At 55.7% G+C, this 56,450-nt stretch carries 59 protein-coding genes and 2 pseudogenes (2 of these 61 only partly in view); 25 read left to right on the forward strand and 36 right to left on the reverse strand.

Going from position 1 to position 56,450, the window contains the following annotated elements:
- Both IPM39_15170 and IPM39_15175 read left to right on the forward strand, forming a co-directional pair.
- Nucleotides 1-410: the 3' portion of a hypothetical protein gene (locus IPM39_15170; GenBank protein ID MBK8987393.1), read on the forward strand. The gene continues 175 nt to the left of window position 1, outside the view; the window shows 410 of its 585 coding nt (coding positions 176-585); its start codon lies beyond the left edge, outside the window; it ends in the stop codon at nt 408-410.
- Between the two features lie 4 nt (nt 411-414).
- Entirely contained in the window at nt 415-1,359 is a 945-nt protein-coding gene (locus IPM39_15175) for a hypothetical protein (protein MBK8987394.1), read from the forward strand.
- A 35-nt stretch (nt 1,360-1,394) separates the two neighbouring features.
- Here IPM39_15175 and IPM39_15180 read toward each other — a convergent pair whose 3' ends face one another.
- The 17 genes from IPM39_15180 to IPM39_15260 all read right to left on the reverse strand — a co-directional run bounded on the left by IPM39_15180 (nt 1,395) and on the right by IPM39_15260 (nt 13,690).
- Nucleotides 1,395-1,766, reverse strand: coding sequence for a hypothetical protein (locus tag IPM39_15180; GenBank protein ID MBK8987395.1), 372 nt, complete (start codon nt 1,764-1,766; stop codon nt 1,395-1,397).
- Complete coding sequence (locus tag IPM39_15185; GenBank protein MBK8987396.1) at nt 1,763-2,068, reverse strand: cold shock domain-containing protein; 306 nt, start codon at nt 2,066-2,068, stop codon at nt 1,763-1,765. The genes IPM39_15180 and IPM39_15185 overlap by 4 nt, the downstream gene beginning before the upstream one ends.
- 20 nt (nt 2,069-2,088) lie before the next feature.
- Nucleotides 2,089-2,958: a hypothetical protein gene (locus tag IPM39_15190; protein MBK8987397.1), complete on the reverse strand. Its 870-nt coding sequence runs from the start codon at nt 2,956-2,958 to the stop codon at nt 2,089-2,091.
- Between the two features lie 9 nt (nt 2,959-2,967).
- Entirely contained in the window at nt 2,968-4,107 is a 1,140-nt protein-coding gene (locus IPM39_15195; protein ID MBK8987398.1) for a M23 family metallopeptidase, read from the reverse strand.
- A gap of 98 nt (nt 4,108-4,205) precedes the next feature.
- Nucleotides 4,206-5,618: a hypothetical protein gene (locus IPM39_15200; protein ID MBK8987399.1), complete on the reverse strand. Its 1,413-nt coding sequence runs from the start codon at nt 5,616-5,618 to the stop codon at nt 4,206-4,208.
- A 6-nt stretch (nt 5,619-5,624) separates the two neighbouring features.
- Nucleotides 5,625-6,155: a hypothetical protein gene (locus IPM39_15205; protein MBK8987400.1), complete on the reverse strand. Its 531-nt coding sequence runs from the start codon at nt 6,153-6,155 to the stop codon at nt 5,625-5,627.
- A gap of 18 nt (nt 6,156-6,173) precedes the next feature.
- Nucleotides 6,174-6,755, reverse strand: a complete 582-nt coding sequence (locus IPM39_15210) for a hypothetical protein (protein MBK8987401.1) — start codon at nt 6,753-6,755, stop codon at nt 6,174-6,176.
- A 130-nt stretch (nt 6,756-6,885) separates the two neighbouring features.
- Nucleotides 6,886-7,140: a hypothetical protein gene (locus IPM39_15215; GenBank protein MBK8987402.1), complete on the reverse strand. Its 255-nt coding sequence runs from the start codon at nt 7,138-7,140 to the stop codon at nt 6,886-6,888.
- Nucleotides 7,137-9,119, reverse strand: coding sequence for a ParB/RepB/Spo0J family partition protein (locus IPM39_15220; GenBank protein MBK8987403.1), 1,983 nt, complete (start codon nt 9,117-9,119; stop codon nt 7,137-7,139). The genes IPM39_15215 and IPM39_15220 overlap by 4 nt, the downstream gene beginning before the upstream one ends.
- A gap of 254 nt (nt 9,120-9,373) precedes the next feature.
- A complete protein-coding gene (locus IPM39_15225; protein ID MBK8987404.1) occupies nt 9,374-10,147 on the reverse strand; it encodes a hypothetical protein in 774 nt (257 codons plus the stop codon).
- A 17-nt stretch (nt 10,148-10,164) separates the two neighbouring features.
- Nucleotides 10,165-11,148 carry a hypothetical protein gene (locus IPM39_15230; protein MBK8987405.1) on the reverse strand — a complete coding sequence of 328 codons (984 nt, stop codon included), beginning with the start codon at nt 11,146-11,148 and terminating at the stop codon, nt 10,165-10,167.
- The gene (locus tag IPM39_15235) at nt 11,145-11,297 is read right to left on the reverse strand and encodes a hypothetical protein (protein ID MBK8987406.1); all 153 of its coding nucleotides are present in this window, start codon (nt 11,295-11,297) and stop codon (nt 11,145-11,147) included. The genes IPM39_15230 and IPM39_15235 overlap by 4 nt, the downstream gene beginning before the upstream one ends.
- A 64-nt stretch (nt 11,298-11,361) precedes the next feature.
- Nucleotides 11,362-11,769: a VRR-NUC domain-containing protein gene (locus tag IPM39_15240; GenBank protein ID MBK8987407.1), complete on the reverse strand. Its 408-nt coding sequence runs from the start codon at nt 11,767-11,769 to the stop codon at nt 11,362-11,364.
- Entirely contained in the window at nt 11,766-12,320 is a 555-nt protein-coding gene (locus tag IPM39_15245; GenBank protein MBK8987408.1) for a hypothetical protein, read from the reverse strand. The genes IPM39_15240 and IPM39_15245 overlap by 4 nt, the downstream gene beginning before the upstream one ends.
- A complete protein-coding gene (locus IPM39_15250; protein ID MBK8987409.1) occupies nt 12,320-12,559 on the reverse strand; it encodes a hypothetical protein in 240 nt (79 codons plus the stop codon). Before IPM39_15250 ends, IPM39_15245 begins: the two co-directional genes overlap by 1 nt.
- A gap of 569 nt (nt 12,560-13,128) precedes the next feature.
- Nucleotides 13,129-13,380 carry a hypothetical protein gene (locus IPM39_15255; GenBank protein MBK8987410.1) on the reverse strand — a complete coding sequence of 84 codons (252 nt, stop codon included), beginning with the start codon at nt 13,378-13,380 and terminating at the stop codon, nt 13,129-13,131.
- A complete protein-coding gene (locus tag IPM39_15260) occupies nt 13,364-13,690 on the reverse strand; it encodes a hypothetical protein (GenBank protein ID MBK8987411.1) in 327 nt (108 codons plus the stop codon). Before IPM39_15260 ends, IPM39_15255 begins: the two co-directional genes overlap by 17 nt.
- A gap of 181 nt (nt 13,691-13,871) precedes the next feature.
- Here IPM39_15260 and IPM39_15265 point away from each other — a divergent pair, with 181 nt between their 5' ends.
- The 8 genes from IPM39_15265 (at nt 13,872) to pyrB (ending at nt 22,896) form a co-directional block, all read left to right on the forward strand.
- Nucleotides 13,872-14,879: a site-specific integrase gene (locus IPM39_15265; protein ID MBK8987412.1), complete on the forward strand. Its 1,008-nt coding sequence runs from the start codon at nt 13,872-13,874 to the stop codon at nt 14,877-14,879.
- A gap of 252 nt (nt 14,880-15,131) precedes the next feature.
- Complete coding sequence (locus IPM39_15270; protein MBK8987413.1) at nt 15,132-16,676, forward strand: 2,3-bisphosphoglycerate-independent phosphoglycerate mutase; 1,545 nt, start codon at nt 15,132-15,134, stop codon at nt 16,674-16,676.
- 395 nt (nt 16,677-17,071) lie between these two features.
- A complete protein-coding gene (locus IPM39_15275; GenBank protein MBK8987414.1) occupies nt 17,072-18,055 on the forward strand; it encodes an ATP-binding cassette domain-containing protein in 984 nt (327 codons plus the stop codon).
- 22 nt (nt 18,056-18,077) lie between these two features.
- A complete protein-coding gene (locus tag IPM39_15280) occupies nt 18,078-18,887 on the forward strand; it encodes an ABC-2 family transporter protein (protein ID MBK8987415.1) in 810 nt (269 codons plus the stop codon).
- A gap of 86 nt (nt 18,888-18,973) precedes the next feature.
- Entirely contained in the window at nt 18,974-19,771 is a 798-nt protein-coding gene (locus IPM39_15285) for an ABC-2 family transporter protein (GenBank protein ID MBK8987416.1), read from the forward strand.
- Nucleotides 19,772-19,904: 133 nt separating this feature from the next.
- Entirely contained in the window at nt 19,905-20,552 is a 648-nt protein-coding gene (locus IPM39_15290) for a zinc ribbon domain-containing protein (protein ID MBK8987417.1), read from the forward strand.
- Between the two features lie 557 nt (nt 20,553-21,109).
- Nucleotides 21,110-21,838: a GntR family transcriptional regulator gene (locus tag IPM39_15295; protein MBK8987418.1), complete on the forward strand. Its 729-nt coding sequence runs from the start codon at nt 21,110-21,112 to the stop codon at nt 21,836-21,838.
- Between the two features lie 104 nt (nt 21,839-21,942).
- Entirely contained in the window at nt 21,943-22,896 is a 954-nt protein-coding gene (gene pyrB, locus IPM39_15300; GenBank protein MBK8987419.1) for an aspartate carbamoyltransferase, read from the forward strand.
- A 65-nt stretch (nt 22,897-22,961) separates the two neighbouring features.
- Here pyrB and IPM39_15305 read toward each other — a convergent pair whose 3' ends face one another.
- Nucleotides 22,962-23,576, reverse strand: coding sequence for a Uma2 family endonuclease (locus tag IPM39_15305; GenBank protein ID MBK8987420.1), 615 nt, complete (start codon nt 23,574-23,576; stop codon nt 22,962-22,964).
- Between the two features lie 188 nt (nt 23,577-23,764).
- On the opposite strand from IPM39_15305, the gene IPM39_15310 reads away from it, so the two are divergent.
- From IPM39_15310 to IPM39_15340, 7 genes are all read left to right on the forward strand, one after another.
- Nucleotides 23,765-24,745 carry an ornithine carbamoyltransferase gene (locus IPM39_15310; GenBank protein MBK8987421.1) on the forward strand — a complete coding sequence of 327 codons (981 nt, stop codon included), beginning with the start codon at nt 23,765-23,767 and terminating at the stop codon, nt 24,743-24,745.
- A 38-nt stretch (nt 24,746-24,783) separates the two neighbouring features.
- A complete protein-coding gene (locus IPM39_15315) occupies nt 24,784-25,146 on the forward strand; it encodes a four helix bundle protein (protein MBK8987422.1) in 363 nt (120 codons plus the stop codon).
- Nucleotides 25,147-25,194: 48 nt separating this feature from the next.
- The gene (gene arcC / locus IPM39_15320) at nt 25,195-26,148 is read left to right on the forward strand and encodes a carbamate kinase (GenBank protein ID MBK8987423.1); all 954 of its coding nucleotides are present in this window, start codon (nt 25,195-25,197) and stop codon (nt 26,146-26,148) included.
- An 81-nt stretch (nt 26,149-26,229) separates the two neighbouring features.
- Nucleotides 26,230-27,486, forward strand: a complete 1,257-nt coding sequence (locus tag IPM39_15325; protein MBK8987424.1) for a threonine synthase — start codon at nt 26,230-26,232, stop codon at nt 27,484-27,486.
- A 63-nt stretch (nt 27,487-27,549) separates the two neighbouring features.
- Nucleotides 27,550-27,834 carry a type II toxin-antitoxin system RelB/DinJ family antitoxin gene (locus tag IPM39_15330; GenBank protein ID MBK8987425.1) on the forward strand — a complete coding sequence of 95 codons (285 nt, stop codon included), beginning with the start codon at nt 27,550-27,552 and terminating at the stop codon, nt 27,832-27,834.
- Nucleotides 27,831-28,256 (forward strand): PIN domain-containing protein, encoded by a 426-nt coding sequence (locus IPM39_15335; protein MBK8987426.1) that lies wholly within the window; start codon nt 27,831-27,833, stop codon nt 28,254-28,256. Before IPM39_15330 ends, IPM39_15335 begins: the two co-directional genes overlap by 4 nt.
- 18 nt (nt 28,257-28,274) lie before the next feature.
- The gene (locus tag IPM39_15340; protein MBK8987427.1) at nt 28,275-29,765 is read left to right on the forward strand and encodes a pyridoxal-phosphate dependent enzyme; all 1,491 of its coding nucleotides are present in this window, start codon (nt 28,275-28,277) and stop codon (nt 29,763-29,765) included.
- Nucleotides 29,766-29,887: 122 nt separating this feature from the next.
- Here the strand turns inward: IPM39_15340 and IPM39_15345 are convergent, their stop codons facing one another.
- The 3 genes from IPM39_15345 to IPM39_15355 all read right to left on the reverse strand — a co-directional run bounded on the left by IPM39_15345 (nt 29,888) and on the right by IPM39_15355 (nt 32,501).
- Complete coding sequence (locus IPM39_15345; GenBank protein ID MBK8987428.1) at nt 29,888-30,328, reverse strand: carboxypeptidase regulatory-like domain-containing protein; 441 nt, start codon at nt 30,326-30,328, stop codon at nt 29,888-29,890.
- A 123-nt stretch (nt 30,329-30,451) separates the two neighbouring features.
- Nucleotides 30,452-31,180 (reverse strand): DUF1080 domain-containing protein, encoded by a 729-nt coding sequence (locus IPM39_15350; protein MBK8987429.1) that lies wholly within the window; start codon nt 31,178-31,180, stop codon nt 30,452-30,454.
- Between the two features lie 97 nt (nt 31,181-31,277).
- A complete protein-coding gene (locus IPM39_15355; protein MBK8987430.1) occupies nt 31,278-32,501 on the reverse strand; it encodes a response regulator in 1,224 nt (407 codons plus the stop codon).
- Nucleotides 32,502-34,363: 1,862 nt separating this feature from the next.
- Between IPM39_15355 and IPM39_15360 the strand changes: the two genes are divergently transcribed.
- Entirely contained in the window at nt 34,364-34,858 is a 495-nt protein-coding gene (locus IPM39_15360) for an Hpt domain-containing protein (protein MBK8987431.1), read from the forward strand.
- A 103-nt stretch (nt 34,859-34,961) separates the two neighbouring features.
- Here the strand turns inward: IPM39_15360 and moeB are convergent.
- From moeB to IPM39_15390, 6 genes and pseudogenes are all read right to left on the reverse strand, one after another.
- Nucleotides 34,962-36,172: pseudogene (moeB, locus tag IPM39_15365) on the reverse strand (molybdopterin-synthase adenylyltransferase MoeB).
- Nucleotides 36,173-36,203: 31 nt separating this feature from the next.
- Nucleotides 36,204-36,614: a thioredoxin family protein gene (locus tag IPM39_15370; GenBank protein MBK8987432.1), complete on the reverse strand. Its 411-nt coding sequence runs from the start codon at nt 36,612-36,614 to the stop codon at nt 36,204-36,206.
- Between the two features lie 33 nt (nt 36,615-36,647).
- Nucleotides 36,648-37,097: a DUF4395 domain-containing protein gene (locus tag IPM39_15375; protein ID MBK8987433.1), complete on the reverse strand. Its 450-nt coding sequence runs from the start codon at nt 37,095-37,097 to the stop codon at nt 36,648-36,650.
- 66 nt (nt 37,098-37,163) lie between these two features.
- Nucleotides 37,164-37,454, reverse strand: a complete 291-nt coding sequence (locus IPM39_15380; GenBank protein MBK8987434.1) for a MoaD/ThiS family protein — start codon at nt 37,452-37,454, stop codon at nt 37,164-37,166.
- A gap of 68 nt (nt 37,455-37,522) precedes the next feature.
- The gene (locus IPM39_15385) at nt 37,523-37,951 is read right to left on the reverse strand and encodes a M67 family metallopeptidase (GenBank protein MBK8987435.1); all 429 of its coding nucleotides are present in this window, start codon (nt 37,949-37,951) and stop codon (nt 37,523-37,525) included.
- Nucleotides 37,952-37,957: 6 nt separating this feature from the next.
- Nucleotides 37,958-38,926, reverse strand: a complete 969-nt coding sequence (locus tag IPM39_15390) for a cysteine synthase family protein (protein ID MBK8987436.1) — start codon at nt 38,924-38,926, stop codon at nt 37,958-37,960.
- 498 nt (nt 38,927-39,424) lie between these two features.
- On the opposite strand from IPM39_15390, the gene IPM39_15395 reads away from it, so the two are divergent.
- Both IPM39_15395 and IPM39_15400 read left to right on the forward strand, forming a co-directional pair.
- Nucleotides 39,425-41,683: an ATP-dependent RecD-like DNA helicase gene (locus IPM39_15395; protein ID MBK8987437.1), complete on the forward strand. Its 2,259-nt coding sequence runs from the start codon at nt 39,425-39,427 to the stop codon at nt 41,681-41,683.
- An 82-nt stretch (nt 41,684-41,765) separates the two neighbouring features.
- Nucleotides 41,766-42,204, forward strand: a pseudogene (locus IPM39_15400) (nuclear transport factor 2 family protein).
- 115 nt (nt 42,205-42,319) lie between these two features.
- Here the strand turns inward: IPM39_15400 and IPM39_15405 are convergent.
- From IPM39_15405 to IPM39_15445, 9 genes are all read right to left on the reverse strand, one after another.
- Nucleotides 42,320-43,258, reverse strand: coding sequence for a bifunctional riboflavin kinase/FAD synthetase (locus tag IPM39_15405; GenBank protein MBK8987438.1), 939 nt, complete (start codon nt 43,256-43,258; stop codon nt 42,320-42,322).
- 13 nt (nt 43,259-43,271) lie between these two features.
- Nucleotides 43,272-44,117, reverse strand: a complete 846-nt coding sequence (gene truB / locus IPM39_15410; GenBank protein ID MBK8987439.1) for a tRNA pseudouridine(55) synthase TruB — start codon at nt 44,115-44,117, stop codon at nt 43,272-43,274.
- Between the two features lie 113 nt (nt 44,118-44,230).
- Nucleotides 44,231-45,229, reverse strand: a complete 999-nt coding sequence (locus IPM39_15415) for a bifunctional oligoribonuclease/PAP phosphatase NrnA (protein ID MBK8987440.1) — start codon at nt 45,227-45,229, stop codon at nt 44,231-44,233.
- 129 nt (nt 45,230-45,358) lie between these two features.
- On the reverse strand, nt 45,359-45,724 hold the full coding sequence (gene rbfA, locus IPM39_15420) for a 30S ribosome-binding factor RbfA (protein MBK8987441.1): 366 nt from the start codon (nt 45,722-45,724) through the stop codon (nt 45,359-45,361).
- Between the two features lie 15 nt (nt 45,725-45,739).
- Complete coding sequence (gene infB / locus IPM39_15425) at nt 45,740-47,533, reverse strand: translation initiation factor IF-2 (protein MBK8987442.1); 1,794 nt, start codon at nt 47,531-47,533, stop codon at nt 45,740-45,742.
- A gap of 83 nt (nt 47,534-47,616) precedes the next feature.
- The gene (locus IPM39_15430) at nt 47,617-47,940 is read right to left on the reverse strand and encodes a YlxR family protein (GenBank protein ID MBK8987443.1); all 324 of its coding nucleotides are present in this window, start codon (nt 47,938-47,940) and stop codon (nt 47,617-47,619) included.
- 67 nt (nt 47,941-48,007) lie between these two features.
- Nucleotides 48,008-49,996 (reverse strand): transcription termination/antitermination protein NusA, encoded by a 1,989-nt coding sequence (nusA, locus tag IPM39_15435; GenBank protein MBK8987444.1) that lies wholly within the window; start codon nt 49,994-49,996, stop codon nt 48,008-48,010.
- Between the two features lie 169 nt (nt 49,997-50,165).
- Nucleotides 50,166-50,900, reverse strand: coding sequence for a phosphoadenylyl-sulfate reductase (locus IPM39_15440; protein ID MBK8987445.1), 735 nt, complete (start codon nt 50,898-50,900; stop codon nt 50,166-50,168).
- Between the two features lie 65 nt (nt 50,901-50,965).
- A complete protein-coding gene (locus IPM39_15445; protein MBK8987446.1) occupies nt 50,966-51,316 on the reverse strand; it encodes a YegP family protein in 351 nt (116 codons plus the stop codon).
- 330 nt (nt 51,317-51,646) lie between these two features.
- Here IPM39_15445 and IPM39_15450 point away from each other — a divergent pair, with 330 nt between their 5' ends.
- From IPM39_15450 to IPM39_15470, 5 genes are all read left to right on the forward strand, one after another.
- Complete coding sequence (locus IPM39_15450; protein ID MBK8987447.1) at nt 51,647-51,796, forward strand: Flp family type IVb pilin; 150 nt, start codon at nt 51,647-51,649, stop codon at nt 51,794-51,796.
- 427 nt (nt 51,797-52,223) lie between these two features.
- Nucleotides 52,224-53,489 carry a response regulator gene (locus IPM39_15455; protein MBK8987448.1) on the forward strand — a complete coding sequence of 422 codons (1,266 nt, stop codon included), beginning with the start codon at nt 52,224-52,226 and terminating at the stop codon, nt 53,487-53,489.
- A 194-nt stretch (nt 53,490-53,683) separates the two neighbouring features.
- Entirely contained in the window at nt 53,684-54,889 is a 1,206-nt protein-coding gene (locus tag IPM39_15460) for a CpaF family protein (GenBank protein MBK8987449.1), read from the forward strand.
- Nucleotides 54,890-54,909: 20 nt separating this feature from the next.
- Nucleotides 54,910-55,905, forward strand: coding sequence for a type II secretion system F family protein (locus tag IPM39_15465; protein ID MBK8987450.1), 996 nt, complete (start codon nt 54,910-54,912; stop codon nt 55,903-55,905).
- An 87-nt stretch (nt 55,906-55,992) separates the two neighbouring features.
- Nucleotides 55,993-56,450, forward strand: the beginning of a protein-coding gene (locus tag IPM39_15470) for a type II secretion system F family protein (GenBank protein MBK8987451.1). The gene runs 484 nt beyond the window's last position; the window shows 458 of its 942 coding nt (coding positions 1-458); the start codon lies at nt 55,993-55,995; its stop codon lies off the right edge, out of view.

Raw genomic sequence — 56,450 nt, forward strand, 5'->3', positions numbered from 1 at the left:
AGGCGTTGCTGAAAACGGCTGGGGGCGTTGAGTTTGGGGCGGCAGGCGGTCCTAGCCTCGGATATACCGAAGCAATAATAAGCATTGAGCAGACGGGGACAAACAATCCGATATTAGGGGTATTAAAAAATAATACCGGCCTATCATTTACAGCACTTCGAATACCGACAAATCCGGTGCAGTATATATTGGGCATTACAGGCGGGGCGTTCAACGTAACACGAACACAGGTGACCTCTAATGTCGTTGCGAATGATAGTGGTACATACGCAAAGACACTACTTGTTGGTGCAATCCAAGCCTCGTCAATTGCTCTCTTTCCCTACAACGTGAAAACTGCTACATACGAGGACCTGGTCATATCAACTAGCGGCCGATTGCCGTTCGTCACTATCAGAATATATGAATAATTGTATGAATAATTGCACGATCTGCGCCATAATTACCTTTTGTCTTCTAGCCCTCGCCGCCTGCTCCCCGCGCCCGGAGCCGCTGCCACCCGCACCGCTGCCAACGGTGGAAGCGGTGCAAGAAGACGTGCCGGAGTATGTGGCGTGGCTGCCGGTGGTGGTGCTGCCGGAGCCGGTGCGCGGTCTGGCCTATTGCTGCGGTGCGCTCCGGCCAGGCGAGGCGGCCCGGTTGGGCATAGAAATCTGGTACAACTATGGCCTCAACACCCCCGGCCGCACGCTGGATAATGGCGCAATTTATGTGCCTATGTTTTGGTGCGACAAATACCCGGCTCTCAAGTACCCGACGCAGGTAGACTATTTCCAATTGCTGCGTCACAACTTGCCGCCAGGCTACACCGGCCCCTTGCTTTTTCTTAATGAGCCGGACCTCGCCGGGCGTGACGTGGACATGGGGCAATGCGACCGCACGCCGCGCCAGGCGGCCTACATCTACAAAGGCATCTTGGAATTATGCCCCGGCTGCCGTCTTATCGGCCCGGCCGTATCGCATGAGGATTACTTAGCCGACTGGCCCTGGATGCGCGCCTGGTACGACGAAATTTACAAACTGAAACTTCGCCCTCCCGACACAGCCGCAATCCACACTTATCTTAATGAGCCGCCGCATCTTATTATCAATTCGCTCTTTGACCTGCTGGCAGCCTACCCCGGCGCGCCGACAACCGCCTGGATAACGGAATTTGCGTCATGCAATCCATCGCAGGCGGCGCGGATGATCGCTTACTACGAGCGCAGCGACCGAGTTGAGAAATACTTTTGGTTCACCGGCCGGGGCTGGCCGGATGCGTGCATCAACCTGCTTTCAGATGACGGCCGTCTGACGGCCGCCGGAGAGGTTTACTCTGGTCGAGGCGCGCCAAATGCCGCACCAGCCGCCTACCCCTAAAATATGTTGGCGCGCCAGTGTTGGCGCGCCAACACCTACAGCAGCGCCGGCTGCACCGGCCCCATCTGCCACGCCGGCCGCAGCGCTTCCTGCGGCCAGTAGACCCGCCAGATGTAGTGGACTTCGGCAACGGCCGTTTCCTCCCCATCCGGCAGGTAAGCCACTTCCTTCCGTTCTGGCCCGGTCGCCATCCACACGACGGCCGGGCCAAACGCCTCCACCACCGCCTCGACGATGGTGTCCATTTCCGTTTCCGATGGCTGCACGCCAACCCGGCTGCACCCCAGGACGTTCATGCCGTTGCCTTTGGTCAGGCGCAGCGCCAGGCCGCCGGTCAGGCGACGGCCGGCAGCGGGCAGGTTCTGGAGCGTGTAGACCAGTAGGCCGCGTTCTTTGTCGTTTTTCACGTTCTTAACCTCCGGACGTCGCGGGCCTGCGGACCCTTGCCGAAATCGTGAATGGTAAAGCTCACCCGGTCACCGTCGTAGAGGTTGCGGTGGCCTTCGCCGTCTATGTGTTTGTAGTGGACAAAAACGTCCAGGCCACCGTCGCAGATTTCCGGGTCGTCGGCGGTGATGAAGCCGTGCCCCTTGAGGCGGTTGAACCATTTCACGGTTCCAGTGTGGCGCGCCGGTGGTCCAGAATGCCCATCCGAACCGCGCTCAAGCCTGGAAAACAGCGTGCTGTTTTCGTTTGTAATTCGTTGCATTATGTCTGCCCAACTGTCTCTCATGATTTGTATCCTCCGTTTTGTTTAGCGATTTCATCCAGCCGATTGTGCCAATCGCGCTGGGCACGTTCCGATAATTCCGGCATGATCCGGGCGCGTTCCTCTCTGGTCATGTGCGCCAGGTCACGACGCTGTTGGCGTGTCACTTGCCGCCAATCGCCGGGCAATGCGCCGTTTTCCGGTGGCATCTTGCTGGCATCTTGTCGCCCATCCTGCCGCCCATCCTGCCGGAAAGATGCCGCCTTTTTTGCTTCAATTTGCGCCAGGGATAATGACGTTTTGTCGGCCTGGGCCTGCCGCTTCAGTTCGCGTTCCAGTTCCCGGTCGCGGGCTTCCTGCTCGCGCTGGAAGGTCAAACGCCGGGCATCCTCCTCGGCCTGCCGCTCGGCGGCGGCCTGGGCCAGCAGCGCCAACTCCTGCGCCTGGGCCTGGGCTGTGGCCTGCTGGTCCAACTCGAACGCCTGCCGCTGCGCTTCGTCACTGGCCTGTTTTGCCCGCACCACTTCCAGGCCATCTACCAGCGCCGCGACCAGGTAGACGACGGCGGCGATGATGGGGATGGGCAAGAGGGTGGCGTTGCGATGAAGAATCCAGATGCCGGCGCCGGTATAAATCAGCAGCAAGATAAAGGCGACGGCCGCTCGCGCCTTGTCGTTGATGCGCCAGGAGACCTCCAGCGCGTGCCCAGAAAGGATGCCAACGACCTCCACGCCAACGGCCGTTGCGGCCGCGCCGATGATGACGGCCGTCTGCCACCAGCCGCCAATGGGCTGCGAGCGGGTGATTTCGTAGGTCAAAAAGACAACCATCGCGGCCGGGGTGAAGACGCGGCCGACAAGGGGCAGAATGGAACCGATAGTTTTGTTCATGCGTTACTCCTATTTGATAAATTGCCAATCGTAAGCCAGCGTGCCGTAGCCCACTGGCGGCGTGTTGTACAAATCCACCCAGCAGTAGCTGGTTTCTGCGTCGCGCTTAAGCGCTTTGTCGTATGCTCCCGGCTCGTAGCACTGAATCCAGCCGCCCCGGTCGCGGCATTCGTAAGTCGCGCCGGCGTAGCTGAAGCGTGTGCCGAAGGGCCAGGCCGGTGGACAGGCAGCTGCGTAGACGCCGCCCTTACCGCCCGTCCAATCCCAGGTCACGTCGCCACTCGCCATGTGGCCGCAGTCGCTGTCACAGTTAATGCCGCCGGCAGCCGGTTCGTAGTGGCTGATCCGCAGGCCCACGTCGCTGCTTGGCGAGTAGCCGAGGCTGCGTAAAGCCTGCACCAATCCGGCCAGGTCGCGGTAAGGTGTTGGCGCGCCAACACCGCGCTCCGGCGCGCCAACATCGGCAACGGCCGTTTCCGCCTGGCTGCGGTATTGCTCCGGGTCCACTTCCACCCCATCCACCAGCAGGCTGACGTGGTCGTGGCAGATGGGGGCGCTGCCGATGAAATAGCCGGTGAGGTTGGTGCTGCCGACCTGCTGGCCGGCGCGGAAGCTGTCGCCGGCGGCCAGCGCATAATCGCCGTGCATGAGGAGCATCTGGTAACGGCCGTCGTCGCTCTTCAGGTAGATGTAGGGGTTCCCCCAGCTATCCTTGACCCCAGCGCCGCCCCAGCTGACTGTGCCAGCGAACGGCGCGTAGATGGGCGCGCCACAATCGCGGACGTAATCCCGGCCGGCCCACTCGCCGCCCCGGCTGTGCATCTCATTCAGTGCGGCCGGCGCGCCGCTGGGCGCGTAGGGCAGCAGCCCGGCCGTGTGGCTGATGAAGGCGCTCTCTTGACGGCCGTCCACCGTCATGAGCGTCAAGCCGTCCACCCCACCCGTGTAGTCTGCGCCCACCACCTCGCCAATGGCAACGGCCGTGATGACGAGGGCAGGCAGGCAAGAGACGAACGCGACGGTGAGCGCCGACCCGAACGCCGCCAACCACAGCGCCCGCGAGCGGATGGGGGCGTAGCTGGTGATGAGCCAGGCCGCCAGGAAAGGCAGCAGCAAGACGGTTAAGGGCTTTAGGCAGGCTAGAATCATGGCGAAAAGGTAAAAAGGTAGTTTTGGGAATACCCCGTAAACTACTCCCCCAGGAGTAGAAATGGTACACATTTGCTACTCCTGGGGGAGAAACAGGGCTACTTTTGCAGTTCCCTTTCTCTCAAAAGCCAGTACCTATTGAGGTTTGCGTAGATAGTTTTCTTGGACATAACAAAGTATTTTCGTACCTCGTCACCGGAAGGTTTTGTGTCATACTGGCGCAGGAACTCCATAAACGCGGTCTCTTTAGCTGCCCGCCCCACAAGGGTCGCCCAGACAATACGGCCGTCTGAACCATCACCCATATCTTCCTCGTCATCGTTGATGGCCTGGATAGCCGCCTCGGTGCGACCGACGTGCTGCGTGTAGGCTGCGCCGACGCCGCCCCAAGTGGGCAGCGGGCAACCCTGGCTAATCTCGGCCGCATAGCTCTCTAACTCCGCCGTTGGGATTTTGATGGCGTTCATCACCATCCAAGTCGGATAACCGGCCAACCGGGTGAAAAACTGCCCACGTCCCAGGCTTACCTCATCGGTGAATTCCTTCCCGATTTCGGCCACGTTGTGATATTCGCGGGGAGAGGACAAAGAGCCGCAGAAGCGCGTCCAAAGCTGGCTGCGCAGCCCGGCAGGAATGGCGTCCACGTTTGGGTACTGGGTTGCCACCAGGAGCTTAATACCGGCGTAGCGGCCTTTTTTCGCCAGGCTGACAAGCAGCGACAGGCCGTCCACCGCTTTGCCTGTCAAGTCCTGACATTCGTCTATGACGACGACCAGGTAAGGCAGCCGGGGCAATTCTGCGGCCATGCCTAGCTCAACGCGCAGCTTGTGGTAGCGGTGCAGGTCGTTGCACAGGAAGCGGTCGGGAATTTTACGGAACAGGTCGCCGCGCCGGGTCATTTCCCCATCCAGCCACTTGAGCAGTCGGATGGCCTCGTCGTCGCTGGTGGCAATGGGCACGCCATGTAGGTAGGGCATGTGGGCAAACACGCTGAAGTCGTTACCGTCCTTACCGTGATCGAAGATGACGATGTGCAGCTCCTCCGGCGTGTAAGCGGCCGTCATCTCGTAGATGGTGGTGTGCAGCAGGGTGGTTTTGCCTGCACCGTTGACGCCCCAGATGGCTGTTGAGGTCATCTCATCCAGGTTGGTGATGACCGGCTCGCCCTTTCCGTAATAGCCGATCCACATCGGGGTTGATTTGTTGGTAACGGCCGTTTCCCCCATCTTCATTGTCCGCCTGGTTGCGAACCAGACGGAGAGGTTGTCGGCAACCGGGCCAATCACGTCGGTGGTGAACAATTGCAGGTAGCCGGAAAGCAGCAGCAGAACCAGGCCGGCGACGATGACGGCCGTCGTCACGCTGCCCATCCACAACCACACGCCGGCAAAGACCAGCACGGTGAGGGCAATCATCCGGCTCATGGCCTCGCGGCCGATGGCAACGTAAACCGGATCGGCGCGAGTTTCTAACCGCGTTTTGCTTGTTTTGGGCTGCTTATCGTCAAACATGATCTGTTACTCCTGACCGGGTTGGTCAGCGCACATTTGTCCGGTGGTGATGTAGAGCAGCGCCTCGTAGCGCATCCGCTGCGCATCGTCGGTCACGCTGTCGGCCATTTGGCAGATGTCGTCGGCCGCGCCGGGCCAGTCGGCCAGCAGCGCCTGGACGCGCCCTTGGTCGAGCGTGTAGCTGAACAGGTCGGCGCTGTTATCAATGACCAACTCGCGTTTGGCGGCCGGCAGGTTGTTAAAGTTAGCCCCAGTCCAGGTGGAGGCGTCCCACTGCACCGGCCAGAGCCACCAGCCCAGGACGACCAGGCCGACGAAGAGGCCGAGGGCCAGGGACACGACAGCAAGCTGCTGCTTGGTCAATCGCGACCAGGCAGCCGTTGCCAGGGCCACCATGCGCCGCCATTGACCCGCCAGCCGCTCGGCGAGCGACGGTTGAAGGGGCTGCACCGGCTCAATGCCGCGTCGTCGAACGCGCCGCCATTCGGCGTGCCCGACGGTCACACTCGTTTGAATACGTCGGTATTTACGGTTCATCTGATACTCCTCTTTGCGTTACGGCTGAATGATGGGCGTTGGCGGCTTCAGGATGTCATAGGTGGCGGTAGGTCCGGGCGTTGCCTGGTATTGAGCAGCTGCGGCCGTAACGGTCGCCAGGCGGGCGTCGGCAGTTGCGCGATAGTCAGGCTCAGGCATAGTAGCTATTGGCGCGAGGGTTGGGGTGGCGAGGATGGGCGACACTGTCGGCTGGCTGCCACCGCCGCCTGCATCCGGGTCGCTGCCATCAGTGGGGCCGCCGAGGGGTGATAAAGTGGCTGTGGGCTTCGCTGGCGCGCTGTTACCGGCGCCGGCGGCGGTGTCGAAAATGCCGCGCACGTTGCCAGCGAAACGGTCCATCTCCGGCTGCGCCGATTCGATGCCTTCATTGCTAAATTGCAGCACCAGTGCGGGGAGATACTTAAGGCCAGCCAGCATCATACCCACGACGACGACCGAGTAGATGAGATACCACCACAGCGCCGATTTGGTTTTGATTGCTCCGATGCCAACGCCAATGACGAAGACGATGGTCGAGCCGACCATGTAGGCGGCCAATGCCCAACTGATCCAGCGAATGCCGGTGTCTAGCAATTCCATTGAGATACTCCTTTGCGGGAGTAACGGCCGTTTGAGTTGGCTTACCAACTTTGCTATACTGGAACGGCCGTTACCCCAAATGCCCTGCGGTCACGGTAGGCCGGTGCTGATAACACCGGCCGTTTTGTTTTTAGGTCATGAGCAGGTGGCTGCCGGGCAGATGCTCATGCCGGCAGTGTGGGCAAACTTCAACAAATCCCTGACGCACTTGAACGCAGCTATCGTTCATCAGGAAGGCACTGGCCCCTGGCCGCAGTGGGTATGGCTGCCCGCAGTTGCTGCAGGTGAGCCAGGCGGCGACCAGGGCGGCTGACGGTTCGGGGACGATGACGCCGCCGGTGGCGACGATGGTGAGCAATTGCTGGCTGCGGAGGATGATGGTCACGCTCGCGCTTCCTCCTCCAACTCTCTGCAAATCTCGGCGTCGTAGTCGTAGTCGTCCTCGTCGCTGTACAGATCCCCGTCTTCATCTCCGGCGAGGTTTGCAGCCGTCAATTTCCTGGATGTCTCGCGCTCCGCCTTGCGCAGCGCCGCCTCGGCCGCTTCCAGGGCATCCTTCTCTTTCCGGGTCTCCATGTCGCGCAGGGCGCGGCGCAATTCGTAGTCAAGGTTGAGCAACTCGGTGGCCTCGGCCTCCGGCAAGTCGTGGATGGGATGGATGGCGGCCAAAGCGGCATCCAGGGCGATCTTGCAGTCCGGCCAGTCGTAGCTGCCATAGTTGCGGCGTTCGTACCAAAAATCTAAGGCGAGGATGGCGGCGCGGCGCATGTCGGCCAGGGGCATGCCGGTCGATGTGACTTTGTCCGCATTCAGCCCGGCGCGGCTCAGGAGCCGGCGCACCAGTTGAACCTGCCGCCAGCCGTCGTAGTACGTCTTGATGCCGCGACCTTTGTCCCACATGAATGCTATGAACTGCTTCAGCAGCGGTTCGTATTCCAGGCCATCGAAGCCGTCGACGGCGTCGTCTTTTGGCTCCAGCATCAACGCGGCGATGATGCCGGCCGCGTCTCCGGCCGGAAGGTAAAGCGCGTCCACCATCGCGGCCTTCGCCCGCTTTTCCACTTCTTTGCCCAACTTCGCGGCCTCTTTACGCCAGGCGGCCCGGTCGGTGGCCGACGCGATGTCCTCGACCTTTTCCTTTGCCTCGCTTGGAAGAAGATGCAACGGCAGAAAGCCGCGATGGCCCAGGGCGATGCCGGCGCGCCCTTCATTGTCGAATCGGTGGTCATCCCACAGCAGTTCACGCTCGCCATACGGCCGTACCATTGCGCCGCTGGGCTGCCAGCGAATCACGAAGTTTGTGCCAGGCTGCTGACCGCCCTTCCAGAGGGCTGCCAACAATGCGCGAGTTTTGTACTCTTCATAATCGGCGAAGTCCTCAGCCCGGTCGCTGATGTGGACGCCCAACTCATCGGCCGCGTCGGTGAGGACGCATTCGGCGATGACCTGCTCCTTTTCGGCAAGGCACGCGGAAACCATGCAGTGGTTGTTGACGCGATAGCCGCAGCCACGACAGGTGCTTTGACAAATCTTGCCGCTGACGCCCGTCTCGAAGTCGGCGACAAACTTGGGGAGTGAGACGCCGGCGTGTTTGATGGCACGCTCAGCATATTTGCGGATGTCCTCGCTGGTTGTGCCGTTAGGGTTTTCCAGCAGCTTGCTGACGTACGCGGCCGGCGGCTCTGGCGAATAGTAGTCCTTTTTCCATTTGTCCCCTGGCACGGCCTCCTTCAGCTTCAGGACCGGAGCCAGGGCCAGGCAGGAGCGCTCGCTCAGACGGCCGTCACGGTTGGCCTGCTGAACTTCGGCCGGCAGTTCCAGGAGGCGCAGGCGATTGGCGACGGTGGAACGGTCCACGCCCCAGGCTTCGGCCACTTCGCGCTGGCTCTTGGATTGAGATAGTTTGCGCGCCAACAATTCAGCTTCCTCGACGGCCGAGATGTCTTTCCGCTCGCGGTTCTCGGACCAGACGGCATCCAGCATTTGCTCGTCGTTCAGTTCGCCGATATGAACCGGGAACCAGCCGCGTTCATAGCCGATTTCCTGCGCTCCCCACAGGTGGCGGAAGGCGCGCAAACGGCGGTGGCCGAAGGCCAGTTGGACGCGCACGGCCGGGTCAATGTACAGGACGCGGTTTTTGTCGGTCAGGGTGAGTGCTTTCGCTACGCTGTAAACCTTGCCGTTTGGCTCGGTGGCATTGCGGAAGATGACCCGGCCACGCGGGATTTGCATCAAGCCATAACTGTCCGGATAGTTGGCGCGGGCGGCGGCGATGCGGCCGGCCAGGTCGGCGATGTCGCCGTATTCCTGGCGCGCCTGGAAGGGATTGTCATCAATTTGTGAAAGGGGGACGTAAATTAACATGAGATACTCCTTGTTTGGTTTGAACTGACTTACTCTCGGTCTCCCAACGCTTCGCCGACGTTCTGATGGCCTGGTCTACACGGCTTAGGTGGAATCGCGCTCGTTGGATTCGTGGCTCGTCTGGGTAGCTTTCCTCAAGCTCGCCCAGATATAGTGAAACGGCGAAAAGTGGGTTGATCGCCGTGTCCATTAACTCGCCCCAGGGGGGCAAGGTGCTGGTGGTCATCAGATACTCCTCTTAAGTTTAAAAACTGCTAACGACCTCCGGCCTTGCGCCGATAGTCGGGCACGCCAGAGAGATTGACCATGAAACCGGCCGGGGCCATCTGTAGCAGCCTGCTCCAGGTACGGCCGCCTACGTGGGCGGCCAGGGCGTCCAGGCTGAGGTTGCCGGTGAAAATGAGGCTAACCCCAGATGAGTAGCAGTAATCCACCAACTTGAAGTAGCGGGCGTGGCGCTCCAGCGCCTGTTTGTATTCATCCTGGCTAACGAATGGGATGAACCCCTCAGCGCCCACGTCGTCCACGACTACAATGGAGGCATCGGCCACCTCGTTGCTGGCGTGGGTTTCGCCATCGAGACGGTTGATAATGTCACCGGCCACAAAAAACTTGCCGGCCGGGGCAATGGGCTGACCATCCATGACATAGGCGACCGACCAGAGGCATGCACGGGCAATGTGGGTCTTACCGCAACCGTAGCCAGTGCGGGTGATGTCGCCGGGAACGGCCGTTGACAACAGCACCAGGCTGGCGTTGGGCTTGCGCCCGGCGGCGATTTGCGCCCGGCGGCGGTTCTGCCAGGCGCGGGCGGCCTGCACGGCAACTTCAACCAGCGGATGCCAGTCCGGGTCCAGGTCAGCCAAACGCGCCGGGGCGGCGTCTGCTGCCACAGGGGCAATGTCAGGCGGGGTAGCGGGGGATGCCGCCTGGTTCAGGATAGCAGCTATGGGGGCCGGGAGACGGCCGTTTTGTTTTGGGCGGCGGGCCAGCAGGTCCGCCTGGGCGTTGGCAAGTTGCTGATTCATGATACTCCTCTAAATCCTCAGTAAAGGCCGGGGGCAATTGGCTTCATCCCGGCCGACGGCGCGGGCTGCGCTGCCTGTTTGCCTTTGGCTGCAAAACGTTTTTTCGGCGTCCACTCCGGGTCTAAGCGAAGCTCGTCGTACCAGTCCAGAATGCCGATGGCATTGCCCGGCTTGTTGTTGCTCAAATTCCAAAGCTGCCGGGCCGTTTTGAGCGCTTCGGCGTCAGGCGTTTCGCCCAGGCGCTCGGTGATATACGCCGCGCTTTCAAAGCCAGGCCAGGCCATACTTGCCTCAAGCCAGGCCCAAATCGCCGGGTGGGTGGCAACGGCCGTTTCCTGATCCGTTTGCGGGTAAGGGCAATCCGGGTGAACGGTGTTGGCCGTCCGCGGGCTGGGCGCGCTCCCCTCTCCCAGGAACTCTACGGAACTCTCTTGGAACTCTACGGAACGATCACAACCATTACTTGTGACGATACCTTGTGACGTTTCTGGTTTTTGTTGTGACGTTCTTTCAATCTGTTGTGACAATCTTTCTACCCGTTGTGACAATTCCTCAACTATCGTCACAAGGCGAATTGTCACAGCCATGAGTTGTGACAATTCGGCGGGCTGTTGTGACGATTCCGGGGCCAGTTCTGCGGTGAGCGCGGCTCCTTGTGACGTTCCTTGAATAAACGTCACATCGCCTTGTGCCAATTTCTCAACTATCGTCACCCGGTAAACGGTCCAGGCTCCCCGACCGTCGCCGCCTTGCTCGACAATTTCCAACTCCCCGGATTCCAGCAGCGCGGGCATGAGGTTGTAGACGGTGTTGCGGTGGACACGGGCCTCTTTGGCAATGCCAGAGTAGCTCAAACACCGCTTGGTGTTGCCCACTACACCACAGACACCGAATTCATCGGATCGGTCGGCGATGGCCTCCAGGACACGGTAAGCGCCAAAGTCGCGCTCTTTAATGAATGAGGAGTGCAGCCGCACGGCCGTCATTGCCTGCCAACTCATATCTGCCCTGTCTCCCGCTTCAGCTCTTGGTACTCCGCCTCGCTACTCCAGCCGGTCATCGCCAGCCGGTATGCTGTTGGCGCGCCAACAATCGGCCGCCAGTGGTCATACAATCGGGTGTGCATGATTGAGAGTCGGTAATCGTCCATAATTCGCTGCCTGTAGCAGTCAATGATTGGTTCTGCGTTGCTCACGGTTACCTCGTCGGCTGCTTCACGAAATACTGGCAGCTTCGGTGCTGGCAATTTGCGCATACAGTCGCTCCGACGGGTTTAGTCTCAGGTATTCCAGGATGATGCGCTGGGCTGCCTCGAAGCTCCAGCAGACGGCCGTCTTGTACCCCTGACCGGCCAGCGCTTCCAGCCACCAAAGCTGCTCGTCGCTCGGTCGGTTGCGGCCAAACTTCATCTCGATGTACAGCCCGTGGAAGCCGCCGCGGGCTACCGGCAAACAGAGGTCTGGTACTCCCCGTTTGACACCTTCGGCTTTCATCTTGGCGGCTACTACCGGGTGGCGGTGGCCGCCGTTGGGGATGGCGTGGAGCAGCCGCAGCGGCGGGTAAAGATTGGCCTGCAGCTCGACCCAGCCAAAAAGGGCTGCTTGCTCGTCGTGCTCGCTCATTCGTCGTAACCATCCATATCGGCCGAGGCCAGGCCGGGCAGCATTTCTTGCTTCTCTTTGGGGGGTTCGTGAGGGCAAACTGGCTCGATGTACACTTCGGATAGGGGAACGGACTGAATGTAATACCCTTGTTCAGCCCAGACTTGCAGCACCTTCGCTACGCCCGCCTCACCCCCAGGAATTGGCGGCTGAACGCCAACGCAGCAGCCGCAGTATTTCTCGGCCACGTAGACCAGCGGTTCGGCCTCTTTTGGGGGTTCGTGTGGGCAAACAACGACGTTGGTAAACATTTTGGAGACGGTGCGCACCATCCACCCCGCCTTGCCCCACTCGGCCAGTACACGTCCGGCGGCTTTAAGGTCGCCCCCCAGCGGGTGCATAGCCTTCACGCAGGTGCAGTATGGCCCTGTTGCGATGTAAACATATGGCCCACCGTTTTTGTATTTCTTTGGCTCCGTCATCGTAGCCACTGCCCGGTCCAGGTCGGACATCGTGATTGGGCCAGTTGAAAATCCTGGACCGCTAAACTCGACCGTTCGAACGCTACCCATTAGTTACCTCCTGCGCCATCCTGCGCCTCCTCGTCAGCATCCGGGCGCTCGACGCGGATGCCGTTAACGGCCGTGATGCAATCCATCGGCAGGCGACGCCGACGGCCGTTTCTGCCCTTAATGACGACGTGATCGTCGCGGACCTCTGCGACCGTGCCTGTTACCACCTGGAGTTCGACTGTTTTGCCTTTGCGGCTGCGCTTCACCCATTCAACAGTGTTGCCTATTGCTATGTCCATAATCGTTCCCCTTTCTGTGCGCCGGCGGGGGCAGGCCCGCCGGCAAATCCGTTTGCCATCGTCAATTCATCTGGTGGTCGGGCCTGCCCCGACCGGTTGCTGATAAAAATGTGGCGGCTCGTCGCCACAGGCTGACGGCCCTTCCGTGCCAGTGACCACGCCTGGGGATATGCGTGGACCGAAACGGCCGTCAGCCTGTGAATACGAACCCTGTTAAAGTGCACCCCGCCCGGCGCTGGTAGCGGGGGGTGCATTTGTATAGCGCCGCAAAAACGATTGTTGGGTCGGGCGTTGTACGTCGCAGATTCATGGCCCTGCGAGTGCCACACCGTTGCCTTGATTCCCCTGACGTTGGGGAGGCCACGCCCAATAGGTATCGATGTTAAAGACCGGAGTTTTTGGGAAGAACCCCCGGCGTAAACTCCACAAGTAGAAGAAAGCCGCATCCGCCGCCCCGGCGTACTAGAGGTATTCATAGGCGGGGGTAAGTTCCGCCCCGTCCACGTCCAGGGTAGCGAAAAACAGAACGGCCGTGCTATAATTGTGAAACCGCAGCGCGTCCCAGCGCCCTAGTCTTGCGCCGCCGAGGGATTCCCGTTCCCGGCGGCGCGCTTCTTTTCCTGATACCGGTCGTAGGCAACTTTGGCGTCTAACTTCTTGCTTAAAATCAGGTCGTGCATATCCAATAAATCAATCATCGCCAGGTCTAGATTGTGAAGGTCCAACTGCGTGATGGCCCTGGTCACATCGCGCAACAGGCCACCAAAAAACATGAGTTCGTTTTCCAGTTGGGCCAGTACCTCATCATCCTTTCCCGCCATTTCTTCGCTCCCGTTCCCATTCTCGCCGCGCTCTTGTCTGCTCAGTAATTTTTAGGCCGGTAGCCACGCCGCCGGCGACGGCAAATAGCAGGCTGAAGAACAGCCAGGATTTCAAGTCCATTAGGCCAAAGGGGATACCGGTGAAAGCCAAAATCAAAACGGCAGTAATACCGGCCGTTTTGCGTGCGTCTTCGTTGCGCCGCCAGATGCGGCCGAGGGTGTAAAACATAATGACGAAGACCACCGCATCTACGGCTAGAAGGACCAGGGCAGCGATGAGAGCAGATTGACTTATTTCGATTTTCATCATGCGACCTCAATTTAGAATTTTTGTGCTAGGATAATTTCTGACTAGGCGATGCGGATTCCCGCAAAAATAAAACGAATAAATTGAATATCCGAAAGATCACCGGTAATGAAGCGCCCGTGTAAAATGTGTGCTTTATCAAACACGCCTATAGGCTGGCGACAACACATTACTGGAGGTTTATGTGAAAACGACTTATCGGAAGATGTCAGACTTTTTGTCTGCAAATCAGCCTACAGACAGTTTATTGGATGCTGTTCAACGATTTTTGCGTGAGCGCGAACCCGACGTTAGTCAGGCGACAATGGTGCATCTATATCGCAGCCTGGTAGCTTACGGTGACGCTCTGGGCAACATGCCGGTCGCAGAAACGTCTGCGACCGATTTAATGGCCTATGCCGAGGATTTGCGCAACCGTTACAGTCCTGGAACTATCAGGCCCGTCTTTGGCGACCTGAAGCAGTTCATTTCGTGGTTGTACAAATCTGGCTTGATTAGTGATGATTACGGTCGCCGTCTGAAGAAGCCCCGGCCGGTGAAGGAAAAGCATCATGCTGAGGAATCCGACATGCGAGGGCTAATCAAACACCTGGCTGATTCGTTAGGAGGGTCGCTTTACCGCGACTTGTTTGGCACGCTGCAGGCTGAGAATGCCGGATGGGCTTATGAGGAATACAAGACACTTCACGACCTGACGGCCATTATGTTGCTGTACGAGTCGGGTTGCCGCGCCGGCGAGCTATGTAATCTGAGTACCCGCCGACTAAACATAGTGTTCAGTCAGCCGGCGCCCACCTACTCTTTTACCGCCTATGGCAAAACCAATGACCGCACGTACCATGTCACGGATGCGACGGCCGAGTTGTACAGATTGTGGATCAAGAAACGGCCGTTTAACGTGGTCTGGGCGTTTAATAGTTGGGCACGGGGTGGTGAGCCTGGCAAACTTTCCACGCCTACCCTGGCTCAAATGGTTGCATGCCGCTGCGAACAGGCCGGGATACAGCCGTTTCGCCCTCACTCAATGCGTCACGCGAAGGTGATTCGCGCCCGTAAAATCGTAGGCTTAGAAATCGCCAGCAAGTTGGTGGACCATGCCAATATACAGACCACCCGTGCTTACGACTATGTCGATGATAGTGAAATGGGCGTAGCGGCGAAGCTGACGGGCTACACTGGCAAGTTGCGGTAAAGCGGACCACCGTCCCAGTTACGGCTGTTAACCGCAGGGTTGTTGGTTCGAGTCCAACCTGAGGAGCACAGAAGGCGATGGGTTTTTAGCCCATCGTCTTTTTTTGTTTCAGACGGCCGTCTCATCTGCTACAATCAGGTGAAGTTTGAATTGTGAATTGTGAATGGTGAAGTATGAAGTCCAGAGACCCTCTTCCACTTCACCATTCACAATTCACCACTCATAATTCACAGTTCAGGAGCTAGACATCTCATGAAAAAACAATACAAACCCGTCGCCCTCATCATCATGGATGGTTGGGGTATTCGGGAAAATGCGCATGGTAATGCGGTGGTGTTGGGCAACACACCCAACTATGACCGCTGGAACCGGACGTTGGAGCGCTCGGTGTTAGACGCTTCCGGCGAGGCGGTAGGGCTGCCAGAAGGGCAGATGGGCAATTCCGAGGTCGGTCATCTGAACCTGGGAGCCGGGCGTATCGTTTACCAGGACCTGACGCGCATCAATCTGGCCATCCGCGATGGCTCGTTTAACAACCTGCCGGCGCTGGTGGCCGGGATTGACAAGGTAAAGACCGGCGGCAAGCTGCACGTCATCGGGCTGTTTGGGCCGGGCGGCGTCCACAGCTTTAGCGAACACATGTTTGCCATTCTGGACATGGCGAACGCGCACGGCGTGGAGCCGATTTTGCACATCATCACCGACGGCCGTGATACACCGCCGCACAGCAGTACAGATTTCCTCAAGCCGCTGGAGGCGTACCAGCAAACCAAACAGGTGCGCGTAGCTTCGGTGAGCGGCCGTTATTACACCATGGACCGCGACAAACGCTGGCCGCGCATTGAGATGGGCTATAAAGCGATTGCCAAACATGAGGGGCATGAAGGACGCACGGCCGTTTCCGCCCGCGCCGCCATCGAACAAGCCCACGCCGAGGGAACCACCGACGAATTTATCCTGCCCGTGGCCATCAACAGCGACCGCGACGTGACCATCCAGCCCGGCGATGTCGTTGTCTTCTACAATTTTCGCGCCGACCGGATGCGCCAGATCGTCACCACCTTCGCCTTTGCCGATTTCGACGGCTTCGCCCGCAACTACATCCCCGATCTGACGCTGATCACCATGACCAACTACGATTCCCATTACCCGGTGCAGGTCCTGTTCCCGGAAGTGGAACTGGTTAATGTGTTGGCCGAAGTGGTCAGCAAGGCGGGTCTGAAGCAGTTCCATGCCGCCGAAACCGAAAAGTATGCCCACGTCACCTACTTCTTCAACGGCGGCGCGGAAACCCCCTTCGCCAACGAAGAGCGTCATCTGGAGCCTTCGCCCAAAGTGCCCACCTACGATTTGCAGCCGGAGATGAGCGCCTACCTGCTCACCGAGGCCATCCTGAAGCGCATCGCCACCCACGACGACGATTTTATCCTGGTCAACTTTGCCAACCCGGACATGGTGGGGCACACGGGGGTGTTGGCAGCGGCCATCAAAGCTGTGGAAACAGTGGACGAATGCGTTCACAAACTGACTGAAGCGATTGTGTCCAAGGGGGGCGTGGCTCTGGTAACGGCCGATCACGGCAACTGCGACCGCATGATTGACGAGTTCACCGGCAACCCGCACACCTTCCACACCACCCAGCCGGTGGCCTTCTTCGTCATCGGCTACGATGGCTACATCAACCTGAAACCACGCGGCAAACTGGCCGATGTGGCCCCCACGGTGCTGGAACTGATGGGCCTGGATCAACCGGCCGAGATGACCGGAGTGAGTTTGCTGGAATACACGGGTAAGTAAAGAGGATTGGGCCAATCAATCTTGGAGTCGGTTTAGCCGTAGACAGTCCCAAAGTCCTGGAGACTTTGGGACTGTCAGGCGAAAATTCTGTCTTGACAACGGCCGTTCCCCCATGCTAGACTGCCCTCACTATGTTTGCCAAACACGCTTCCTTTGTTACCGCCTTAGTTGTTATGACCGGTTACACCCCTCAGATTTGGGGTTGTGATACGGCCGCTGCCGCGTGTTTGGAAAAACAGGGAACAGGATGTAGGTTCGGGCGATAACAGCCCTCCGAGGAGAAGGAGTTTTTTCAAAGGCGCGGTGCTACCCACCGCGCCTTTTTTGTTGTAATAGCGGAATGGAGATTGGAGATTCTCGCAATCTCTAATCTCCCTTAAGCAAGTAGGTGTACTATGAGTGACATTGTTGTAAGTGTATCCGGTCTGGCGAAGACGTTTAAAGTGAAGCAGAAAGCGCCGGGGCTGCGGGGCAGCGTACAGGCGTTGTGGCGGGCGGAGGAGAAGGAGATAACGGCCGTGTCCGACATCACCTTTTCGCTGCCCAAAGGGGAAATGCTGGCCTTCATCGGCCCCAACGGCGCGGGCAAATCTACCACCATCAAGATGCTCACCGGTATCTTGTTCCCGTCTGGTGGCGAGGCGTCGGTTTTGGGTTATACGCCCTGGAAAGAGCGCCGCCAGTTGGCCTACCACATCGGCTCCGTCTTTGGGCAGAAGCCGCAGCTTTGGTATCACCTGCCGGCCGAAGACACCTTCCGCCTGTTCGCCCGCATCTATGAATTGGACATGAAGCAGTTCCAGCAGCGGCGCGATTTTCTGGTGGAATCGTTCCAGATCGCCGATCTGCTGCAAACGCCGGTGCGCAAACTCAGCCTGGGGCAGCGCATGAAGTGTGAGATCGCCGCCTCGCTGCTGCACCGGCCGCGCATCATCTTCCTCGACGAGCCGACGATTGGGTTGGACGTGGTGGCGAAACAGCAAATCCGCGACGCCGTCCGCTACCTGAACGAGCAGGAAGGCACGACCATCTTCCTGACCAGCCACGACGCCGGCGACATCGAGAGCCTGTGCAAGCGGGTCGTCATCATCAATCATGGCGGCATCATCTACGACAACAGCACATCGGCGCTCAAGCGCCAATACCTGCGCCGCAAAATCCTCAGCGTGCGCTTCGCCGAACCGCTGACCGCCCCTTTCAGCCTACCCTGTGTGAGGACGCTGAAGCAGGGGACGCATGGGGTGAAATTGGAGTTCGACGGCCGTGAAATCCCCGTCGAAACCGTCGTCCAGCAAGTGATGGCAACCCAATCCGTCCAAGACATCACCATCACCGACCCACCGCTGGAGGAGATTATTCGGGAAATCTATAAACAGTGAACACGGAATACGGAATACGAAAATGAGCCAACTACGCTTAACCACCACCAAATACGCGGCCATCACGCTGACGAACTTGCAGAACCAACTGGCTTACGTCTGGGAGGCGTTGAACCGGGCAGTATTTATTGTGCTGATTATGTTTGTCTTTGTGCAGTTGTGGACGGCCGTTTACGAATCTCAGGGCGTCACCGAAATCGCCGGACTCAGCCTGTCGGCGACCATCTGGTACTTGCTCATTGCCGAGACGCTGGAACTGGGCAAAATGCGCCACGACGAACGCATCAGCGAGGAGGTGAAGGATGGTTCAGTGGCCTACACGCTGACACGGCCGTACAACTACCTGGCCTATCATTTTTTTAATGGGCTGGGGGAAACGGCCGTCAAAATGTTCTTCATCTTTCTCCTCGGCCTGCCACTGGTGGTCTACTACGCTGGCTGGCCCACTCTCAGCCCGGCCCACGCCCTACCGGTGCTGCTGGTGGGCGTTCTGGCCGTCTTGCTAGACTTTTTCGCCTTCAGCATGATCGGCCTGCTGGCCTTCGTCACCGAAGACACCGCCTCCTTCCGGCTGATTTACCAGAAGCTCGTCTTTATTCTGGGTGGGTTGATGCTGCCGCTGGACTTTTTGCCGGACTGGTTGCAGCCCATTGCCCGCGTGCTGCCCTTCAACCTGACCACCTACGCCCCGGCCAAACTCTTTGTGGCCTTCACCTGGGCGCAGTTCTGGCAAATCATCGCGCTGCAAATCATCTGGCTGAGCATCTTCGGCCTGGCCCTCTGGCGGCAGTACCGCTGGGCAATCCGGCAGTTGGTGGTCAATGGCGGTTAAAATAGTGGATAGTGGATAGTTGTTAGTTGTTAGTTGACAGCGACCTCCCAACTAACAACTATCCACTCCCAACCAACAACTAAAACATGAACCAAGTAAAAGCAGAACTTACCTTCTTGCGCGCCCTGGCGGGCGTGAATCTGGCCTCGGCGATGGAATACCGGGCCAGCTTTATCTCGCAAATCATCGGGATGCTCATCAACAACGGCATCTACTTTGTCTTCTGGATCATCTTCTTCAACCAGTTTGGCACGGTGCGCGGCTACAACGTAGACGAGATATTTTTGTTGTTCGCCATCGCCACGCTGGGGTATGGGTTGGGCTTTATGTTCGCCGGGAATACGCGGCAGTATCTAGCCTACCTCATCGCTCAGGGGCGGCTGGATTATTACCTGGTCTTTCCACGCAACCTGCTGCTGCACGTCATCTTTTCGCGGATGACGGTCTCAACGGTGGGCGATGTGGTGTTTGGGTTGATTGCCTACAGTTTTACCGGCCGTTTTACGCTGGTGGAGATAGGGTTGTTTTTAATCACGGCCGTTCTCTCAGCCATCATCTTCGTCGGTTATTCGGTGATCAGCGGGTCGCTGGCCTTTTACATGGGCGCGGCCCAATACGCCAGCCAACAAATGACCAACGCCATGCTCACCTTTGCGCTCTATCCCAACGGCCTATTCAGCGGCGCGGCGCGGGTAATGCTCTACACCATCATCCCGGCAGCCTTTGTGGCCGCCGTGCCGGTGGACATCGTGCGCTTTCAAGACGGCCGTCTCCTGCTGCTGCTCATTGGTACAGCCGTTATCATCTGGCTCATCGCCATCGCTATGTTCTACTACGGCCTGCGCCGCTACGAGTCCGGCAGCGCCATCAACGTCAACCTCTAAAAGCAGCGGATGACGGATCACGGATGATTCGTCAACCGTCACCCCCCTTTTAATGCGCCGCAGAACGCATATAATTGAAGCAGGTCTTATTGACAAACAGCAAGACACATTCATCTGGTGGGAGACAAAAACCATGAGCCAAAAAATTGAATTTACCCGCAACTATTCAGACCTCAGCACCAATCAAGGCTTCCAATTTGAGTTTTACTGCGACCGGTGCGGGACCGGCTACCGCACCCGTTTCCGCGCTTCGGCGTTGGGCACAGTCAGCAGCGCCCTGGACGCGGCCAATGGCTTATTTGGCGGCATTTTTGGCCGGGCGGCCGATTTGGGCGAGCGTGCGCGCACAGCCGCCTGGGAAAAGGCCCACGACGAGGCGTTCACGGAAGCAATGGAGCAGTTGAAGCCCGATTTTATCCAATGTCCGCGCTGCTCCGGCTGGGTGTGCCGTAAAAGCTGTTGGAACAACAGCAAAGGTTTGTGCAAACAATGCGCCCCCGACCTGGGCGTGGAAATGGCCGCCGCACAGGCCAGCCGCACAGTCGAAGAGGTATGGGCGCATTCACAAATGGCCGAGGAAGACCGGGCGATGCTGAAAGAGGAAAGCTGGCGCAAAGGAGTGCGCGCCACCTGCCCCAGCTGCAACGCCCCATTGGAAGGCAACCTAAAGTTTTGCCCGGAATGTGGCGCCAAGATTCAGGCCCAGGCGCATTGCACGGAATGCGGCGCAAAGCTGAACCCTGGCGCGAAGTTTTGCGGCGAGTGTGGGGCGAAGGCTTGAGAAAGCCAGTAAACCCCTCTCCCCAGCCCTCTCCTGGCGGGAGAGGGCTGGGGAGGGGCACGGCAATCTTTTCAGATTGGACCAGTCTTGGAGATTGGTCCAATCTGGGCCTTATGATTTCTAGCAGGTTGTCGGAAAAGTAGAAATGGATACACGGATGACACGGATTTAACGGGTTTACACCGATTTTCTGGTGATTTATCCGTAAAAATCCGTCGAATCCGTTCAATCCGTGTACCTATCCTGAGTTCTCCGACAGGCGGCTAGATGAGTACATAGTTATAAGGGAGTGTTTCAGACAGGCGTTTATCGGGCGAGATGGCGCGGAGAAGATGCCATCCGCTGCGGCGAACACCAACCCACATCATCCTGCCCTGCACAAGCCATCACTGAATGAAACACGCCCTGGCAGTCTGTCATGAGTTTGCTCGCCACGGGCATGACAAATGTCATGTCTTGGGTTTCTGGGAGTAAAATTGCCCGGAAAAAGGTTGACAACCATTTGGTATTAGCAGTAAAATTCGTCATACAACCATACGATATGATGATAGTACCAAATGCTAAAGCGCACCCCTTCCCTCACTGAATTGGCCCGGTCCCACATCAAACAGATGATACTGGATGATGTGTTTGTAGACGGCCGTATCCCCTCCGAAACCGACCTGGCCGCCGACCTCAAAGTCAGCCGCACCACCATCCGCGATGCGCTGAGCCGCCTGGAGAATGAAGGCGTCATTTACCGCAAGCAGGGCGCGGGAACCTTCATCAATGAAGCGGGCTTGCAGATCAAATCGCGGCTGGACGAGGTCTGGTCTTATGAGGCGATGTTGGCGGCGCATGGCTACCTCCCTTCTACGCGCATTTTGGAAGTTTCCACCCGGCCAGCCGACGCAGACATTGCCGCCGAGTTGAATCTGGCTGAAGGGGAGGAACTGCTGGTGGTACGCAAGCTGTTTCTGGCCGACAATCAGCCGGTGATTCTGGCTTACAATTACATCCCCACGCGCTACATCGAAAAGCCCTATACAGATGAAGGTTTTGTGACGCCGGTTTATGAATTTATGTGGGAAAACGGCCGTCAACACTTCAGCTACTATCTCTCCGAGATTGTGCCGCTGGTGGCCTCCGACGATTTGGCCCATGTGCTGCACATGCAGCCCCACACCCCCCTCATTTCGCTGCACGAAATCGGCTACAACGACGACAACGCCCCTATTCTGAAATCAACATCCTACTTTCGGGATGATTTACTCCGCTTTCGCCTCATCCGGCGACCGGCGGTGTAAGCTGATTTGCTCTGGCTGCCACAGCGCAGCCGGACTTTCCCAGGATTATTAACACTGAACATGGGGCGGAACGGCCGTCCCGAATTTCAAAAAGGAGAAAGATCATGAGAAGTTTTGCAGGTCGGGACATTTTGTCCCTCAAAGATTTTGAACGTAACGAGTTTTTCCGCGTCTTCGAGATAGCCGAACAGTTAGAACCCATCGCCCGTAACCGGCGCAACAGCGATTTGCTGAAGCACAAGACCCTGGTGACGGCCTTCTACCAGCCTTCCACCCGCACCCGCCTGGCCCATGAAGCAGCGATGCTCCGCCTGGGCGGCAGCGTCACCGGCTTCTCCGACGCCAAAATGACCCGCGCCGGCGATTTCTACCAGGAGACCATCAAAGACACCGTCAAGATGCTGGAGTTCTACGGCGACGTCATCGTCATGCGCCATTTCCAGCAAGGCGCGCCACACGAAGCGGCCAAATGGGCCAGTGTGCCGATCATCAATGGTGGCGATGGCTGGGGCGAACATCCCACCCAAATCCTCACTGACCTCTACACCATCTACCGCGAAAAAGGGCGCATTGATGGTTTGAAGTGGCTGGCTGTCGGCGACATGCGGATGCGCACCATGCACTCCCTGGCCTATGGGCTGTCCCAATTCGACTGCCCCATCACCTTCGTCTCCCCGCCCGACATGTCCCTGACCGACGAATTCAAGGCCGACCTGGCAAACTACAGCTTGGATTACAAAGAAGCGGACCACGTGGAACAGGCCATCGCCGATGCCGACGTCATCCTGGTGGAGCCGGTGGTGCAGCCCGACTACACCAAATCCCGCGACGAGCGCACAGGCGAAGTGGGTTGGACCCCCTCCAATTACAAGATCACCCGTGAACTGCTCAGCACCAAGGCCAAATCGGATGCCATCCTGCTGCACTCGCTGCCGCGCATGGACGAAATTCCGGCCGACGTGGACATCACCCGCTGGTCGCGTTACTGGCAAGAAGCGTTCAACGGCGTTGTCATGCGTATGGCGTTGTTGGCGCTAGTCTTGGGCGTGACGGAGTAAGAAAGGTAAGTTGGTTGGGTTGGTGAAAGAACAAACCAACCAACCAACCATCCAACTAACCAACTTTATGGTAATAGATTGCGCACAGACAACCGTGCAATTTCTGTGCCCTTGATGACGACAGGGATTTCATCGGCTTCATGATAAGTGACGAGTTGGTGATACGTGGGGTTTAACGTTGGCCCGGAGGGCTGAGCATAAACTTCAATCTGCCGCTCGGTCAGATTAACAATCCAATAGACAGGAATGCCAGCGCGGGCGTAAATGCGCTTTTTCCAGGTTTGGTCCTGGTAGAGCGTGGAATCGGCCACTTCAACGACGAGAGCGACGTTTTCCGGGGCAGGGTGTCTGGCGACAAAATCTCGTTTTGTGCCAGCAACAATCATGACATCGGGTTCGGGCTCGCTGTCGGTGGTTGTGATGGGTTGTTGTGATTTGGCAAAGTAGGCGGGAGGGAGAACGGCCGTTAACTCATCGCGAATCTGGTCAGTAGTAAAGCTGTGTGGTGGATTGACCGTCATCTTTTCAACCATGAACCCTTCTAAAAGCTCCAGGCGGTCATCTTCGGTCAGCATCCCGGCGGCAATCATCTCATGGTAACGCGCCACGCTGATACGCCAGAGTTGCGGCCCACCATTCACTATTTTTGTTTCAGGCGTTGGCATAAGTAATGTGGTCATAGGCTATTTCCGTAAGTAAGCAGGTGGGTTTGTTGGTTGGCTGATTTGTTAGTTGGCTAACAACCAACAAACTAACAAACCAATACCATCACATTTCTGGCAAATTATAACATAACTTTGTAGCGCGATTTAGAAAATCGCGCCGGGGACGATTTGGAAAATCGTCCTACAAATTAAGGAGAAGCATCATGCAAACAGGATTAAGAGGACGGGATTTAATTGGTGACCTCGATTTCTCGAAAGAAGAGGTCGAAACTGTATTGGACGTGGCCTGGGACCTGAAGATGAAACGGGCGCTGGGCCAACCGCACGCGCTGCTGCGCGACAAAGTGTTGGCGATGCTCTTCTTCTTCTCCAGCACGCGCACCCGCGGCAGCTTTGAAGCCGGTATGGCGCAGTTGGGCGGCCATGCCGCTTTCATCGAAAGCCGCACCACCCAGATTTCCCACGGTGACACCGAAACAGAAATGGGCGAGATTTTCGGCCGTTACTTCGATGGCATTGCCATCCGCCACGTGACCTATGGCACAGGCAACCGCTACCTGAATCTGGTCGCCCAGGCTTCCCGCGTGCCGGTGCTAAACATGCAGTGCGAAATCTACCACCCGCACCAATGCCTGGCCGACCTGATGACCATCATGGAAAAGAAAGGGCGTAACCTGCGCAAGAAGAAAATGGTTGTCTCTTGGGCGTATGCTTCTTCTTATCTCAAGCCGATGTCCGTGCCACAGTCGCTCATCTTGCAGATGCCGCGTTTTGGCATGGACGTGGTGCTGGCCCATCCGCCGGAATTTGAATTGATGCCCGACATTATGGATCAGGCGCGGGAAATGGCGCGCAAATACAACACTGGTTTTGAAGTGGTCCACGACATGCAAGAAGCCTGCGAAGATGCGGACGTCATCTATGCCAAATCCTGGGGGCCGCTGCTGACCACCCAAGACCCGGACGAAGGCAAGCGCATTCAGGACAAATATCAGGACTGGATTGCCAACGATGCGCTGATGGCTCGTGGTAAGGATGACGTCATCTACATGCACCCCCTGCCAGCCGACCGTGACATCGAAGTGACGAGCGCTGTGTTAGACGGCCGTCACTCCGTCGTCTTTGATGAAGCTGAAAACCGCCTGCACGCCCAAAAGGCCGTCATGGCGCTGACGATGAGCTAGAGCGAGAGCGAGAGCTAGAGTAAGAGGTTGCTAGAGAGATGAGTTTTAAGTTTGAGTCTTTGGAGGTTTGGAAGCGGAGTATTGATTTTGCGGATGCTATGTTTTCTTTGGCGGATGAGATACCTCAAAAGTATCAATTTTCGTTAGGCGAGCAGTTACGCCGTGCGGCCTTGAGCATTCCAACTAACATCGCTGAGGGTAGCGGACGAGATAGCATGAAGGAAAAGCAATACTTTTTTCGCATTGCCAAAGGTTCAGTTTATGAAGTTGTCAGTTTGATGGTGATGATTGGCAAAAGAGGCTTTCTTGACAGAGACTTATATCGTAAACACTACCAGGAAGCCAACGAAATCTCTGCCATCCTGACCACCTTATCCAAATCCCATAACTTCACTGACTAGATCATTCTAGCTCTAGCTCTTGCTCTCGCTTCTTAAGGAGATCCCACTATGAGCAATAAACTGGCTGTGGTTGCTGTCGGCGGCAACTCGTTAATCACCGACAAACATCATCCCGACGTGCCGCATCAATGGGATGCGGTGCGCGAAACGTGCCGTCACCTGGCGGACATGATTGAAGATGGCTGGACGCTGGTCGTCACGCATGGCAATGGGCCGCAGGTGGGCTACATCCTGCGGCGTAATGAACTGGCGGCCCACGAAGTCCACATGACGCCCCTGGACGTGATTGGCGCCGACACGCAGGGTTCGATTGGTTATATGTTGCAGCAGGCGCTGCGCAATGAGCTGAACAGCCGGGGCATTCACAAACCGGTGGTGTCGGTGGTGACGCAGGTATTGGTAGACCGTGACGATTCTGGTTTCAAGAATCCAACCAAGCCGATTGGGGGGTTTCTGAGCGAAGAGAATGCACGCAAATTTGAAGCGGACGGCTGGCAGGTGGTGGAAGACGCCGGCCGGGGCTGGCGGCGCGTGGTGGCTTCACCCATTCCCCTGGAAGTGGTAGAGCAAGACGCCATTCAGACGTTGACCAATGCTGGGAATATCGTCATTGCCGTGGGCGGCGGCGGCATTCCGGTGGTGCAGAACAAGAAGGGCGAACTACGCGAACTGAGCGGCGTGTTTGCGGTGATTGACAAAGACCGGGCGACGGCACTCCTGGCGCAAGAGATTGGCGCGGATTTGTTGTTGATTAGCACGGCCGTTGAAAAAGTAGCCATCAATTTCGGCAAACCCAACCAGCAATGGCTGGACCGCATGACCCTGGCCGAAGCCAAACAATACCTGGCCGAAGGTACGCATTTTGCCTCAGGCAGCATGGCTCCCAAGATTGAAGCGGTCGTCAGCTTCCTGGAAAATGGCGGCAAACAAGCCCTCATCACCGACCCGGCCAACATCGCCCGCGCCCTGCGCGGCGAGACGGGGACGTTTATAGAACCGTAAAACGTAATCCGTAATCCGTAATCCGTAAACGGATTACGGATTACGGAACACGGATTACGGAACACAAAACACGGACGAAAAATGGACCACATCAAACACCTCAAGTGCCTCATCTGTGGTAAAGAGTATGCCCCGGATGAGGTGGAGTATGTCTGCCCGGATCATGGCAACGAAGGCATCCTGGATGTGCGCTACGATTATGAATTAATCGGTTCGCGCATCAGCCGGGAATCGTTGGCCGCGAACCCGGACACGACTGTCTGGCGTTACAAGCCGCTGCTGCCGGTGGAGCCGGACGCGGCCGTGCCGCCGCTGACGATTGGCGGCACGCCCCTGTACAAAGCCGACCGGCTGGCGGCCGAGTTGGGTTTAAAGCACGTTTGGGTGAAGGATGACGGCCGTCTCCCCACTGCCTCCTTCAAAGACCGGGCCAGTGTGATGGCCGTCGTCAAAGCGCAAGAGAAAGGCGCAGCGATTATCACCACCGCCAGCACCGGCAACGCCGCCGCCGCCCTCAGCGGCATTTGCGCCAGCGTGAAGCAGCCCAACGTCATCTTCGTGCCGGAGAAAGCGCCCCAGGCCAAAATTGCCCAACTGCTGGTTTTTGGCTCCACGGTGATGCTGGTGAAAGGCACCTATGACGACGCCTTTGAGCTCTGCCTGCAAGCGGCGGCCGAGTATGGCTGGTACAACCGCAACACGGCCTTTAACCCGTACATGACTGAAGGGAAGAAAACGGCCGTGTACGAAATCTGCGAACAACTCCACTGGCACGCCCCCGACGCCATCTTCGTCAGCGTCGGCGATGGCTGCATCATCGGCGGGCTGCACAAAGGGCTGAAAGATTTGCTGGCCCTGGGCTGGATTGACCACATGCCGCGCATCTACGGCGTGCAGGCCGAAGGCAGCGCCTTCCTGTACGAAGCGTGGCGCGACGGCGAAGACGTGCTGAGCAAAGCGCCTGTCTCCGGCGTCACCGTGGCCGACAGCATCAGCGCGGGGCTGCCCCGCGACCGTATCAAGGCGTTGGCGGCCGTTACCGAAACCAACGGCGCCTACATCTGCGTCAGCGACGACGAGATTCTGGCCTCCATCCCGGCCCTGGCCCGCGCCACCGGCGTCTTTGCCGAGCCGGCCGGCGCAGCCGCCCACACCGGGTTGGTGAAAGCCGTCGAACTGGGTCTTGTCTCTGCCGACGACCGTATTGTGGTATTGAACACCGGCAGCGGTCTGAAAGACGTGGCCGGAGCTATGAAATCTGTCGAGATGGTGGGTACGACAGCCAATCGTGTTGAGCCAAACCTGGACAGCCTGAAGCAAGTTATGGCGACATTGTAGTTCACTTTGTTCTCGATTTGTTATACAATGTGCATACATTTGTGACACAAAGGAGAATGAGAGATGGCGAAAACGGCCGTAATCACGACCCGTATCGAGCCGGAATTAAAAGCAGAAGTTGAAACTGTCCTGGACGAGTTAGGGTTGACTATTTCGCAAGCGATTTTGCTTTACTTCAAGCAAATCGCCTTGCAGCAAGGAATCCCCTTTCAGTTACAGCTTCCGCCAACAGCGTCGGATTCTGCTACATTGTTAGACCTGGCAGGCATCATTCAATCGGGTTATCAAGGCGCTTCGGCAAACGTAAAACATATCGTGGCTGAGTCTGTTTCCCAGAAGTATGAATGATGTCAGACCAAAGAGCGCTGCTGGATACCGGTTTTTTGTATGCTGTGTTTGATGCGGATGATCAGCATCATGCCCAGGCGGTAAAAATGGTGGCTGACTGGCGTGGTGAGATGTTGCTGCCAACGGCCGTTCTCGTCGAACTGGCCTACCTGCTGCAATCCCGCTTGGGACACCCGACCATGCGCCACATCATGCTGCGCCTCATGCAGCAATCCTTGTACATGGTCTCCATCACGCCACCTGATTTGCTGCGAATTAACAACCTGCTGACACAGTATGCTGACGCGGAACTAGACTTTGTAGACGCAACCATTGTCACCCTGGCCGAACGTTACCAGGTGAAACACATCTTAACCGTTGACCGGCGAGATTTTCCCATCATCCGTCCACATCATTGCGACTATTTTGAAATCCTACCCTAAAAATTGTAAGGAAAAACCATGAGCGACTTAATAGATTTAACCATTCACGACGAAGCCAAACTGGAACGGGCCATCGAACGCGCCCGCGAGCAAAACATTATCATCCCCACCTTCAAGCAGATGATCAACCCCGACCTCATCCCCGACGCCATCAAAGCGCGGCTGGAATCAGTGGGCCTGTGGGATTTGAACCCTGTCAACCTCTTCCGCATCAACTGGCACAACGAACCGGCCGAAAGCGGCGGCAAGTATGGTGGCGTCAACTACCTGGTCCTGCCCAAAGAACTGACTGGTATTGACGCCAAAATTGTGGTGCTGCTGGGCAAATGGTTCCCCACCGGCGCGCACAAAGTCGGCGCGGCTTTCGGCTGTCTGGTCCCCCGCCTGGTCACCGGCCAATTCGACCCGACTACGCAAAAAGCGGTCTGGCCCTCTACCGGCAACTACTGCCGCGGCGGGGCCTACGACTCCAACCTGTTGGCCTGCGAATCCATCGCCATTCTGCCGGAAGGCATGAGCAAAGAACGCTTTGACTGGTTGGCTGCGGTAGCCGGCGAAACCATCAAGACGCCTGGTTCGGAAAGCAACGTCAAGGAAATCTTCGATAAATGTTGGGAACTGCGCCGCTCAGGGCAAGACCTGGTCATCTTCAACCAGTTTGAGGAGTTCGGCAATTACCTGTGGCACTACGAAGTGACCGGCCGCGCCATGATGGAAGTATTGGGCGAGGTGATGGGCGAGGGCGACCGCTTCCGCGCCACCGTCTCCAACACCGGTTCCGGCGGCACCATCGCCTGCGGCGACTACATGAAAGAGCAGTTCCCGCACAGCAAAATCGTCGCCAGCGAGGCGCTGCAATGCCCCACCCTGCTAAACAACGGCTTTGGCGCGCACCGCATCGAAGGCATCGGCGACAAACACGTTCCCTGGATTCATAACGTCAAGAACACCGACATCGTCACCGCCATTGACGACAATGGCCCGATAGGCCTGATTCGCCTGTTCAACGAGCCGGTCGGCCAGGAGTTTCTGGTGAACCTGGGCGTGGATCCCGATCTGGTCGCCCGTCTGCCAGAGTTGGGTATTTCCAGCGTCGCCAATGTGCTGGCAGCCATCAAGACGGCCAAATACTACGAAATGGACGCCAATGACGTCATTGTTACAGTTGCTACGGATTCGATGGAGATGTATGCCAGCCGTCTGGTGGAATTAACCGAGGAACAAGGGGCGTTTACTGATCTGGCGGCCTCTGGTGTGTTCCATCAATACCTGATGGGCGAATCAACCGACAATATGCAGGAATTGACCTATGTGGACCGCAAGCGGGTGCATAATCTGAAGTATTTCACCTGGGTGGAGCAGCAGGGCAAAACCTACGAGGAAATTTTGGCCCAGTGGCACGATCCGGATTATTGGACTGGTATTCACGGCCATGTGGATGAGTTGGATGCGTTGATTGATGCGTTTAATGAGCGGGTTGGCTTGTTAGCCGAGTTGTTGGCGGGGTAACGGCCGTTACCCCTACCTTTTCCTTTGCCCTGAACTGAAAAAACGATGCCTTCACCATTTGGCGAAGGCATCGTTTTAACTTTTGGTGTTGTTGACCGAACAGGCCTGTCGGTGAGCCGCGCCTAATTCCAAACGGCCGGCTTGGCCTCATAGCTTAATGTACCAATTTGCGTAACGCCTGCCGGTTGGATAGCCACCACAAAGCCCTCGCCAATACCATTATGAACAACAATAAGGTATTGATCGCCGGTTGGGATGTTCTCCAGGGTGAAGCTGCCGTCTGCCTGGGTGCTGGTCCGCGCTTCTGGCGCTGAGGCCAGTGCAATTGTCGCGTTAGGGATGGGTTGGCCTTGTGTGTCCAGGATGATACCTTGAGCCACGCCGTTGGTACCGGCAGCCAGATTAACCAGGTTGCCAGCCTTAAACGCATAAAGGTTCAGGGCCAAACCAAGAATAAAAATGAAGAGGATTCCCAAACGAATGGATAAGTGACGCCAATCTTTCCGTTCTGGCGGACGGCCGTCTGGCGTGTATTCAACTTTAGGGCTATTTACATAAGACATTATCTTTCCTCCCTGAAAAATTGCGAATTGATGAAGCGCCAGCATCTTGCTGGCGTCGCCGCCCGGAAGATGGCGACCCAATTTTCATGGGGTGGTGGGATAAACCACTGCTGAAGTGTCCTGTTAAGGCACAGTGATCTGGACGTTGTCGAAGCAGACTTCGCCACCCCAGATGCGTAACCCGACACGGCCGTCTTCAAAAAAAGGCTCAGGGTCTACGGCGCTGTCAACGGCCGTAGCCACTGGTTGGCCGTCTATCGTCGCAGTATAGCTGTTGCCCTGCACAGAAATAACCACATGCCGCTGCTTGTCATACCATTGATAACCGGGCGGCGCCGGCTGCCATGGCCTGAAAGGCGCCATTTCCAGGCCATTTATCCATTTGCGGAAAATAAATGCCCCCGGCGTACCAAACCCTTTGTCATATTGAAATGTATATCCGTTGACATCGCTCTCGTTTGCCCGAAAATAGACGCCATAGCCGTTGCCGCTCTTCAAGGTGGCATCCATCGAAATGGTGTAATTCGAGCCATTGCTATCAATGCCATAGGCGCGATGTTCCGATCCGGGGCCACCACAAAGCTGACCATTTTCAATGCGCCAGCGTGTGCCACGATCAATTTCCCAACCATCCAATCCATCGGAAAAATCATCCCAAAAGATCACGCCATTACCAGGACACGCTTCGGTTTGCAGACCAATGCCATTGACCACCCGACAAAAGACATCTTGCAGGTCTAATCCTAGAATGCGTAAAATGCCGATAACCGACAGGGCAACCATGCCGATCAAGAGAGCAACTTCTACGGCCGTCTGCCCCCGTTCTGTGTGCGAATACGTTTGTTTTGTCATCTCTACCTCAAGTTATGTGAATTAAATGACAGCTATCCCACGATCCGCGTGGTTTGCGGCTTTGTCGTTAGCGCTTCCCGGCTAAAGCAGTGATTGACTAAAACAACCACAGAGAGGGGCGAGATTTTTCCTTTGGTTTTGCGGCCGGCTGCAACCGTTCATTCACGCGAAGCCACGCTTCGCTGGGCTGCTTGGGCGCCTGGTTTTGGTGGGCCGGCTTGCTAATGCGAAAAGCAAAGTCCTCAATCAAGGCCGAAACAGGGTCGGTCGGATTGCCAAGCAACAGAGGCGTGCCCCGGTTGATGGCATAGACAAATTGCTTTGGCGCAAAAGGAAGAACCAAAGAAATGGAGTGCTTGAGAACGTCGGTAATTTTTTTGCTGGAAAGGCCGCCATCCTCGAAGGTCCAGTTCAATACAAGTTTAATTTTTTCTTCTGCGTGCCCTAATTTCCGGTAGGTGTCCAGAGCTATAGCGGCGGCGCGAACCGAAGCAAGATCCGGTGACACAACCAGGATGATGTCATCGGCATAATCCAGCATCGTGAGCGAAGTCTCGTCGAAACGATGGGATAAATCGGCCACCATGTATTCAAACTTGGGGCGCAAGTAAGAAACGGCCAGCGCGATGTTTTCATGATCGATTCTTTCGGCATCGGCTGGATTGGACGGACCGAGGATATAGTCCAGACCACTTTCATGTTGGCCGATGATGGATTTGACGGCTTCCAGATCAAGTTCTGCGTTGCTGTAGCGGGAGAGGTCGGCCCAGGTTCTTTTGGGCGCTCTGTTGAGCATGAGGGCGACCTGACCGGCCGTAAAGACCATATCTGCAAGCAATGTGGGTTTTTGCCACAAAGTCCGAAGCGCCAGGGCCAGGTTAACAGCCAGACTGGAACAACCAACGCCACCGCGTAAGCTGTGGAGAACGATGAAGCGCGCCGGTTCGTTAATTTCCAACTGACCGGCTTTTGCCTGCTTCAGGGCATCTGCGCGGCGCAAGAGGGCGGTGAGACGGACAGCTAATTCGGCCGTTTCAAATGGCTTGGGCAGGTAATCATCTGCGCCGGCTTCGAAGGCGCCGAGTTTATCTTCCAACTCAGATTGGCTGGTGAGGACCAGAATGGGTAGATGAATAAATTCGGGATCGCGGCGCAAACGGCGGGTGAATTCAAAACCATCCATGTTGGGCATCATTTTGTCGGTAACAACGATATCGGGGTGATGGACCCGAACTTGTTGTAAGCCGTCGCTGCCGTCAACGGCCGTTACCACCTGATACCCTTCTCTGTCTAGAGCCATTTCGAGGATCTTACGAATCATCCGATCGTCGTCAACCACTAAAACTTTATAAAGTTTAGTCCGTTGCTCTGCCATAGCCTGTTTTACCTGTCATTTGGTTGAATGCTCTATTTGCCCGCTTGCTGCGACGTGGTCTGGTTTTGCCCCCAAAGTGACCCTGATAACTGCTGGCTAACTCTGGGAATAGTGGGCAAAAGTTGAAGCTTATCATCTGAGCCGAGTGATCCATGCAACATTCTGGTTAGCGCCCATGATAGAGGATTTCTAAATTGAGCCTCGATTGCCAACTTATTCAACAGGTTCCTAAAGGCCAGTATAGGCCAGGCTTGAAGGTAAGACACTCCCACAAGAGTACCAGACCACGAATAACATTTAAGACTTGTGTCCTGTCAGTACTTTGGTGACCAGCAGTTCTCAATCTGAAATTAAATGAAAGAATCAAGGGGATAACTCCAACCCATCTATCATAAAAGCAAACAAGGCATCCCAACTATCGAAAACGATATAGCGAGTTAAGGCTTTGAGATCATTGAAAAAGTCGCCGTACAACTAACGTATCTCGTAAGAGACGATAAGCCTTGTTGAGCAAGTGCTGGGCTGTATGAGTCAGAAAAGCCAGAATATTGAGCGAGAAAAGACATTAGACAAATGATTCAGCCCATGACCAAAATTGTGTTCTAGATTGTAACCTTTGGTCTTGAGGACATTGATGTTTTCATTTTCAACCTTCCAGCGTGTACGCCCCTCTTAGCTAAAGAAGTCACATTCTTGAGCGTGACCTGATGGCTGGTAATCCAAGCATTATGAAAGATCTGTTCGCCAGTGCCTTCATGGGTAATGGTTAACTCTAACCAGTTGACCAACATAGCATCCTCGCCCGCCCGTAAGGGTATCTGGTTGACAAAGCGATAGGACCAGATTTCCCATGTCGGCCATTCCAAAAGCGTTCTTGCATGGTCTCTAAACCCGCGACACCAGCCAGAGAGTCTACCCATTGATAAAGGTGGGATGGGAATCAGGTTTGCAGACAAAGATAAAGAATTGTTGATAGGTTTGGTCAATTAACTGACACAGCGGCTGGTTAGCGTACAAATCATCACCCAGAAAGGTCACACTTTGGGCCTCAACTGACCCTGATGCTGCCTTAACCAGCGCTTAACGCTCGTTCACAATCTTGCTTCTCATGTCCATCTTGAGGCACAATAAACTCTGGTGGTAGTGATAGGACATGGGGCGAATCAGGTTTGACGATGACGGGCATAATGGCACTGTGATAATAGTGGGTTGTGCCGTTGCGGTCTGGCGTGTGCTAACTTATCACAATGGATTTTTCTGAGGAATGAAAGACAACTCCATCAAGGGATCAGATAAGTGCTTTTATAATCCTGAAAGTTACAAACAACCACTTTGCTTTAATTCCCATGAATCCAAGAGAAATCTCCATGAAAGTGGTCAGGTGTCACTGGGTCTAGCAAGTTTCGTATCTGATTGTCACTGGGTATCTTGCTGACGCCAAACAAAGTTCCTGCGTTGTCTTGACCTTTACGTTGGTTCTATCCCGCTGGTGGGCTAAAATGAAGCGATTGCATAAAAAGACGCTGTAGGCTGACAACGCAGCATCGGCTACCTCGTATTTAGTGTTGTTTTGGGTTTCCGGTAGTCTGGCAACTTGCGCCAGGATTCTTGAAAATGTTCCATGATTTTATCTAGTGATAGTGCGTGGCTCATGTTTTCTCCTTTGGGCAAATGCCTGACACTATCACTTTTTGCCCTTCATGTCACTAGTTTTTCAGATTGAGAACTGCTGTTTGGTGACAGGGCAAACGGCCGTTTCCTATGTTACAATGCAACATAGAACCATTGCTTGCAATGCGAGGTGCGACATGGAAATGAGAGAAGACAGGCATAAACAAACGAGAATACGAGCAACGGCCGTTACGCCAATCGCTGCCACTCCCGGCAAACACCTGGGTCTGGCCTTCCCCCTCTCCAATTCAGACCAACTAAAACCGCTGCAGCAGTTCCCCCCCATCATTCACGACGACAACTGGCCCATCAACTACGATTTTGTCCACGCCCACCTCGGATCGCTCATGGAAGAGTTAATGCCCGAACTCATACAAACCTTCTTTGAAGATGGGCTGTTTCGCCTGGTTCAATTACAAACATCCGTAAGAAGCAGCGACTGGCAACAAATCTGGAAAACCGCCCACTCCCTCAAGGGCAGCAGCGCCACGTTAGGCATGTTGGGCCTCTCCAATTTATGCCTACGACTGGAGTCGGCCGCCAAATATCAAGACTGGGACGTTATTTATCCACTTGCCACACAGCTACACACCGAATTTATGCAAATACAACTCTCTCTAACCACCCCCTAAACCCAACAAGAAAGAGCTTGAATGACATAGCGAGCAGCGGGTGGCAAGCAGCAAGTCCATAGTGAAAACCTGCTACTCGCCACCATGCCCATCCCACACCATCTCAGTAAATCGGCAAAGACGAATCAACTTCTTTGGCCCACCGGTTAATCCCGCCATCCAGATTCCACAGCTTCTTAAAGCCGTGCCGTTGCAGTTCCTCCACGATGGCGGCGCTGCGTACCCCGGTCCGGCATTGCACCACAATCTCCTGGGCGCTGTCCAATTCGCCCAGGTGGTCCAGCACTTGCCCTTTCGGAATCAGCCGCGCACCGAGGTGGCTGAGATTCGAGATTTCCCATTCATGCGGTTCGCGCACATCCAAAATAAACAGGTTCTCGCCTGCGTCCAGGCGAGCTTTCAGCTGCGCGGGGTTGATCTGGCGCACGCTGTCCGCGCTTCCCTCATTGCCGCCATACAGGCTGTGGTCGTGGGCCGGCATCCCGCAAAACTGCTCATAATCAATCAGTTCGGTGATGGTGGGATTGGGGCCGCACACCGGGCAGGATGGATTTTTACGCAGTTTGACTTCGGTAAATTCCATGTTCAGGGCGTCGTACAGCAGCAAACGGCCGATCATGCTCTCGCCAATGCCCAGGATGAGCTTGATAGCTTCCGTAGCCTGCATCGCCCCCACCGTGCCCGGCAAAATGCCCAAAACACCGCCTTCGGCACAGCTTGGCACAAGGCCAGGTGGCGGCGGCTCCGGGAAAAGACAGCGGTAACACGGCCCTTCCCTGGCGTAAAAAACCGAAAGCTGTCCTTCGAAGCGGAAGATGCTGCCGTAGACGTTAGGCTTACCCAACAGCACACAGGCGTCGTTGGTCAGGTAGCGCGTCGGGAAGTTGTCGGTCCGTCTATGATCACGTCGTAAGGCGCAAAAATTGCCAGCGCGTTGGCCGACGTGAGCGGAACCTGATAGGTATCTACCTGGACGTGGGGGTTGATGTCCAAAATGCGCGCTTTGGCGCTTTCCAACTTCGGCCGACCGACGTCTTTGGTTCCGTGAATGATTTGGCGCTGTAAGTTGGTGGTATCCACCACGTCATAATCCACCAGACCAATGCGGCCGACACCGGCAGCCGCCAGATACATTGCCAGCGGCGAGCCTAATCCGCCCGCGCCAATTAGCAGCACGCTGGCCGCTTTGAGTTTCTTTTGCCCGCTCATGCCCACTTCTGGCATGATAAGGTGGCGGCTGTAGCGCTGCACTTCTTCGTGCGACAATTCGATGTCCGCCAATGCCTGCGGGTTGATCTGTTCTGTGAGTATCATTGTTTCTCCAGGTTGGAAGGGTGTTCAGTGTTCAGTGTACACTGAACACTGTCTTAATCTGCTGCTGTAACTTATGGACCGGGGTCAGGCCGTAGTTGATTTCGCGGACCTGCCCGGCGGCGTCGAGCAGCATGGTGGTGGGCAGGGTCATGACGCCATAGCGCTGGGCCTGATCGGGCTGCTCGTCTACGTTGATACTGTGGAGGGTGAAACGGCCGTTCCCGACCGCCTCCTCCGCCATCACCTGTTCCAGATACCGGGCCTGTGTGGGGCAAACAGCGCAGGTGTCGCTGCGAAAGTAGAGCAGCGTGGGCCGGGCGATGATTGGCTCAGCCAATATTCGGCGGTTCACGCGCCGCGTATGCGCCTGCTTAAAAGCGGTAAAGGCCCCAGTGCCCACCAACGCTAACATTAAAACCACCAGTAAGCGTTCCCAAATCATAGTCGTCATCCATCAAACGTTAATCGTCAATCGTCAATTTGAGCTAAGAGGGCTGTGGGCAAAGCCCGGCACACCCAGGCGGTTCAGTTGATAGTACACAAAACAGCCGGCGCAAAAGCCCAGAAACAGGTTCAGCGCCGCCAGAACCACGACCACTCCAGCCAACGCCCAACCGATGAACGACTGCCCGGCCAGCAGGGCGATGACCGCCAGGGCCACGACCACGCCGCCAAAACCTTGGGCAAAGCGGTGGGGTTCCGGGTTGTCGGCGATGACGTGGGGTCTGACCAGACCGGCCGGCTGGAGCAGGTGTTGGTAAACGCGCTTAAAGAGGGAGAGTGTGGGCACGGCCGTTCCCAACAGCATCACCATCCCTACAAACGCCACCAGCCAGACACTATTCAGCACATAAGCCAGCAGCAGCAAGCCAATAATAAACGCCTGATTCGCTTTTAGAGCAGATTGATCTACTTTTCGGTCCATGGTTTTCTCCAGTTGATAGTGGGTAGTGGATAGTGGGTAGTTGTTAGCGGTAGGTTTCACTCCCAACTAACAACTCCCAACTATCAAACTCCCTCCCGCAATTGAGGGAATAATCATCAAGGTGTCGGTAGGGGCAACGGCCGTTGCCGCCCCTTGCAAATGGCGCACGTCTTCTTCATTGAGGTACACGTTCACAAAACTGCGCAGCATGTCACCCTCAAACAGATGCGGGCGCAGGTCGGGGAACTGCGCCGTCAGATCGGCCAACGCCGACCCCACCGTGCCGCCATTGACGGTGACTTTGCTGTTGTTGCCGGTATACGGCCGTAATGGGGTAGGAATACGAATGGTTGCCATGAAATAAAATCCTCCGTTAGATGGTTGGTTTGTTGGATTAGCTGCAACCTGGCAGCCATCCAACCAATTTATGTTAAAACAATTACCTCTTCCACAAAACCCGACCGGTCGGCCAACAACTGCCACGATTGGCTGTACGTCGCTTCACCTTCCCAGACTTGGGTGATAAGGTAGGAATAGCCCGACCAGGCTGCCCAGGCCAGGTCGCGCGGCGAGGCCACCGGCGGATGGTCGGGATGGCTGTGGAAAACGCCAATCACGTCCAGGTCACGCCGCATCGCTTCCATCTCCGCTTGCAGCATGTGGTCGGCGGAAATTTGGAAGCGGATTGGTTTTTCGGTTTCCATCGGCCAGGTATTGGCCGTCGGCACGATGGCCTCCACGATGTTGGCATCGTTTTCGGCTCGTCCCAGCAGCAATCCGCAGCCTTCAAACGGGTACGATTGTGCGCCGTGGGCTTTGATTTGGTCGTGTACGGATTTGGTTAGTTGAAGCATGATAGGTTAATCATTCCAGAAGCGTTCGCTCAGATATTTGAAACCGCCGTCCGGCAGCACCGTCACAATGGTCCCGGCTTCCAGGTTCTGGCCAATGGCCGCAGCCGCCCAAACCGCCGCCGCCGCCGAAACACCCACAAACACACCCTCCTGCCGCGCCAGGAAGCGGGCCATTTGGTAAGCCTCTTCGGTGCGCACCGGGCGCACATCATCAGCCAGGGATTCATCGTAAATGCCCGGTTTGATGGCTGTAGGCATATGCTTCAGCCCTTCCAGGCCGTTGAACGGGCTGTCGGGCTGCACGGCGTGGGCCAGGATGGCCGGATTCAGCTCTTTCAGGCGGCGCATCGTGCCCATAAACGTGCCCGATGTGCCCATCCCGGCGACAAAATGGGTGATGGTCCCATCGGTTTGCCGCCAGATTTCGTTGGCGGTGGTCAGGTAATGGGCGCGCCAGTTGGCCGGATTGTCATATTGGCGGGCATAAAACAGGCTGGGGTCGGCCGCCGCCAATCGCCGCGCCTCCTCTAATGCACCATCAGAGCCATCCATCGGGTCGGTGAAGATGAGTTCCGCGCCATAAGCGCGCAAGATGCCCAATCGCTCTGGGCTGACGTTTCGCGGCACAACGAGTTTCACCCGGTAGCCCCGCGCCGCGCCGAGCATAGCGTAGGCGATGCCCGTATTGCCAGAGGTGGAATCCAGCAGCGTCATACCGGAACGCAGGCTGCCCTCCTGTTCGGCCACGCGGATGATGTGCCAGGCGGCGCGATCTTTCACGGAGCCGCCAGGATTAAACCATTCCGCTTTGGCAAACAAGGAAACATGCGGGGAGAGTCCATGGGCAACGGCCGTGCGCGATAAATCCAGCAAAGGCGTATTGCCGATCAGTTCTTCGAGACGTTGGGCCTGGGTTTGGGGCCTGGCAGATTTGGTTTTAGGACGATAAACAGGTTGATAAGCAGGTGATAACATTTCGGTGTGATCCTAAAGTAACTTTGGGGTGGAGTCGGGATAGACTCCAGGCAACAAAAACGGCCGTCGCCAGCCACACAACAAAGCAAATTACGTTGCTTTGCGAGGGCAGCTACGGCCGTTCGTCAGTTACTTTAGCCTGAAACGAAGGTCGTTAGCGCCCTCGCTTCATACACCTGCAATGATTCCGGTTCATATCCTTAACCTTATCGAGAATTATTATCAGTTTTGTGATAAAAACATCTATTGGCGAGTATAACAAAGGCGATCATGATGTCAAGTAAACAAAGGATTAAAAATCCGGCCCATTAAATTGGACACATGCGATAAAGATACTCAGTAGATCGAAACGGAGCGCGGGCATCTTGCCCGCATTGGCAGGCGAGACGCCTGCGCTCCCAAATCAGTTCGATCTACTGATACTGCGAGAAGGGTAGTTCTTACCCGCCGCAAGGGACTGACATGTCTTCGGGCAGCAATTTCCGATACAATAACTGTATGACCGGTCAAGACCAGATCAGCGGCTCGGTGGAGCGCATCACCTATTACAATGAAGAGAATGGCTACTCCGTCATCCGCCTAAAGCCCGATTCGCGGGGGATGCTGCCCTTCAAATACGCCAGCGGCGCGGACGCGCTGATTACGGTGGTGGGCAATTTGCCGGAGGTGCAGCCGGGTGAATGGCTGAAGTTGACTGGCAAGTGGAGCAGTCATGCCAAACACGGCCGTCAATTCCAGGCCGAATTTTGCGAACAATCGCTGCCGGCCACCACCGAGGGTATCAAGCGTTACCTCGGCTCTGGCCTCATTCGCGGCGTCGGCCCGGTGATGGCCGAGCGCATCGTGGACCGCTTTGGCGAACAAACGCTGGACGTGATTGACTACCAACCGACCGAATTACGTAAAGTGCTGGGCATCGGCGACAAGCGGGTGGAGAGCATCATCAAATCATGGGCGCAGCAGCGAGCCATCAAAGATGTGATGATTTTCCTCCAGGGGCACGGCGTCTCCACCACCCTGGCGACCAAAATTTACAAGCAGTATGGGGATGAGTCGCTGGCAGTGGTGCAAAACACCCCTTACCGACTGGTGAACGATGTACATGGCATCGGCTTCAAAACGGCCGACAAAATCGCCCAGGCCCTCGGTCTGGCCGCCGACGATCCTGGCCGCATTGAGGCCGGCGTGGCCTACACCCTCAACCGCATGGCCGAGGAAGGCCACGTCTACATGCCCCAGGAAGACCTGGAACCGGAAGCGGCGGAGATTTTGGGCCTGGCGCAAGAGAAGGTAACGGCCGTTATTGACCAGTTAGAAAACAGCGACTTCATCAAACGCGAAACAATCCAGTATGCGGTAAACAGCGGGCGGCCAGCCGGCCAACCCACCAACCAGGCTGCTCTGGGTGAAGAACGCGCCGTTTACCTGACCCCCTTCTACTACTCCGAAATCGGCGTCACGCAGCGCGTCAAACGCCTGATCGCCCATCCCACCAGCCGCCTGACTGGCCTGCGCCGCCAATCCGAAATCCGAAATCCGAAATCCGAAATTGCCCTTTCTGAGCAGCAGATGGGGGCGGTGCAAACGGCCGTGTCCCACAAAGTCACCATCCTCACCGGCGGGCCGGGCACGGGCAAAACCACCACCCTACGCACCCTGCTCGATTTGCTAGACGCCAACCGGCGCACGTATGCCCTGGCCTCCCCCACCGGCCGCGCCGCCAAACGGCTGGCCGAAGCCACCGGCCGCGAGGCCAAAACCATCCATCGCCTGCTAGAATTTAAGCCCGGCGAAGGTTTTGGGCGCAATGATGAGAACCCGCTGGACGTGGACATGGTGGTCATAGACGAGACTTCCATGCTGGATTTGATCCTCGCCAACAACCTGCTCAAAGCCATCGGGCCAGACAGCCACCTGCTGCTGGTAGGCGACGTGGACCAACTGCCCAGTGTCGGCGCGGGCGACGTGCTGGGTGATCTGATTGCGTCGGGGGTGGCCCCCGTCATCCGTCTGCAAACCATCTTCCGCCAGGCGGCCAATTCGCTCATCATCAGCAACGCCCACCGCATCAACCAGGGTTTACTGCCGGAAACTGCGCCGGACAAAGCAGATGGACCGCCGGCCGACTTTTTCATCTTCATCAAAGAAGACCCCGACGAGGCGGCCGAACTGCTGGTGGACATTGTGCAAAAACGTGCGCCGCACAAATTTGGCCTGCATCCGCTGGACGACATCCAGGTGCTGTCGCCGATGTACAACGGCAGCGCGGGCGTGAGTAATCTCAACCTGCTGCTGCAAAGCCGGTTGAACCCGCCAGACGGCAAAAAGCTGGAGCGCCGACTGGGTGGCCGCGTCTTTCGCGCCGGGGATAAGGTGATGCAGACGGTGAACAATTACGACAAGAATGTGTATAACGGGGACATTGGGCGAATCACGGCCGTTGACCCTCTCCAGCAAACCCTTACCATCAGCATAGACGGGATGCCGGTGGTCTATGACTTTCTGGAAGCCGACGAACTGGTCCACGCTTTTGCCATTTCGGTACATAAGAGCCAGGGCGCGGAATATCCGTGTGTGGTGATGCCAATGCTGACGCAGCATTACATGATGTTGCAGCGCAATTTGCTGTATACGGCCGTGACCCGCGCCAAAAAAGTAGCCATCCTGGTGGGCACGCGCCGGGCCATCACCATCGCCGTCAAAAACGACAAAACGACTGAACGAAACACAGCGCTGGATTGGCGGCTGCAACGATGAACAGCGCTGTTATGCCAAACAGCGTGCAATCTTCGCCATCTTTAAGACACTTTTTGGCTCTGGTTTGAGGTTAGGAGGAATCATGACAAATAACAACCCATTCACCACCGAAGAAGCGGTTTGGGACACTGTTCATCGCCATTTGCAGAGCATTTTTGCGCGGGATGTGGCGACGTATAAGGCAACAACCGGCACTGATTTGTCCTTATACGAGTGGTTCATCACCCCCCACCGGCAGGATGGCCTGGATTTTCACTTTTTTATGATTGAGCATAGTTGGGCGGGCACGGATGTGGATTTTCGTTATGACTTGTGGGAGCCACGTCTGCAACTGTATGGCGCGCCGGGCGCGGAAAACGGCCGTTGTCAGTTACACCTTCATGCTTACCCTGGCCCACGCCGACGGCCGTATCAGCCATCGCCAACATAACGAAAGCCGCGTCCTCGTCCACAACGAACACGGCTGGCAGATTGTCCACGTCCACAAATCACCGGCATGGAACGCGCCGTATGAGCCGTGAGCCGTATGCCGTTAGGGTTCGTTTGCAATTAACTTTGGAGTTTCCAGATTGGACCAATCTTGGAGATTGGTCCAATCTCACCAGGTTAAAAACATATGAACCCTTAGGAGACAGCTTATGGCTTACAGCTGAACAATGTCCGAATGTCACTGACGTCGGCCTGAATCTGCGCGGTTAATTCGGCCAGACCGGAGAATTTTTTTTCTGGGCGGATGTGGTGAATAAACTCCAGCCGCAGTTGTTGGCCGTACAGATCGCCAGAAAAATCTAGCAGATAGGCTTCTACGGTAACGGTACGGCCGTTTACCGTGGGGCGCACCCCGACATTGGTGGCGGCAGTGTACCGCTGGCCGTTTAGCCAGGCGTAAGTGGCGTACACGCCGTTGGCCGGCAGCAGCAGCTCGGACCACACATCCAGGTTGGCGGTGGGAAAGCCAATGGTACGGCCCCGTTGGTCGCCGTGTACCACTTCACCGGCAACGTGGAACGGCCGTCCCAGGCAGGCAGCCGCATCATCCAAATTCCCATCCAACAAACAGCGCCTGATTCGGCTGCTGCTAACCCAATCACCCTGCACAGCCACCATAGATTCCACCAACGCCACCGTAAAGCCACGCACGGCGCCCAGGCGGCGCAAGAAAGGCACGTCCCCTTCCCGTTTATAGCCAAAGGCAAAATTACCACCCCAAATCTGGCGCATATCCAGGTGACGAAGGAGTTGGTCTACAAAATCAGCCGCCCGCGTCTGGCGCACTTCCTCATTAAACGGATGGGTGATGATCAGGTCTACCCCTTGCGCTGCTAACAGGCGCACCCGGTCTTCCAGGGTTGTCAGGTAATAGGGACCTCCCTGGTGGTGTAATACGCGGGTGGGATGGGGAAAGAAGGTGAGTACGGCCGAACGCACGCCGGCGGCGCGTGAGGCCATCACCAACTGCTGCAAAACGGTCTGATGCCCTACGTGAACGCCATCGAATGAACCCAAAGCCAGATAAGTCGGTGCGGAAGTTGAGACTTCGGTTAAATGCTCGACATGGATGAAGGTCTGTGTCATAGATGGTGTTGCCCTATGGAAACATCTTGTGTGGCTGCCAATAATCCGCTTCGGCGCGCAGAATGCCCAGCAAACGGCCGTCCACGGCCATGACGCGCACCAACGAATGCAAGGCGTGGTCGCTTTCCCGCGCCAACCGCTGCCCCAAGAGCAGGCGGTCCACTTCGGACGCGGGCAAATCCAGTTGGGGGAGATGGCGCGTGGCGCTTTCCGGCGGCTGCACATGGGCGGGCAGGTTGGCGGCGGTCAAATCGGCCAGAGGCACGGCCTGATCCAGCGTAAAATCGCCAATCGCCGCCCGCCGCAGCGCCGTCAGGTAGCCGCCGCAGCCTAACGCCTCGCCCAGATCGTGCCCCAGCGAGCGGATGTAGGTCCCAGCCGAACAGCGTATCCGCAGGCGCAGTTCCGGCGGTTCCCAGGCCAGCAATGTTAATTCATAGATGGTTACGGCGCGCGCCGGTGTGTCTATGTCTATGCCCTGGCGCGCCAGTTGGTACAGGGGACGGCCGTCTTGTTTGATGGCCGAGTAGCGCGGTGGTTTTTGCCAGATAGGGCCACGAAAGGGCTGCAAAGCATGGTGGATTTCGGCCAGTGAGAGATGGGCATACGGCCGTTCGGCAACCACTTCCCCTTCGGCGTCATACGTTAGAGTGGTCTGACCCAGGCGCACGGCCGTTTCATACAGTTTGGGCAGCCCCGTCAGGTATTCCAACAGGCGCGTCGCCCGACCCAGTCCTAACAGCAGGACACCGGTTGCCAATGGATCCAACGTGCCCGCATGGCCCACACGCCGCATACCACTTAACCGCCTGAGCTGGTTAACTACATCATGCGACGTCAGGCCAATGGGTTTGTCCACCGCCAGGATTCCTGAGATTGCCGACATAGACGATTGTGTGGAAAGAGGCTGTTTCCCTATCCCGTATCTCGTATTCCGTATTCCGTAATCGGCTTACGGCTTACGGTTCACGGCTAACCACCGTGCCCATTTTTATCCATACCGGCAGAGGATTGCATGGCAATGGCTTGTTTGCATAGTTCAACAATACGTGCCTCAGCTTCGGCCAGAGGGCCGGCCATCGTGCAGCCGGCCGCCTGGGGATGGCCGCCGCCGCCCAGACTTTGCGCCACCTGTGCCACATCATACGGCGGCCGGCTGCGCAGCCCCACGCGAATAGAACCATCTTCTACTTCCATGAGCACCACACCGATTGCCACCCGGTTGACATCGGCCAGAAGATTCACCAGCCCGCTGCTGCTGTCATTGCGATACCCAATCATCTCCCGATCACGGTTGCTGATGGTCGTCCACATCAGGCCATCGGCAATTTGCATTTGATTCAGCCCAATTTGCCACAGGCGCAGTGTGGACAATGGCTTCAGGTTCAGCGTCTGCATGGTGATCAGGGGCAAATCGGCGCCGGCTTCCATGAGGGCGCTGGCGGCGCGCAGGGTCATCGGTGTGACATTGGGGGTGCGAAAGCCTAAGGTATCGGTGACAATGCCGGTCAGCAGGCTCATCGCCACGTTGGCGTCAATTTCCCACCCCATCTCGTCAAACAATTGGTAAACCATTTCGGCCGTAGATGGGCAATCGGCCACCCAATTCAAATCGCCAAAGTAGGTGTTGGTGATGTGATGGTCAATGTTGATGACGAACGGCTTGGGTGTTGGCAGAGTGGTAAACACCTCGCCCATACGCTGTTCATCGCCACAGTCCAGGGCGATGAGCGCATCGTAGCGCACGCGGGCGTCTGGCCGTGTCACCACGCGGTCTATATAGGAAATATAATCAAAGCGGGCGGGCATGTCGCTTTCGCAGGCCAGGGTAACATTTTTACCCAGGCGGGATAAGGCGATGCCGACGGCCGTTAACGAACCTAACGCATCGCCATCAGGCCCTACGTGCGTCACAACCAAAATATGCTGTACACGCTCAATTATCTCGCGGAACTCTGCTACAAATGACACAATTTCCTTACCCTTTTAAGGATGTTAGTAATCGGTATTCGGTGTTCAGTTTTCAGTGCGCGTTTTCCAGAAGTAGCGCCTGCGGAATACGGATTACCGAATACCGACACCAGGATGCGGCGCCGGTTACTATTCTTCTTCTTCGTCTGGCGGTGGGATAACCAAACTGTCCAAGATACGATCCACCTCAGCCGCCTGGGCCAGAGTTGGATCCCAATGAAAACTCAGCTCCGGTGTGGTGCGCAGGCGGATACGCTGGGCCAATTCGTGTCGCAAGAAGCCTGTCGCTTTTGCCAAAGCGCGCAGCACCTCTACCTGGCGCGAATCGTCGCCCAGCGCATGGACATAGACAGACGCATACTGCAATTCACGGTCAATGGTCACATTCGTAATGGTCAGGTCTTGCAGGCGCGGGTCAGCCATTTCGCGCAAGATCAACTCGCTGAGAATGACCTGAATCTGCTCGGCCGTGCGTTGTTGGCGAATTTTGCTCATGGGTTATACCCCGCTTTAACTCTCTGCACGCTGTGTAACAAAAAATTCGATATAGTCACCGGGTCGAAAATCAACCCAATTATCCAGGCTAACACCAAACTCAAACCCGGTTTTTATTTCGCGCACGTTTTCTTGCAGGTGTTTAAGACTATGAACGGGTCCACTGTGCAGCAAAGCGGCGCCGCGAATGACGCGGGCCTGGGCGTTGCGTCGGGCCTGGCCGGTACGCATAAAGCAGCCGGCAATCGTTCCCACACCTTTAATTTTAAATACCTGCCGCACTTCGGCCCGGCCGATCAGCACATCCTCGAACACCGGGTCTAGCATCCCCTTCATCGCTTTTTCAACGTCTTCGAGGAGTTTGTAGATGATGGTGTAGTTGTTGATCTGGACGCCTTCACTGTTAGCAGCAGTCTGAGCAACCGGGTCTACTTCGACGTTGAAGCCCAGGATAACGGCGTGGGAAGCGGAAGCCAGCATCACGTCGCTTTCGCTGACATTACCGGTAGCCGCCAGCAAGATGTCCAGGGAAACTTCTTCATCGCTCAGTTTGCCTAGAGAATTGACGATCGGTTCCAATGAGCCTTGGACGTCGGCTTTGATGATGAGGTTCAAGGTTTTAACGTCGCCTTCTTGCAAGCGGCTGAAAAACTCATCCAGGCTCATGGCGGCGGCACGGCCGTTTACGTCCTGGCGGTTGGCTTCTTGCATTTCGGCGATGAGGCGGCGGGCCTCTTTTTCTGATTTCACCACGGTGAACTGGTCGCCAGCGCCGGGGATCTCTTTCAGGCCAGAGACAGATACCGGCATAGAGGGGCCAGCCTCTTTGACTTCGCGGCCGCGAAAATCGTACATGGATTTAATACGGCCGTAATTATCACCCACCAACAGCGTATCGCCCCGGCGCAGCGTGCCATTTTGCACCAACAAGGTCGCCATCACCCCACGCCCACGCTCGATGCTGGCCTCCAACACAGAGCCAGATGGCGCGGCGGCGGGATTGGCGCGCGGGTTTGCGTCTTCGGCCACCAACAAGATCGCCTCTAACAAATCTTCAATTCCCAGGCGCTCTTTGGCCGACACGGGGATGATCATCGTATCGCCATCCCATTCGTCAGGGATGAGACCGATTTCACTGAGTTGTTGTTTTACTTTGGGCGGATTGGCTGCCGGTAGATCAATTTTGTTCATGGCGACGATAATGGGGACATGGGCCGCGCGGGCGTGGTCGGCTGCCTCGCGGGTTTGGGGCATGACGCCATCATCGGCGGCCACCACCAAAATGGCGATGTCGGTGGACTGGGCGCCGCGGGCGCGCATAGACGTGAACGCCTCATGGCCGGGCGTGTCCAAAAAGGTAATTTGCCGGCCGTCCCGCTCCACCTGATAAGCGCCGATGTGTTGGGTGATGCCGCCGGCCTCGCCAGCCTGCACGTTGGTCTGGCGAATAACGTCTAACAAAGAAGTTTTGCCATGATCCACGTGCCCCAACATTGTTACCACCGGCGCGCGCGCTTGCAGGCTGGCGCTGTTTTCTTTGGCCAGAATACGACGCCAGACCAATTGTTCGCTTTCGTCTATGATTTCTTCTTGGGCGGCGGCCAATTCAGCCTGCGACACGACATCGTAGCCCATTTCACTGGCGACAATGGCGGCCGTGTCATAGTCAATGTCCTGGTTGATGTTGGCCATGATGCCATTGCTCATCAATTCTTTGATCACGTCAATCGGACTGACTTCCATCAGACCGGCAAGTTCTCGGACGGTTATAAAAGCAGGGAGTTCAATTAGCGCTTTTGTTTTCGTCATTTTTCCACACCTCACTACGCGAGCGATCCCCTAAAAAGGGGCGTAATATATTTGACGGCCGTTGCCGCTAAATCTCACCTATTTTATTCTGGGCCGTCAGTAACGGCGAGCAGATTATGGACTGTCTGGGCAGCCCAGGCGGCCAGGGCAGCTTGTTCTTCGTCGTTAACCTGCGCTTTTAAAGCCTGGTTTAGAATGCCACGATCCCGCAGCAGCTTATCCCAACAAGCCGGTTGGTCACACACATATGCGCCACGGCCGTTTTTTTTGCCGGTTAAATCCACCACAACACCCTCATCCGGCGTGCGCACAATGCGTGTGAGCCGTCGTTTTTCCGTTTTCTGATGACAAACCACACAGGTTCGCTGTGGAACATGCCTGGGTCGTAGGCCCTGTTTCTTGTTCATCTTCAGCCACTATATAACAATAAAGATAGAGAATTTCTCTACCTCTATTGTTACATCTATCACCTGCTTATAAATCGTCGAGATCGATGTCTTCCCATTCAGGGCGACTGCGGCTGCCCTTGCGTTTCCGCTTGGTAACCACCTCGCCAATGTCTTCATTAAAGACAAGCTGCTTGCCCTTGCGCGCTTTGCGTTTGGCGTCTTCATCTTCGTCCACACTTTCTTCAGTCCGAACGACGACGATGCCGGGTTTAGGTTTCTTTTGTGGTTCCGGTTTTTCCGGTACGATTTCAATGAGCGAGCGGCTTAAGTCGTCCACCACATCGGTGACAACCGGTTCTGGTTCTGGTTCGGGTTCCGCTTCGGCCACCGGTTCTGGTTCTGGGGTTGGTTCAGCCACAACGGCGGCTATCTCCGGCTCAATGGCGGCGACCGGCGCTGCTATCTCAGGTTCAGGCAGTTCAGGCACGACGGCCGTTTCCACTTCCGCTTCTGGCGCAATCTCAGCCACCGCTTCTTGTTCAGCTTCAACCACACCATCTGCCGCTTCCGGCCTGACGAACAGCGCCGAACGGTACACGGCCACACGCTCTTTTAATGTATGCAGCGCACTCTCGCCTAAGCCCCGGAAGCCGAGGATCACCTCGTCGCCCATTTCCAGGTGGAAAATGGCATCGCCAACTGTTTCGATGTTGTTGTCTAACAACAAATTGTGAATGCGTCCCGGCAAGTCCAGCAGGTCCAGCGGTTCCTGCCAGGCGGCTGCCGGCACCTTCTGGCGCGCTTCAGACCGACGTTTGCGCGTTTTCTCAAAATTCTCGGCTCGCGAGGTAATAATAGAGCCTAAAACGCCGCTTACCAGCCGGTCCAGGGTATGATAATCTTCCGACGTAATGGGGCGATTGGCCGCTTTCTTGTCTAAAATCAGGCGCACTTGTTCCAGCAAAGTGCTGTTTTTCACAACTTCTGGGTTCGCCTGTGGGTGATCCAGTTTGCCTAGCGATTCAGCCGCGGCTTCGGTCAGGCTCTTGATGTCAATACGCCAGCCGGTCAGTTTAGCGGCCAGGCGGGCATTTTGCCCTTCCCGCCCAATGGCTAATGAGAGTTGATCGTCGGGGACAATGACGACGGCCGTTTTGCCATCTTCTGGGTGTTCTTCCAAAAAGACATGCGACACACGCGCCGGGCTGAGCGCCTTGGCAATAAAGGTTTGCTGATTGGCATCCCACTCAATCACATCAATCTTTTCATCATTCAGTTCGCGCACAATGCTCTGAATACGCACACCACGCATCCCCACGCAAGCGCCAACCGGGTCCACGCCGGGCTGCAAAGCCAAAACAGCCACCTTGGAGCGCTGACCAGCCTCGCGGGCGATGCTTTTGATCTCCACCTGGCCGTTGTAAATTTCTGGTACTTCCAATTCCAACAGACGGCGCAGCAGGTTGCGATGGTTGCGGCTGACAAAAATTTGCGGGCCGCGATTGGTCCGTCTTACCTCCAAAACATAGACACGGATTTTATCGTGAGCGCGGTATCGTTCGCCGTGAACTTGCTGCCCTTTCGGAAGAGTCGCTTCGGTGCGCCCCAAACCAATGGTGATGTGTTGGCCGCTGATGCTCTGGACAGTGCCATTAACCAATTCACCTTCCCGGCCGGAAAAGTCCTCAAAGAGATGCTCTCGTTCAGCTTCACGCACGCGCTGGAGCAGCACTTGTTTGGCTGTTTGCGCGGCAATACGACCGAATTGGGCGGTGGTGCTATCTACCAAGACAACATCGCCTAACTCCGTATCAGGATGCTCGCGGCGGGCCACTTCCAACAAGACTTCGGTGCGATTGTCCATAATGGAATCCACCACTTCTTTTTCAGAATAAATGGTTGATTCACCAGTACGCGGATCAATCTCCACGCGCACATCTTGCGTGTTGCTCAGGTTAAGGTCACGCCGAAAGGCAGAAACCAATGCTGTCTTAAGAGCGTCAAACACGTCCTCTTTAGGCAAACCGCGCGCTTCACAAATCTCATTGAAGGCTAAAACAAATTCACTTTTCATCGATTTCAACCTTACCCATATCTGATTTCCAGGACAATCAAGGTTATTATCCCATTTAGAAAACAAAAAAAGTGGGGAGGCCCACTTTCCGTCAACGAATATCTAATCTCTCAAGCTCGATAGAGACATTATAGCACGGCGTCCTGTCACAAGCAAAAACCTGCTCATTTCACAGAATATAATCTACATGAATACCACACTCTGTTTTGCCAAAATCAGACCACCTGCCCATGCGTTCATTGACTGCCATCTCTGTAGGCTTTGTACAAGGCCAGCAGCCAATACTCGGATAACTCTGGTCATGCAGCAAATTGTAGGGCATGTCATGTTTGTGAATGTAGTCCCACACCTGTTCTCTCGTCCACAAGGCCAATGGATTCAGTTTTAGCAGGTGGTGGGTATTATCCCAGGCAAGAAGATCGGTCTGAGCGCGGGTTGGGGACTGATCGCGCCGCAAGCCTGTGACCCAGGCGCGTTTATCTTCAAGAAAGTGGCGCAGCGCCCGCACTTTGCGCAGATGGCAGCAAAGGTCTGGGTCTCGGCGCCACAATTCTGGGCCATATTGTTGTTCTTGCGCCGCCAGCGATAGCCCAGAATGGACTTCGATGAATTCCAGGGCAAACCGGGTGGCCAGTTCATCACGCAAGGTAAGGGTTTCAGGGAAGAACAGATCGGTTTGCAGGTAGAAAACGGGTGGGCGCGGCTGCATTTGGGCCACGGTGTGCAGAATAACCATACCAGACAGCCCAAAACTGGTGGCGACGACGAGGGATGAGCCATACGTGGTATATGCCCATTGGAGCAAATTCGTGGGTGATAATGTGGCGTAATGTTGATTGAGGGCTTTCAGAGTGGCGGGTGAACATGGTTGTGGTGGGATCGTGTTCCCAGATAAGGTTGGCATGGCGCTGTGATGGTTCCTGAAACAGGTCTGGCTTGGGTTGCAAGCCAGACCAGGAGGGCTGACTGTTATTCGGTTTGAGCTGTTAAATCTTCAATGGGTGCATCGGCGGCTACATTTTGCACTGCCTGGATGCCATTGTCACGGCCGTCTTCGCTTTTGTACATCTGGCTTTTGCCAATAACCTGCCCGTTGGTGGCGGTGAGGTTGAAATAGAAACGGCCGTCTTTGGCAACCTTCCGTTCAAAGCGACGGCCGTCGGCCGCATTTTTCTTCACCGATTCAATGCCATTCATGCAGTTCGCCAATGTTTGATACCCCTCGCTGGCAAGAATCTGTTCCCCATTACGCGCATTCAGACGAAAATAATACTCCTGGTTATTGCCTTGAAACAGTTGAAACTTCGGGTTGGTAACCATCTTTTGTTGCTCCTCATATAGATTAAGCGGAAAACGATATGACCCTATTTTAAGATTCTGCGAGTAAAGTTCAAAATCTTACCCATTCAATTCAGTTATAGCTATCCAGAAAAGTCTTTCCCTGCGGTTGTAGAACGATTTTCCAAATCGTTCTACAAATCGTGCGAAGATTTCTCTGGACAGCGATATTACTCGGATATCCACCCGAACATCTGCCATGAACTGCGCCAAAAACAAAGTTCAGTACCACACTCCTATTGCGATCCTCGCCAAAAATAGCTATCCTATGCCTATCTTATCAAGTTCTTTTAGATTTATTTGGAGGTAAAAATGTTATTCTTAAATCGTGAAGATGGTCAAGGTTTGGTAGAGTATGCGTTGGTTCTCGTTCTGGTGGCTGTTGTTATCATCGCCATCCTGACTCTGCTGGGTCCCCAGATCGGTAACGTTTTCAGTAAGATTACCGCCGGCCTCAACTAATATCGCCACGCAGTTAATATCACCGATATTGTTGATTCGTATTTAGCTTAGAAACAGGACCCTATCCTTCCGATAGGGTCCTGTTTGTTTATCCGCACCCAGTTAGCCAATGTCACTTCCCTACGATATAATCCATCTTCATTATACAAACATCGCCGCCACGGTAACGTAAAAGACACCCAGCATATATAGACTAAAATACCCAGTTCGCCCTATTGACAATACTAAGGATCATAGTAAGATGACTTTACGGCGACAGGTAAATTAGAAATGGGTACCGTTTAACGTATGGTCCTTTGTTTATTCCACCCTTATCAAATTAAACCCCACCCTTTCACTAACCAACGTGTTAAGCTCTTTGATGCCTGTCTGGTTCATGACCAGTTTTTGTTGTTACTATAATCCAAGTTAATTCAGTGGGACGATAATGTCAGAAACCATTCGCGTATTAATTGTTGATGACCTCTCAGAAACCAGAGAGAATGTCCGTAAGCTGTTACAGTTTGAATCGGACATAGAGGTAATTGGTCAGGCAGGAACCGGTGAACAAGCGGTTGACATGGCCCAAGAGCATCGGCCGGACATCATATTGATGGACATCAATATGCCGGGCATTGATGGTATTGGCGCCAGTCAAAAAATATCAGAATTAGTGCCGACAACACAAATTATCATTATGTCGGTGCAAAGCGATTCTGATTATTTACGCCGGGCTATGTTGGCCGGCGCACGTGATTTTTTGACGAAGCCGTTCGGCGGTGATGAATTAGTCGCTGCTGTTCGTCGGGTACACGCCAAGAGACCTCTCATGCGATCTGGGCCGGTCCAGGGGCAAACGGCCGTGCGCCCCGGCGCCCCCCAACCTGTTATTGCCCCCGTACAAGGTTCCATGTTAGCCATTTTCAGTCCCAAAGGGGGGAGCGGCTGCACAACCCTGGCCATCAACATGGCAATTTCACTGGCGGCCAGTGAACATCGCACCATCCTGGTAGACGGCAGCTTGCAGTTCGGCGATGTGGCCGTCATGCTCAACATGAAACCAGTAACCAGCATCGTGGACCTCAGCGCGCGCGAGGGCGAAATAGACGCCGATCTCATCAGCAGCGTCGTCCAGGTCCACCGCAGCGGGCTGCACGTCCTCATGTCGCCCCCCCGCCCCGAAATGGCCGATGTCGTTACAGAAGCCAGCCTCAAAATATTATGGGCCAGTCTGCGGCAGATATACGACTACATCATCGTGGATACCACTTCCAGTTTAGATGATAGAGCCTTATCCATTTTGGACGAAGCAGACCGTATTGTATTGGTAACCCAACAAAACTTGCCCAGCCTAAAGAATGTCAGCCGCTTCTTCGACCTGGCCCAAAGCCTGGAATACCAACAGAAAAAGGTGTGGTTGGTTGTAAACCGGGTGACCGCCAAAGGCATTTCGATTAAAGACATAAGCGAAACCCTAAAACGGCCGGTTCTCATGACCGTCCCAGAAGATGACCTGGCGGTCAGTTCGGCGATTGACCAGGGCGTGCCCATTGTGCTGGGTCCCAATAAAAAGAAACCAGTTGGTCTGGCGATGATAAAATTAGCCGAAACAATAACCAACCAGTTAAACAAAGAGAAAACCGAGAACGTCAACGGTGATGCTGAAAAAGCAGATACGAGCGGATTATTCGGACGCTTATTTGGTAAACGTTAAACCGGAGGGTACTGGTGTCACTCTTAAAACGAATTGAACAAAACCAGCAGCAGCCTGCGCCAACAGAAGCGCAGTCGTCTAAATTACAAGAACTACGGGTGAAACGCTCGTCCCCGGCCGTTGGTTCACGAGACGCTTACGTAGACCTGAAGAATCGGATTCAACAGAAGCTCATCTCCGAACTCGACCCCGGTATGGACATTACCAAGACTGCCGAAGTGCGCGGCACCATCCGGGAAATGTTTGAGACCATGCTTGAAGAAGAAAGCATCGTCCTCACCCGCAACGAGAAGCGTCGCTTATTTGAATCCATTGTGGCCGAGATTTTGGGATACGGACCATTGGAACAATTCTTGCAAACGGACGGGATCACCGAAATCATGGTGAATGGCCCAGAGCATGTCTATATCGAGTCGGGTGGTAAATTACAGCGAACCAATGTTACCTTTGAAGACAACGACCATCTGCTGCGAATTATTGACCGCATCGTAGCCCCCTTGGGCCGGCGTATTGATGAAGGTTCGCCAATGGTGGACGCCCGCCTGCCCGACGGTTCCCGCGTGAATGCCGTTGTGCCGCCTATTTCGCTAAACGGAGCCTCGCTCACAATTCGCGTGTTCTCCAAAATTCCTTTTACCGTAGAAAACCTCATCGAGTTTGGCAGCATTACCCCCGAAGCTGTTGAATTCTTGAAAGCCTGTGTAATCTCTAGACTAAACGTGTTTGTTTCCGGTGGTACAGGCTCAGGAAAGACCACGCTGCTCAACATCCTATCTAGTTTCATCCCCGATGGAGAGCGCATTGTGACGATAGAAAACGCGGCTGAATTACAGCTGCGTCAGGAACACGTCGTCACCCTGGAATCACGCGCGGCCAACGTGGAAGGACGTGGAGCGGTGACAATTCAAGACTTGGTGATCAACTCGCTGCGTATGCGCCCGGACCGCATTATCGTAGGAGAGGTTCGTGGCGGCGAAGCATTGGACATGTTGCAAGCCATGAACACCGGCCACGATGGCAGCATGACAACGGGCCATGCCAACAGCACCCGCGATATGTTGTCGCGCCTGGAAACCATGGTGTTGATGGCTGGTATGGATTTACCGCATCGGGCCATCCGGGAGCAAATCGCCTCAGCGATTAATTTGGTCGTTCACCAGGATCGCTTGAGAGACGGAACACGGAAGGTCATGTCTATCAGTGAAATCCAGGGCATGGAAGGCGATGTTATTACTACCTCGGAAATCTTCCGGTTTGAGCAAAGCAGTATTGAAGACGGCAAAGTGATTGGCCGCTTACGCCCGACTGGGCTGCGGCCAAAGTTCATGTGGAAGCTGCAGGAATCGGGTATCATGCTGCCGCCATCTATTTTTGGGATTGGCGCGCGCAGCAGGCGGTAACCCAATAAGGAGTATAGATTATGCCTCCCTTACTATTGATCGTCTTAGCGGCTGCGTCTCTGTTGATTGTGTTCGGCGCGGGCATTGCCCTGGTGGCCGGCGGCAGCCGCGGCAATGTAGATAAACGGTTAGAACAGTTCGTTGGCGTCACAGACGTGGTAAATGTTGCCGAAGAGATCGAGTCAGATAGGGGGGATGATCTGGCGGATCGTTTGGATTCAGCGCTGTCTGGGCGTGGTTTTTTTGCGCCGACAAAGGAACGCATTGCTAAAGCAGACATCAAGCTGAGGGTGACCGAATATATTGGGCTTGTTTTTCTCAGTGCGGTGGGTGTAGGCATTGCGACCTATTTGATTATGAATCGTTCGTTTCCGCTTGCGCTGATAGGCGCATTGGTGGGTTTGCAATTGCCGAAGTATTATATTTCTTTTTCCGCCAGCAAGCGGATGCGCGCTTTTGACGGTCAGCTTAGCGATACATTGAATTTATGGGTAAACGCGCTGCGTTCCGGTTACAGTGTGTTGCAAGGCATGGAAGCGATTGCCACGGAGCTGCCGCCGCCTATCTCTCGTGAATTTGAGCGGGTGGTTCAGGAAGTTCGTCTAGGTTTGGGGTTGGAAGAAGCGTTGGCGAACATGTATCGGCGTGTGCCCAGCGAGGATTTGGATTTGATTATTACGGCCGTTAACATTCAACGAGAAGTTGGTGGCAACCTGGCCGAAATCTTAGACACCATTAGCTTCACCATCCGCGAGCGCGTGCGCATTAAAGGTGAAATCCGCACCCTCACCGCCCAAGGGCGTATCTCTGGCTGGGTCGTCGGGCTGCTGCCCCTCGGTCTATCCGGCGTTTTATACGCCATCAATGGCGAATACATGGCCCAACTCTGGGAAAAAGACAAGCCCTGGGTGCTGCAACCCTACCTCCCCTGCGGATGGGTAGTTATTGGCGCTGGCCTTTTTATGATGTTTCTGGGTATGCTTGCCATCCGTAAAATTGTGAATATTGAGGTTTGACACTGGCCTGACCAGATGTCACCTGGACAGATGAGCTTTCCCGGCGCAGTCGCGATCTGGAAAACATCTGAATAGCGGAGAAAAGCGATGTCTTTAATATTATTATTCTTCATTGCTGTTGTGGCTATAGCCATCATTGGCGGCAGCGTGCTGCTGCTTCGTCGCGCCGAAGAAGACCCCTTGGCGGCGCGCATTGATGAGTTTGCTTCCCGGGAAGAAGTGGTTTCCATCGAAGACATCGAACTCTCAATGCCGATTACAGACCGCATCTTTGTACCCATTGTCAGGAAAATCAGCGATTTTGTCGTGCGCTTCACGCCACAAACAACGTTAGATCGCACGGCCCGACAGTTAGAACTGGCCGGTAATCCGCGCAATATGTCTGCCGCCGAGTTTTGGATTATACGCGGCGTGACCACTGTGGTGTTGGGCCTTCTCATTTTCGGAATGATGACCCGCAACGGCGCCGAACCAAGCAAGCGGCTGCTCTATGGCCTGGGTGGCGCAGCTCTGGGCAATTATTTACCCGCCATGTTCCTCCGTTC

It is taken from the genome of Candidatus Leptovillus gracilis, from assembly GCA_016716065.1.
Taxonomy (GTDB): domain Bacteria; phylum Chloroflexota; class Anaerolineae; order Promineifilales; family Promineifilaceae; genus Leptovillus; species Leptovillus gracilis.

What these genes read in the sequence shown, in the direction of transcription:
- IPM39_15175 (MBK8987394.1), top strand. Translation starts at nt 415, where the DNA reads ATGAATAATTGCACGATCTGCGCCATAATTACCTTTTGTCTTCTAGCC.
- IPM39_15185 (MBK8987396.1), bottom strand. Translation starts at nt 2,068, where the DNA reads ATGCAACGAATTACAAACGAAAACAGCACGCTGTTTTCCAGGCTTGAG.
- IPM39_15190 (MBK8987397.1), bottom strand. Translation starts at nt 2,958, where the DNA reads ATGAACAAAACTATCGGTTCCATTCTGCCCCTTGTCGGCCGCGTCTTC.
- IPM39_15195 (MBK8987398.1), bottom strand. Translation starts at nt 4,107, where the DNA reads ATGATTCTAGCCTGCCTAAAGCCCTTAACCGTCTTGCTGCTGCCTTTC.
- IPM39_15200 (MBK8987399.1), bottom strand. Translation starts at nt 5,618, where the DNA reads ATGTTTGACGATAAGCAGCCCAAAACAAGCAAAACGCGGTTAGAAACT.
- IPM39_15205 (MBK8987400.1), bottom strand. Translation starts at nt 6,155, where the DNA reads ATGAACCGTAAATACCGACGTATTCAAACGAGTGTGACCGTCGGGCAC.
- IPM39_15210 (MBK8987401.1), bottom strand. Translation starts at nt 6,755, where the DNA reads ATGGAATTGCTAGACACCGGCATTCGCTGGATCAGTTGGGCATTGGCC.
- IPM39_15220 (MBK8987403.1), bottom strand. Translation starts at nt 9,119, where the DNA reads ATGTTAATTTACGTCCCCCTTTCACAAATTGATGACAATCCCTTCCAG.
- IPM39_15225 (MBK8987404.1), bottom strand. Translation starts at nt 10,147, where the DNA reads ATGAATCAGCAACTTGCCAACGCCCAGGCGGACCTGCTGGCCCGCCGC.
- IPM39_15230 (MBK8987405.1), bottom strand. Translation starts at nt 11,148, where the DNA reads ATGAGTTGGCAGGCAATGACGGCCGTGCGGCTGCACTCCTCATTCATT.
- IPM39_15235 (MBK8987406.1), bottom strand. Translation starts at nt 11,297, where the DNA reads ATGGACGATTACCGACTCTCAATCATGCACACCCGATTGTATGACCAC.
- IPM39_15240 (MBK8987407.1), bottom strand. Translation starts at nt 11,769, where the DNA reads ATGAGCGAGCACGACGAGCAAGCAGCCCTTTTTGGCTGGGTCGAGCTG.
- IPM39_15245 (MBK8987408.1), bottom strand. Translation starts at nt 12,320, where the DNA reads ATGGGTAGCGTTCGAACGGTCGAGTTTAGCGGTCCAGGATTTTCAACT.
- IPM39_15250 (MBK8987409.1), bottom strand. Translation starts at nt 12,559, where the DNA reads ATGGACATAGCAATAGGCAACACTGTTGAATGGGTGAAGCGCAGCCGC.
- IPM39_15255 (MBK8987410.1), bottom strand. Translation starts at nt 13,380, where the DNA reads ATGGCGGGAAAGGATGATGAGGTACTGGCCCAACTGGAAAACGAACTC.
- IPM39_15260 (MBK8987411.1), bottom strand. Translation starts at nt 13,690, where the DNA reads ATGATGAAAATCGAAATAAGTCAATCTGCTCTCATCGCTGCCCTGGTC.
- IPM39_15270 (MBK8987413.1), top strand. Translation starts at nt 15,132, where the DNA reads ATGAAAAAACAATACAAACCCGTCGCCCTCATCATCATGGATGGTTGG.
- IPM39_15275 (MBK8987414.1), top strand. Translation starts at nt 17,072, where the DNA reads ATGAGTGACATTGTTGTAAGTGTATCCGGTCTGGCGAAGACGTTTAAA.
- IPM39_15280 (MBK8987415.1), top strand. Translation starts at nt 18,078, where the DNA reads ATGAGCCAACTACGCTTAACCACCACCAAATACGCGGCCATCACGCTG.
- IPM39_15285 (MBK8987416.1), top strand. Translation starts at nt 18,974, where the DNA reads ATGAACCAAGTAAAAGCAGAACTTACCTTCTTGCGCGCCCTGGCGGGC.
- IPM39_15290 (MBK8987417.1), top strand. Translation starts at nt 19,905, where the DNA reads ATGAGCCAAAAAATTGAATTTACCCGCAACTATTCAGACCTCAGCACC.
- IPM39_15295 (MBK8987418.1), top strand. Translation starts at nt 21,110, where the DNA reads ATGCTAAAGCGCACCCCTTCCCTCACTGAATTGGCCCGGTCCCACATC.
- pyrB (MBK8987419.1), top strand. Translation starts at nt 21,943, where the DNA reads ATGAGAAGTTTTGCAGGTCGGGACATTTTGTCCCTCAAAGATTTTGAA.
- IPM39_15305 (MBK8987420.1), bottom strand. Translation starts at nt 23,576, where the DNA reads ATGACCACATTACTTATGCCAACGCCTGAAACAAAAATAGTGAATGGT.
- IPM39_15310 (MBK8987421.1), top strand. Translation starts at nt 23,765, where the DNA reads ATGCAAACAGGATTAAGAGGACGGGATTTAATTGGTGACCTCGATTTC.
- IPM39_15315 (MBK8987422.1), top strand. Translation starts at nt 24,784, where the DNA reads ATGAGTTTTAAGTTTGAGTCTTTGGAGGTTTGGAAGCGGAGTATTGAT.
- arcC (MBK8987423.1), top strand. Translation starts at nt 25,195, where the DNA reads ATGAGCAATAAACTGGCTGTGGTTGCTGTCGGCGGCAACTCGTTAATC.
- IPM39_15325 (MBK8987424.1), top strand. Translation starts at nt 26,230, where the DNA reads ATGGACCACATCAAACACCTCAAGTGCCTCATCTGTGGTAAAGAGTAT.
- IPM39_15330 (MBK8987425.1), top strand. Translation starts at nt 27,550, where the DNA reads ATGGCGAAAACGGCCGTAATCACGACCCGTATCGAGCCGGAATTAAAA.
- IPM39_15335 (MBK8987426.1), top strand. Translation starts at nt 27,831, where the DNA reads ATGATGTCAGACCAAAGAGCGCTGCTGGATACCGGTTTTTTGTATGCT.
- IPM39_15340 (MBK8987427.1), top strand. Translation starts at nt 28,275, where the DNA reads ATGAGCGACTTAATAGATTTAACCATTCACGACGAAGCCAAACTGGAA.
- IPM39_15345 (MBK8987428.1), bottom strand. Translation starts at nt 30,328, where the DNA reads ATGTCTTATGTAAATAGCCCTAAAGTTGAATACACGCCAGACGGCCGT.
- IPM39_15350 (MBK8987429.1), bottom strand. Translation starts at nt 31,180, where the DNA reads ATGACAAAACAAACGTATTCGCACACAGAACGGGGGCAGACGGCCGTA.
- IPM39_15355 (MBK8987430.1), bottom strand. Translation starts at nt 32,501, where the DNA reads ATGATTCGTAAGATCCTCGAAATGGCTCTAGACAGAGAAGGGTATCAG.
- IPM39_15360 (MBK8987431.1), top strand. Translation starts at nt 34,364, where the DNA reads ATGGAAATGAGAGAAGACAGGCATAAACAAACGAGAATACGAGCAACG.
- IPM39_15370 (MBK8987432.1), bottom strand. Translation starts at nt 36,614, where the DNA reads ATGATTTGGGAACGCTTACTGGTGGTTTTAATGTTAGCGTTGGTGGGC.
- IPM39_15375 (MBK8987433.1), bottom strand. Translation starts at nt 37,097, where the DNA reads ATGGACCGAAAAGTAGATCAATCTGCTCTAAAAGCGAATCAGGCGTTT.
- IPM39_15380 (MBK8987434.1), bottom strand. Translation starts at nt 37,454, where the DNA reads ATGGCAACCATTCGTATTCCTACCCCATTACGGCCGTATACCGGCAAC.
- IPM39_15385 (MBK8987435.1), bottom strand. Translation starts at nt 37,951, where the DNA reads ATGCTTCAACTAACCAAATCCGTACACGACCAAATCAAAGCCCACGGC.
- IPM39_15390 (MBK8987436.1), bottom strand. Translation starts at nt 38,926, where the DNA reads ATGTTATCACCTGCTTATCAACCTGTTTATCGTCCTAAAACCAAATCT.
- IPM39_15395 (MBK8987437.1), top strand. Translation starts at nt 39,425, where the DNA reads ATGACCGGTCAAGACCAGATCAGCGGCTCGGTGGAGCGCATCACCTAT.
- IPM39_15405 (MBK8987438.1), bottom strand. Translation starts at nt 43,258, where the DNA reads ATGACACAGACCTTCATCCATGTCGAGCATTTAACCGAAGTCTCAACT.
- rbfA (MBK8987441.1), bottom strand. Translation starts at nt 45,724, where the DNA reads ATGAGCAAAATTCGCCAACAACGCACGGCCGAGCAGATTCAGGTCATT.
- infB (MBK8987442.1), bottom strand. Translation starts at nt 47,533, where the DNA reads ATGACGAAAACAAAAGCGCTAATTGAACTCCCTGCTTTTATAACCGTC.
- IPM39_15430 (MBK8987443.1), bottom strand. Translation starts at nt 47,940, where the DNA reads ATGAACAAGAAACAGGGCCTACGACCCAGGCATGTTCCACAGCGAACC.
- nusA (MBK8987444.1), bottom strand. Translation starts at nt 49,996, where the DNA reads ATGAAAAGTGAATTTGTTTTAGCCTTCAATGAGATTTGTGAAGCGCGC.
- IPM39_15440 (MBK8987445.1), bottom strand. Translation starts at nt 50,900, where the DNA reads ATGCCAACCTTATCTGGGAACACGATCCCACCACAACCATGTTCACCC.
- IPM39_15445 (MBK8987446.1), bottom strand. Translation starts at nt 51,316, where the DNA reads ATGGTTACCAACCCGAAGTTTCAACTGTTTCAAGGCAATAACCAGGAG.
- IPM39_15450 (MBK8987447.1), top strand. Translation starts at nt 51,647, where the DNA reads ATGTTATTCTTAAATCGTGAAGATGGTCAAGGTTTGGTAGAGTATGCG.
- IPM39_15455 (MBK8987448.1), top strand. Translation starts at nt 52,224, where the DNA reads ATGTCAGAAACCATTCGCGTATTAATTGTTGATGACCTCTCAGAAACC.
- IPM39_15460 (MBK8987449.1), top strand. Translation starts at nt 53,684, where the DNA reads ATGGACATTACCAAGACTGCCGAAGTGCGCGGCACCATCCGGGAAATG.
- IPM39_15465 (MBK8987450.1), top strand. Translation starts at nt 54,910, where the DNA reads ATGCCTCCCTTACTATTGATCGTCTTAGCGGCTGCGTCTCTGTTGATT.